Origin of the sequence: Accumulibacter sp. (genome assembly GCF_023806565.1) — a bacterium.
Lineage (GTDB): Bacteria > Pseudomonadota > Gammaproteobacteria > Burkholderiales > Rhodocyclaceae > Accumulibacter.
In genome coordinates, this window is the sequence record NZ_JAMTDV010000014.1 from 1 (window position 1) to 44,676 (window position 44,676).

49 protein-coding genes, 1 tRNA gene, 1 other RNA gene and 1 pseudogene are annotated in these 44,676 nt (G+C 64.5%); 13 read left to right on the plus strand and 39 right to left on the minus strand.

The window, feature by feature from the left end:
• Positions 1-463: 463 nt before the first annotated feature.
• Entirely contained in the window at positions 464-1,321 is an 858-nt protein-coding gene (locus tag NFV80_RS01460; protein WP_295325371.1) for an SIR2 family protein, read from the plus strand.
• A 15-nt stretch (positions 1,322-1,336) separates the two neighbouring features.
• Here the strand turns inward: NFV80_RS01460 and draG are convergent, their stop codons facing one another.
• The 8 genes and pseudogenes from draG to NFV80_RS01500 all read right to left on the minus strand — a co-directional run.
• Positions 1,337-2,248: an ADP-ribosyl-[dinitrogen reductase] hydrolase gene (gene draG / locus NFV80_RS01465; RefSeq protein WP_295325368.1), complete on the minus strand. Its 912-nt coding sequence runs from the start codon at positions 2,246-2,248 to the stop codon at positions 1,337-1,339.
• A complete protein-coding gene (locus NFV80_RS01470; protein WP_034950897.1) occupies positions 2,245-2,619 on the minus strand; it encodes a 2Fe-2S iron-sulfur cluster-binding protein in 375 nt (124 codons plus the stop codon). Before NFV80_RS01470 ends, draG begins: the two co-directional genes overlap by 4 nt.
• Positions 2,620-2,658: 39 nt before the next feature.
• A complete protein-coding gene (locus NFV80_RS01475; protein ID WP_295325361.1) occupies positions 2,659-2,946 on the minus strand; it encodes a 2Fe-2S iron-sulfur cluster binding domain-containing protein in 288 nt (95 codons plus the stop codon).
• Positions 2,947-2,973: 27 nt separating this feature from the next.
• Positions 2,974-4,248 (minus strand): FprA family A-type flavoprotein, encoded by a 1,275-nt coding sequence (locus NFV80_RS01480; RefSeq protein WP_295325358.1) that lies wholly within the window; start codon positions 4,246-4,248, stop codon positions 2,974-2,976.
• The gene (locus NFV80_RS01485) at positions 4,226-4,717 is read right to left on the minus strand and encodes an ArsC/Spx/MgsR family protein (protein ID WP_295325356.1); all 492 of its coding nucleotides are present in this window, start codon (positions 4,715-4,717) and stop codon (positions 4,226-4,228) included. The genes NFV80_RS01480 and NFV80_RS01485 overlap by 23 nt, the downstream gene beginning before the upstream one ends.
• A gap of 2 nt (positions 4,718-4,719) precedes the next feature.
• Positions 4,720-4,998 carry a 4Fe-4S dicluster domain-containing protein gene (locus tag NFV80_RS01490; RefSeq protein ID WP_295325354.1) on the minus strand — a complete coding sequence of 93 codons (279 nt, stop codon included), beginning with the start codon at positions 4,996-4,998 and terminating at the stop codon, positions 4,720-4,722.
• A 10-nt stretch (positions 4,999-5,008) separates the two neighbouring features.
• Complete coding sequence (gene nifB / locus NFV80_RS01495; protein WP_296757606.1) at positions 5,009-6,526, minus strand: nitrogenase cofactor biosynthesis protein NifB; 1,518 nt, start codon at positions 6,524-6,526, stop codon at positions 5,009-5,011.
• Between the two features lie 203 nt (positions 6,527-6,729).
• Positions 6,730-7,106 (minus strand): annotated as a pseudogene (locus tag NFV80_RS01500) (helix-turn-helix domain-containing protein); the annotation flags it as partial.
• On the opposite strand from NFV80_RS01500, the gene NFV80_RS01505 reads away from it, so the two are divergent.
• From NFV80_RS01505 to nifM, 3 genes are all read left to right on the plus strand, one after another.
• A complete protein-coding gene (locus NFV80_RS01505) occupies positions 7,097-7,375 on the plus strand; it encodes a nitrogenase-stabilizing/protective protein NifW (RefSeq protein WP_296757625.1) in 279 nt (92 codons plus the stop codon). The pseudogene NFV80_RS01500 and the gene NFV80_RS01505 overlap by 10 nt on opposite strands.
• Positions 7,376-7,469: 94 nt before the next feature.
• Positions 7,470-7,832, plus strand: a complete 363-nt coding sequence (locus NFV80_RS01510; protein ID WP_366143387.1) for a nitrogen fixation protein NifZ — start codon at positions 7,470-7,472, stop codon at positions 7,830-7,832.
• Positions 7,798-8,682 (plus strand): nitrogen fixation protein NifM, encoded by an 885-nt coding sequence (nifM, locus tag NFV80_RS01515; protein WP_295325347.1) that lies wholly within the window; start codon positions 7,798-7,800, stop codon positions 8,680-8,682. The genes NFV80_RS01510 and nifM overlap by 35 nt, the downstream gene beginning before the upstream one ends.
• Before the next feature lie 315 nt (positions 8,683-8,997).
• On the opposite strand, the gene NFV80_RS01520 is transcribed toward nifM, so the two are convergent.
• Genes NFV80_RS01520 through rsxG form a run of 8 tightly spaced genes read right to left on the minus strand, consistent with a single transcriptional unit; the run spans position 8,998 to position 14,782 of the window.
• The gene (locus NFV80_RS01520; RefSeq protein ID WP_295325344.1) at positions 8,998-9,276 is read right to left on the minus strand and encodes an RnfH family protein; all 279 of its coding nucleotides are present in this window, start codon (positions 9,274-9,276) and stop codon (positions 8,998-9,000) included.
• 14 nt (positions 9,277-9,290) lie between these two features.
• Positions 9,291-10,367 (minus strand): RnfABCDGE type electron transport complex subunit D, encoded by a 1,077-nt coding sequence (locus tag NFV80_RS01525; RefSeq protein ID WP_295325341.1) that lies wholly within the window; start codon positions 10,365-10,367, stop codon positions 9,291-9,293.
• On the minus strand, positions 10,364-11,857 hold the full coding sequence (rsxC, locus tag NFV80_RS01530) for an electron transport complex subunit RsxC (RefSeq protein WP_295325338.1): 1,494 nt from the start codon (positions 11,855-11,857) through the stop codon (positions 10,364-10,366). The genes NFV80_RS01525 and rsxC overlap by 4 nt, the downstream gene beginning before the upstream one ends.
• 11 nt (positions 11,858-11,868) lie before the next feature.
• On the minus strand, positions 11,869-12,396 hold the full coding sequence (locus NFV80_RS01535; protein ID WP_295325378.1) for an RnfABCDGE type electron transport complex subunit B: 528 nt from the start codon (positions 12,394-12,396) through the stop codon (positions 11,869-11,871).
• Between the two features lie 10 nt (positions 12,397-12,406).
• Entirely contained in the window at positions 12,407-12,988 is a 582-nt protein-coding gene (rsxA, locus tag NFV80_RS01540) for an electron transport complex subunit RsxA (protein WP_295325335.1), read from the minus strand.
• On the minus strand, positions 12,985-13,491 hold the full coding sequence (locus tag NFV80_RS01545; protein WP_295325332.1) for a SoxR reducing system RseC family protein: 507 nt from the start codon (positions 13,489-13,491) through the stop codon (positions 12,985-12,987). Before NFV80_RS01545 ends, rsxA begins: the two co-directional genes overlap by 4 nt.
• A gap of 15 nt (positions 13,492-13,506) precedes the next feature.
• The gene (locus tag NFV80_RS01550) at positions 13,507-14,181 is read right to left on the minus strand and encodes an electron transport complex subunit E (protein WP_295325329.1); all 675 of its coding nucleotides are present in this window, start codon (positions 14,179-14,181) and stop codon (positions 13,507-13,509) included.
• A gap of 1 nt (position 14,182) precedes the next feature.
• Positions 14,183-14,782, minus strand: coding sequence for an electron transport complex subunit RsxG (rsxG, locus tag NFV80_RS01555; RefSeq protein ID WP_295325326.1), 600 nt, complete (start codon positions 14,780-14,782; stop codon positions 14,183-14,185).
• Positions 14,783-15,125: 343 nt separating this feature from the next.
• Between rsxG and nifL the strand changes: the two genes are divergently transcribed.
• On the plus strand, positions 15,126-16,685 hold the full coding sequence (gene nifL / locus NFV80_RS01560) for a nitrogen fixation negative regulator NifL (RefSeq protein ID WP_295325323.1): 1,560 nt from the start codon (positions 15,126-15,128) through the stop codon (positions 16,683-16,685).
• Positions 16,682-18,262 (plus strand): nif-specific transcriptional activator NifA, encoded by a 1,581-nt coding sequence (gene nifA, locus NFV80_RS01565; protein ID WP_295325320.1) that lies wholly within the window; start codon positions 16,682-16,684, stop codon positions 18,260-18,262. The genes nifL and nifA overlap by 4 nt, the downstream gene beginning before the upstream one ends.
• 81 nt (positions 18,263-18,343) lie before the next feature.
• On the opposite strand, the gene NFV80_RS01570 is transcribed toward nifA, so the two are convergent.
• The 3 genes from NFV80_RS01570 to istA all read right to left on the minus strand — a co-directional run bounded on the left by NFV80_RS01570 (position 18,344) and on the right by istA (position 21,164).
• Positions 18,344-18,781 (minus strand): hypothetical protein, encoded by a 438-nt coding sequence (locus NFV80_RS01570; protein ID WP_295325318.1) that lies wholly within the window; start codon positions 18,779-18,781, stop codon positions 18,344-18,346.
• A 596-nt stretch (positions 18,782-19,377) separates the two neighbouring features.
• Positions 19,378-20,121: an IS21-like element helper ATPase IstB gene (istB, locus tag NFV80_RS01575; protein WP_295325316.1), complete on the minus strand. Its 744-nt coding sequence runs from the start codon at positions 20,119-20,121 to the stop codon at positions 19,378-19,380.
• Positions 20,118-21,164, minus strand: a complete 1,047-nt coding sequence (istA, locus tag NFV80_RS01580; RefSeq protein ID WP_296757612.1) for an IS21 family transposase — start codon at positions 21,162-21,164, stop codon at positions 20,118-20,120. Before istA ends, istB begins: the two co-directional genes overlap by 4 nt.
• 231 nt (positions 21,165-21,395) lie before the next feature.
• Between istA and NFV80_RS01585 the strand changes: the two genes are divergently transcribed.
• Positions 21,396-21,953, plus strand: coding sequence for a hypothetical protein (locus tag NFV80_RS01585; RefSeq protein WP_295325311.1), 558 nt, complete (start codon positions 21,396-21,398; stop codon positions 21,951-21,953).
• Between the two features lie 211 nt (positions 21,954-22,164).
• On the opposite strand, the gene NFV80_RS01590 is transcribed toward NFV80_RS01585, so the two are convergent.
• Positions 22,165-22,485 carry an IS66 family insertion sequence element accessory protein TnpB gene (locus NFV80_RS01590; RefSeq protein WP_295325308.1) on the minus strand — a complete coding sequence of 107 codons (321 nt, stop codon included), beginning with the start codon at positions 22,483-22,485 and terminating at the stop codon, positions 22,165-22,167.
• A gap of 60 nt (positions 22,486-22,545) precedes the next feature.
• On the opposite strand from NFV80_RS01590, the gene NFV80_RS01595 reads away from it, so the two are divergent.
• Together NFV80_RS01595 and NFV80_RS01600 are read left to right on the plus strand one after the other, a co-directional pair.
• Positions 22,546-22,716 carry a hypothetical protein gene (locus tag NFV80_RS01595; RefSeq protein WP_295325305.1) on the plus strand — a complete coding sequence of 57 codons (171 nt, stop codon included), beginning with the start codon at positions 22,546-22,548 and terminating at the stop codon, positions 22,714-22,716.
• 210 nt (positions 22,717-22,926) lie between these two features.
• A complete protein-coding gene (locus NFV80_RS01600; RefSeq protein ID WP_295325303.1) occupies positions 22,927-23,097 on the plus strand; it encodes a hypothetical protein in 171 nt (56 codons plus the stop codon).
• 42 nt (positions 23,098-23,139) lie between these two features.
• Here the strand turns inward: NFV80_RS01600 and NFV80_RS01605 are convergent.
• The 15 genes from NFV80_RS01605 to NFV80_RS01675 form a co-directional block, all read right to left on the minus strand.
• A tRNA-Phe gene (locus NFV80_RS01605) sits at positions 23,140-23,215 on the minus strand.
• A 69-nt stretch (positions 23,216-23,284) separates the two neighbouring features.
• A complete protein-coding gene (locus NFV80_RS01610) occupies positions 23,285-23,704 on the minus strand; it encodes a ClpXP protease specificity-enhancing factor (RefSeq protein WP_295325300.1) in 420 nt (139 codons plus the stop codon).
• A 57-nt stretch (positions 23,705-23,761) separates the two neighbouring features.
• Complete coding sequence (locus tag NFV80_RS01615; RefSeq protein ID WP_295325298.1) at positions 23,762-24,358, minus strand: glutathione S-transferase N-terminal domain-containing protein; 597 nt, start codon at positions 24,356-24,358, stop codon at positions 23,762-23,764.
• 109 nt (positions 24,359-24,467) lie between these two features.
• Entirely contained in the window at positions 24,468-25,178 is a 711-nt protein-coding gene (locus NFV80_RS01620; protein WP_295325296.1) for a cytochrome c1, read from the minus strand.
• 15 nt (positions 25,179-25,193) lie between these two features.
• Positions 25,194-26,513: a cytochrome bc complex cytochrome b subunit gene (locus NFV80_RS01625; protein WP_295325293.1), complete on the minus strand. Its 1,320-nt coding sequence runs from the start codon at positions 26,511-26,513 to the stop codon at positions 25,194-25,196.
• A gap of 3 nt (positions 26,514-26,516) precedes the next feature.
• Entirely contained in the window at positions 26,517-27,113 is a 597-nt protein-coding gene (gene petA / locus NFV80_RS01630; RefSeq protein ID WP_295325290.1) for a ubiquinol-cytochrome c reductase iron-sulfur subunit, read from the minus strand.
• Positions 27,114-27,215: 102 nt separating this feature from the next.
• Positions 27,216-27,818, minus strand: coding sequence for a recombination mediator RecR (gene recR, locus NFV80_RS01635; protein WP_295325287.1), 603 nt, complete (start codon positions 27,816-27,818; stop codon positions 27,216-27,218).
• Positions 27,818-28,141 carry a YbaB/EbfC family nucleoid-associated protein gene (locus NFV80_RS01640; RefSeq protein WP_295325284.1) on the minus strand — a complete coding sequence of 108 codons (324 nt, stop codon included), beginning with the start codon at positions 28,139-28,141 and terminating at the stop codon, positions 27,818-27,820. The genes recR and NFV80_RS01640 overlap by 1 nt, the downstream gene beginning before the upstream one ends.
• Before the next feature lie 26 nt (positions 28,142-28,167).
• Complete coding sequence (gene dnaX, locus NFV80_RS01645) at positions 28,168-29,814, minus strand: DNA polymerase III subunit gamma/tau (protein WP_295325282.1); 1,647 nt, start codon at positions 29,812-29,814, stop codon at positions 28,168-28,170.
• A 93-nt stretch (positions 29,815-29,907) separates the two neighbouring features.
• Positions 29,908-30,006: signal recognition particle sRNA small type (ffs, locus tag NFV80_RS01650), an RNA gene on the minus strand.
• Between the two features lie 18 nt (positions 30,007-30,024).
• Positions 30,025-30,288 carry a hypothetical protein gene (locus NFV80_RS01655; RefSeq protein ID WP_295325280.1) on the minus strand — a complete coding sequence of 88 codons (264 nt, stop codon included), beginning with the start codon at positions 30,286-30,288 and terminating at the stop codon, positions 30,025-30,027.
• A 19-nt stretch (positions 30,289-30,307) separates the two neighbouring features.
• Positions 30,308-30,562 carry a MoaD/ThiS family protein gene (locus tag NFV80_RS01660; protein ID WP_295325277.1) on the minus strand — a complete coding sequence of 85 codons (255 nt, stop codon included), beginning with the start codon at positions 30,560-30,562 and terminating at the stop codon, positions 30,308-30,310.
• A complete protein-coding gene (locus tag NFV80_RS01665; RefSeq protein ID WP_295325376.1) occupies positions 30,562-31,809 on the minus strand; it encodes an FAD-dependent oxidoreductase in 1,248 nt (415 codons plus the stop codon). The genes NFV80_RS01660 and NFV80_RS01665 overlap by 1 nt, the downstream gene beginning before the upstream one ends.
• A 4-nt stretch (positions 31,810-31,813) precedes the next feature.
• On the minus strand, positions 31,814-33,661 hold the full coding sequence (locus tag NFV80_RS01670; protein ID WP_295325275.1) for an aldehyde ferredoxin oxidoreductase family protein: 1,848 nt from the start codon (positions 33,659-33,661) through the stop codon (positions 31,814-31,816).
• A 12-nt stretch (positions 33,662-33,673) separates the two neighbouring features.
• Positions 33,674-34,147: a 4Fe-4S dicluster domain-containing protein gene (locus NFV80_RS01675; RefSeq protein ID WP_295325272.1), complete on the minus strand. Its 474-nt coding sequence runs from the start codon at positions 34,145-34,147 to the stop codon at positions 33,674-33,676.
• 258 nt (positions 34,148-34,405) lie between these two features.
• On the opposite strand from NFV80_RS01675, the gene NFV80_RS01680 reads away from it, so the two are divergent.
• Both NFV80_RS01680 and NFV80_RS01685 read left to right on the plus strand, forming a co-directional pair.
• On the plus strand, positions 34,406-35,110 hold the full coding sequence (locus NFV80_RS01680) for an aldehyde dehydrogenase family protein (protein WP_295325270.1): 705 nt from the start codon (positions 34,406-34,408) through the stop codon (positions 35,108-35,110).
• A 3-nt stretch (positions 35,111-35,113) separates the two neighbouring features.
• Positions 35,114-36,070: a D-2-hydroxyacid dehydrogenase gene (locus NFV80_RS01685; RefSeq protein ID WP_295325267.1), complete on the plus strand. Its 957-nt coding sequence runs from the start codon at positions 35,114-35,116 to the stop codon at positions 36,068-36,070.
• 111 nt (positions 36,071-36,181) lie between these two features.
• On the opposite strand, the gene NFV80_RS01690 is transcribed toward NFV80_RS01685, so the two are convergent.
• Both NFV80_RS01690 and NFV80_RS01695 read right to left on the minus strand, forming a co-directional pair.
• A complete protein-coding gene (locus NFV80_RS01690) occupies positions 36,182-36,781 on the minus strand; it encodes an ankyrin repeat domain-containing protein (RefSeq protein ID WP_295325265.1) in 600 nt (199 codons plus the stop codon).
• Positions 36,782-36,798: 17 nt separating this feature from the next.
• Positions 36,799-37,497, minus strand: coding sequence for a tetratricopeptide repeat protein (locus tag NFV80_RS01695; protein WP_295325262.1), 699 nt, complete (start codon positions 37,495-37,497; stop codon positions 36,799-36,801).
• 566 nt (positions 37,498-38,063) lie between these two features.
• Between NFV80_RS01695 and NFV80_RS01700 the strand changes: the two genes are divergently transcribed.
• Complete coding sequence (locus tag NFV80_RS01700; RefSeq protein WP_295325259.1) at positions 38,064-39,872, plus strand: PAS domain-containing protein; 1,809 nt, start codon at positions 38,064-38,066, stop codon at positions 39,870-39,872.
• Positions 39,873-39,894: 22 nt separating this feature from the next.
• Here the strand turns inward: NFV80_RS01700 and NFV80_RS01705 are convergent, their stop codons facing one another.
• Together NFV80_RS01705 and NFV80_RS01710 are read right to left on the minus strand one after the other, a co-directional pair.
• Entirely contained in the window at positions 39,895-40,533 is a 639-nt protein-coding gene (locus NFV80_RS01705; protein WP_295325257.1) for a response regulator transcription factor, read from the minus strand.
• A 206-nt stretch (positions 40,534-40,739) separates the two neighbouring features.
• Positions 40,740-43,454, minus strand: a complete 2,715-nt coding sequence (locus NFV80_RS01710) for a cation-transporting P-type ATPase (protein ID WP_296757623.1) — start codon at positions 43,452-43,454, stop codon at positions 40,740-40,742.
• A gap of 537 nt (positions 43,455-43,991) precedes the next feature.
• Here NFV80_RS01710 and NFV80_RS01715 point away from each other — a divergent pair.
• Positions 43,992-44,585 (plus strand): hypothetical protein, encoded by a 594-nt coding sequence (locus NFV80_RS01715; RefSeq protein WP_295325255.1) that lies wholly within the window; start codon positions 43,992-43,994, stop codon positions 44,583-44,585.
• The last annotated feature ends 91 nt before the right edge of the window (positions 44,586-44,676 follow it).

Here is a 44,676-nt window from a genome sequence, read left to right on the forward strand (position 1 = left end):
GCGCCTCGCCCAGAGGGTCAGCGAGCACGCTGGCGTAAAGTCCTGGCTGGAGCGCGCAAGCAGCTAGACTCCCCCGGGCGCTGCGACACTCCCGGGCCGATGAATGAAGTGTCTCCGAAATGTCCCACGGCACCGACCCCGCAACGTAGAGAACGAGAGGGTGTTCCGGCACGAACCGAACCGTTTGCTGGACGAGTCTGGGCATCGGCGCTCCGTGGCGCGCGGCCGAGCACGCGACCGATCAGCCCGCCGAGCGGGTCGATGCTGGCAAGCCTGCCAGCGAAGGGACTTGCAATGGCCTGATCAGTCCGCGCCCTGAGCAATGGCGTGCCAGGACTGACAAGAGCTTTGTCGCGAAACCGACACCCCGATAGCCGCAGGAGCCGATCAGGCCTTGGTGACTGGCTGGCGCGGCGGGCGCGCTTCTTGCGTGGACACGCGGAACCCACCCGGAGCACGCACAATGTCGACAATCCTCCCCAGCGACCTTTTCGATGCCTGGCAAGCCGGCCTCGCCGACGGCAGCATCGTTCCCTATCTCGGGCCCGGCGTGCTGGCCGATGTGACCTCGCTGGCCGACGGTCGGGCGATTCCCGCGACCAGCGAGCAACTGATCCTGGCGATGAATGGCGGACGGCCGATGGCCCCGAAGCTGATGTACGAGTTCCCCAGGGCGGCGATGAACGTCGAACTCAGGCGCGGCAGGAACGCCGTCACGCGCTTCCTCGACAGCACGTACGGCGCCACGCGCTGGACGCGTGCGGCGCTGCACGCGTGGCTGGCGACGCTGCGGCCACCCTACGTAATCGACATCAACCGCGATACGCAGTTGCTCGATTCCTATGTCGGGACGCCGCACCTGCTGGTCCTTGGCTGCGCACGCCTTGGCGGCACCGACTATCGCTTCAAGCTGTATGCCTCGGACGGTGGCCGTTACCGCGCCATCTCGCCTGCGGAGGCCGATACGACGCTGCCGCTGCTCTTCAAGCCGATGGGCGCGCCGCTGCCGGAACCGAGCTACATCGCCTCCGACGCCGACTATGTGGACTACATCACCGAGCTGATGGGCGGTTTCGCCGTGCCGTCGTTCGTCAAGGCGCGTCGCCGTGGCCGGCGCTATCTCCTGCTCGGCATGCGCCTCGATCGTGACACCGAACGCATGGTCCTCGCCGACCTGATCCATGACGCCGCTGTCGAGCCCGCCGGCTGGGCGTTGATCGCCGAGCCGAACGCCAAGGAGCGGCGTTTCTGCCAGCGCATCGGCATCGAGATCGTCGCAGTCGATGCGCTGGCGCTGCTGGCCGAAGGCGTGCCAGGCTGATCTCCCGGCAAGCGCTCAGGCGGCGAGCGGCAGCAGGGCGCGCGCCTGCGCGCGACAGCGGTCGGCGACGCCGGCGTCGAGGGCCTGGAGCCAGCGTTTCGGAATGGCCTGCTGCCCGTACAGCGCACCCGCGAGCATGCCGGCGATGGCACCGGTGGTATCGGCGTCGCCGCCGCGATTGACGACGTCGACCAGGCAGTCCTCGAAACCACCGCCGTCGACCAGTCCCTGCAGGACGGCCTGCAGGGTTTCGACCACCCAGCCGCTGGGGTTCTCGCGGCGCGGGCGATCGCGGAACGACAGCGCGGGATGTGCCGCCAGCAAGGACCCCAGGTGGTGGCCGAGGGTCTCCACCAGCGAACAACCGCGCAGCAGATCCTGCACGGCCAGGGCGAGGAACTGACAGACCGCGTCGGAAACGAGGTTGTTGTGGGTCACGTGCGCCTGCGCCTGCACGGCCGCGCAGACGGCGGCTGGCGACTGGCCGAAGGTGGCCAGGGCCACCGGCAGCACGCGCATCGCGGCGCCGTTGCCGGCGTCGTGCTCGGAAGCCGGCGCGGCGGGTACGCCAGTCCGTCGGAAGGTGAGCAGGTTGCGGCGGACGGTATTGCCGATATCGACCGGCTTGCGCCGCATCCAGTCATCGAAGGCCTCGGCACAGGCGAGCGGGTCGACGCGGCCGCCGCTGGCCAGGATCGCATCGCCGAGAGCCAGCGACATGCTCGTGTCGTCGGTCACCTGGCCGGGCCTGAGCTTGAGCCAGCCGCCACCGACGATCCCGCGATGCACGCCGAAGTGATGGACGATCTCGCGCGGCGTCATGAACTCGACCGTGGCCCCCAGCGCGTCGCCGAGCGCCAGTCCGAGATAGGCGGACTCCGCTCGCGCCGTGATCGTGCTGGAGACGGTGGCCGGGGACGGCGTCACCGGCTCGGGTACTCGACCAGAATGTCCTCGTCGCGGACGATGTACTGACAGGCGAGGCGCCATTCGGTCGGCGGCAGATCGTCGACGTACATCTGCTCGATTTGCGCCTGCTTGATCTTGCCCATCTCCTTGAGCACCGCGACCTCGCGCACGTTGAGCGGACCGCCCATGTGGCCGTACTTGTTGTGACTGCTCTTGTCGACGCTGCTGACCTTGACCAGGCAGGTGCCGCACTCGCCGTCACCGCACGAAAAGTCGATCGGCACATGGTTCTCCTTGGCGAGCTTCAGGATCGTCTGGGTGTGGCTGCCGGCGACGGCGTAAATGGTCTTGTCCTTGTGCATCGGACTGGAAAAGGTGATGTTGGGCATGGCAGGCTCCTGGTGAATGGACGGGGGTGGGGTGAAAGCTCACGCTGGCTGGACGATGATGCTGCCGCCCAGCACCTGCGCCTGGCAGGCCAGACGGTGTCGGCGCGGCGCGAGGTTGTCCCTCAGCACCTGGTGTTCGAGTACCGATGGCTCGGCCAGGTGTTCATGGCCGGAGACGATCCTCGTCAGGCAGGTACAGCATTCGCCTTCGCGGCAGCCGTAGGTGATGCCCGCGCCGACCTTCTCCGAGACCTCGATCAGGCGGGTGCCTGCCGGCACGGTGACGGTGACGCCGATATCCTGAAAGGTGATGTTGGCCTTGGGCATGGGGTTTACTCCGATAAGTAGGGGGAATCAGGCGAGTTGGGAGAGGTCGATGCTGCGTGGCGTCGCGCGACCAAGCAGGTGCAGGGCGACCTCGCGACCGAGCTCATGGCAGGCGGCAAAGTCGTCGCCGGTTGGGGTCAGGCGGGCCCTGACGCCGGGCAGGGGAACGCGCAGCTTGAGGCGGCGCAGGCGGTCCTCGATCATTGGCACCGCCTCGCCGCTCCAGCCGTAGGAACCGAAAGCGGCAGCGAACTTGCCCTTGACGTCCACCATGGTCAGCGACGAGAGGAGATCCCACACCGGCTTGACCGCGTCGCCGTTGATCGTCGGACTGCCGAAGAGCAAGGCGTCCGCTTCCTCGATCAGGTCGACGAAAGGCTGCGCGTCGCCACCTTCGAGATCGTAAAGCGAGACGCGCACTTCGCCGGTCGCGCCCGACGCCGATTCGGCGCCGGCCGCCACGGCTTCGGCCATCCGGCGCGTGGCCCCGTAGGCCGAGATGTAGAAGACCAGCAGGCTCTTGGTCGCGGCGCCGTGCAGGGCGGAAGCGGCAAAGGCACGATAGCGGGCAACATAGTCGCGTGGATCGCGACGCAGGATCGGGCCGTGCGCGGGAGCGATGATCCGCAGCGGCAGCGGTTCGATCAGGTCGAGCGCCGTGCGCACGTAAGCACGGAAGGGGCGCATGATGTGCGCATAGTAGTAATCGAAGGAAAAGCGAAAGTCGCCGACCGCATCGTTGAACAGGCGGCTGTCGCAGTAGTGGCAGCCGAGGAAATCGGCCGAGAACAGGACCCCTTCGTCCGGCAGCCAGGTGCATTGGGTGTCGGGCCAGTGCAGATACGGCGTATTGAGGAATTCGAGTTGCCGATCACCGAGATCGGCATGATCGCCGGTGCCCACGTAAGCGATCCGCCCCGCCAGCTCGGCCGGATCGAGCAGTCCCTTCAACATCAGGCGGGCCTGCGGCGAGACCAGCAACGTCGCGCCGGGTGCTCGCCGCAGCAGTTCCGGCAGGGCACCGGAATGATCGGGTTCGAGGTGGTTGAGGACGATATGGGTGATTTCGTCGTAGTCGGCGATCGACTCCAGACGGCGAAAGAAGGTTTCGGAGAAATTGATCTTGACCGTGTCGATGATGGCGACACCGTCGCTGCCGCGCACCGCATAGGCGTTGTAACTGGTGCCGTTGGCGGTGCGCAGGATGATGTCGAAACTGCGCAGATCGGCATCGAAGGCGCCGATCCAGTGCACCCCGGCCGCAACGGACACCGCTCGCTCAAGGTCGGCAGCGGGACGCATCGACCTGTGGATCGTCGACGCGGCAGGGATAGGCGGCGCCTCCAGCCGTCTGCACATGGAAGGTACGTACCGCGCCGCGATTGTGCCGGCATGCTTCGAGGTCGCCGGCCGGCAGCTCGCGCAGGCCGATCCAGGCGTCGATTGCCGCGACGTCGAAACCCACCCGCCGTTCTTCGCCGACCTGCAGCAGCGGCCGCCGGATCAGCAAGGGGTCATGCCGCAACAGCGCCAGCGCGCTCGGTTCATCGAGTTGGTGGGGCACGATGGTTCCCTCCTTGATCGCCGGCGCTGCAGGGTTGAACCACTGGGCGACCGGCAGACCGGCGAGGAATTCCAGCAGACGCACATTGCTCCAGAACTGCCCGCGCAGGTCGCGGACCACCAGTTGGTGCCCGGAGGCTACCAGCAGGGCCTTCTGGCGGGCGTTGGCGGCACAGCCGGCCTTCTCGTAGAAAATGACCTCGGCCATGCTCAGCGCGCCGCAATCTCGGCCTGCGCCGCCGCCCAGCGCGCCGGCGGAATGCCGGTCAGCGAACCGGGTGGGTTCAGTGCTTCGCCGAGTTCGTTGATGATCGCTCCTTCGATCGGGCAGATGCTGGCGCACTGCGGCGCGGCAAAATCGCCGCTGCATTCCGTGCATCTGTCGGCGTCGATCAGAAAGTGCGGGGTCGCCGCCTGAATGGCCTGTTGCGGGCAGAGCGGTTCGCAAGCCCAGCAATTGATGCAGCTTTCGATGATTTCGAGGGCCATGCTCGCCTCCTCACGCGCACTTAGCCGCGATCCGTCCGATCGCCAACTTGCCGGCGACCAGCATCCCGTTCCACACCGCCATGACGGCCTCCTCGATCGGTTGCATGGCGTAATCGCCGTTCGGGTGAATTCCTGCCGCTTCCAGTTGCCCCCACGGTTCAAAGCCGATGCGCGAACAGAGCACGACTTCGCAATCGGCGAGCGCGCGGATCGTCGCTGCCAGCACCGCCTCGGCATCGCCACAGCTCTCATCACCGGCGCAATAGGACGCCGCCTTGCGGTGACCGACGAGGCGGGCGCCGTCTGCCGAGGCTTCGTATACCAGGAACTCCCTGGCGTGCCCGAAGTGCACGGCGACCAGCCCGTTCTTCGCCGCCACCGCCATCAGCACCGAACGGCCGACCGGATGCGCCGATTTCGCGACGTGCGGCTGCATCCGGATCACCTGCGGTGTTGTCGCGGCAGCTGGCGCCTGCGTTCTGGCGCGCTTTGCGGCCAGTTCGGCCGCGATCTGCGCGCGCAGCTCGGCACGCACGACTTTCGCCGCCTCGTGGTCGATCTCCATGGCCTCGATCTTGTCGAGCGTGAACTCGGCGCCACGATCCTCGCCGAGCAGGCCGACCGCATCGGCGCGGCACTGGCGGCAGTGGCGCATCATGTTCATGTCGCCGGCGCAGGCATCCTGCAGGGCCTTGAGTTCGGCCGGCTGCGGGCTGCGCTGGCCCATCACCCCGTAGAAGGTGCCGTGCCCGGCTTCGGCGATCAAGGGCATGACGTTGTGCAGGAAGGCACCCTTCGCCTTGACGATCTTCGACACCTCCGGCAAATGGGCATCATTGACGCCGGGAATCAGCACCGAGTTCACTTTCACCAGGATGCCGCGCGCGATCAGCATCTCCAGGCCCTTCTGCTGCTGCGCGATGAGGATCGCCGCCGCCTCGTGGCCGAAGACCCGCCGGTTTTTCCAGAATATCCACGGATAGATCCGGGCGCCGACCGCGGGGTCCACACAGTTGATGGTGATGGTGACGTGGTCGATGTGGTAGCGGGTCAGCTCCTCGACGTATTCGGGCAAGACGAGGCCGTTGGTCGACACGCAGAGCTTGATGTCCGCCGCCTTCTGCGCCAATTGCCGAAAGGTCTCGAAGGTGCGCCTGGGGTTGGCCAGCGGATCGCCGGGGCCGGCGATGCCGAGAACGCTCATCTGCGGGATCGTGGCCGCCACCGCCAGAGTCTTCCGGACCGCCTGATCCGGCGTCAGGAGCTCGGAAACGACACCCGGCCGCGACTCGTTGGCACAATCGTACTTGCGGTTGCAGTAATGACACTGGATGTTGCAGGCCGGCGCCACCGCGACGTGCATGCGGGCGAAGTAGTGATGGGCGTCTTCCGAGTAGCAGGGGTGATCCTGCACCCTGGCGCGGATGGCGTCCGACAGGTCGTCCATCTGGCGCACCGTGGAGCCGCAACTACCGGCGCTGCAGCCGGCGACAGCGGGCGGCGAGGGTTCGACGACAGGCAGATCCATGGCGAGCTTCCCTGGTGATTTCTCGGCTTTCGAGACATCAGCAGTAAAGCAACTGGCGTGCCAGGCCCTCCGCTTCTCCTAAGTCATTGCAAATAATCATTAGTCCATATCCGACAGCGATGTCGCAAACACGACAATGGCGGATTGACGACTGGTTGCGGCGACCTGCTTGGCCTTGGCGCTGCCATCCTCCGGGTGCGAGATCAGATCTGCTTCATCTCGATGTTGACGATCTGCACGCGGCAGGCGATCTGCCGCGGCGTCATGCCGAGCAGGCGGGCGGCGCGTGCCTGCACCCAGCCGGCGCGTTCGAGGGCCGCGATCACTCGCTCGCGCTCGCTGGGTTAGGCGAGGTGCTCGCGGTCGCCGCTGGCTCCAGCCACTGCCCGGGTGCCCGGCAGCGCGATGCTGCCGCCCGGGTGACCGGGCGGGGGAGCAGGCGCCATACCAGTCGGGCGTCTGCTGCTGCGCTCGCGTGCCTTGTCGATACGGATCAGCTCGGTGTCGATCTCGCCGCTTTCCGACATCACGGCGGCGCGTTCGAGGCAGATTTCAGCTCGCGCACGTTGCCTGGCCAGTGGCTCGGCAGAGGAATTCCTCGATTATTTCGGCATCCCTTACGACGTCCGCGTCGTACAGGTCAATCGCCTGCACATCCAGCAACGCCCTTACGATTGCCTCGCCAAACAGAAAGCGGGCAAGGTGCCGGACCATGCAGCCTACCGTGGCTGGCTGGCGCGCGCCTACTGCGACTTCGTCGAATCGAACGCTCAGGCCGAAAGCGTCTTCGCGGTGTTCCGCAGGCTCGAGGGCTCGTCGCTCGTCCCGCTGTCCTCGTTGAGCGACTGAACGCAACGGCTCTGGGACTACGGCGACGCTGGGCCTGACGCGCAATGTGCGCAACGATGGCACCTTCCACCGCCTCGCGACAGGCGCTCTGCTGGTGCGGCGCCGCCGCATTGGGCACGTGCGCGAAGTCGGTACTTTCCTGCAGGACCAGATCGTGTACTCGGTGCACTTCGTCGACGAGGGCCGCATCGTCGGCTGCCGCGAAGAAGAGTTGATCGCCGCCGAAGCACCGTGGATCGACAGCCACTTCAAAGTCCACCAGAAGGGCCGGGCGACTCGCTCGCGGACGATTCGCGGCGAGTTGCGAGTGCCGCCCAGCAGTCGCGGCGAGGTGCTCGATCTTGAACAAACGGGTGCCCAAGGCGTCTTCTATCCCACCCATTTCGATTGCCTGCCGGGGAGGCCGCTGCTGGTACCGGAACATGCACTGGAAGAATGGGAGAAGCACGGTAAATGATCCGGACAGGGTCTACTTCTCGCTGAAACTGGCTGCACGCCTGTACCGAAAACCACTGGAATCGCTGACGCCCGACGAACGGCGACGGGTGAACAGCGTCGCCAGCCGACAACAACGGATCGAAGCCCGGATTCTGGCGACACCGCAAACCGCGGCCGTCGTGCTGCCGGAAGCGTCGATCGAAAGCGGCCTGATGGAAGTCCGCAGCCGCTATGGCAACGATGACGAGTATCACGCTGACCTCGAGCGCGTCGGCCTGAATCCCGTGTCTTTGCAGCAAGCCGTGGTGCGCGACATGGTCGTCGAAGCGATTCTCGAAGCCGTTGCGGCAAGCTCGACGGCGGTCAGCGAGACAGACACCGAGATCTTTTGGCACCGGCACAAGGATCGCTTTCGCGGCGCGGATACGCGCGTACTCCAGCACATCCTGGTGACCATCAACGAACGGCTGTCGGGCAGCGAGCCATCTGTCGCCCACCTCCGGATCGAGGCGATCCGTGGCCGTCTGGTCAAGGAGCCGCAGCGTTTCGCCGAACAGGCGTTGAAACATCCGGCATGCCCGACGGCGATCATCGGCGGGCTGCTCGGCACGGTACCGCGCGGCCAGCTATACCGGGAACTCGATGCCGTCGCCTTTGCCCTTGCCGAGGCAACGCTGTCCGAGGCGGTCGAGAGCCGGTTCGGCTTTCACTTGATCTACTGCGAGGCAATCGATCCCGAGCGAATTCTCAGCTTCGCCGAAGCCCGCGGCAGCATCCGCCAGTATCTCGAAGTGCAGCAACGCGACAGTTGTCAGAAAGCCTGGATCAAGGACCTTCGCCAGCGAGCGCAGGCCGACAAGGACTCCTGAAATCGTCTCGCGGGCGAAGTCGACCGGCGCAAGCTTCGCGGCCGGACGAACCGGTTTCTCGCGAGATGCCTTCCGGACCACTTGCGGATTGCCCGGCAGATGCGCCCCGAGGAAATTCCTCCGGAGTTGGTCTCGGTTCTGAATGCGATGCCGGCAGTCTCCCTCGGCGATGAGGGCAGGAGGGATGCTGGACTGGCCAGTCGAATCCTCTATCCTGGGCTGCTCCTTGCGGGAACCACGGCCTTGCCTGGCGAACCGGGGAGAGTGGGCCGCCGGCCGAGGACGGACAACGCCAGCACGACGGCCGGCGCCGGCCTACTCGTCGTCGTCGCGCCAACTGTCGCGGCGTGGCACGGTTTGCGGATCGCAGGTGATGGAGCGGTAGATCTCGACCCTGTCCCCCGGCCGCAACGCCGTATCCGGCTTTACCAGCCGACCGAAAACCCCCACCTTCTGCGTTTCCAGGTCGATCGTCGGAAAGGACTGGAGAATGCCGGAGCGGACAATCGCGTCGCGCACGTTCGACCCGTCCGGCATTTCGATGGTGAGCCATAGTTGCTGGCCCGCTTCCGAGTAGGCAACTCCGATTTGCATGCTTCTTCTCCCGCTTATTTCTCTGGCTCGAGAGCAGCACCGCGGCGATCGCGTCCGTAGATGCGCGGCCTGCAGTAGCTGTCGATCACCGGCGTCAGCGAGTTCATCAGCAGCACGGCAAAAGCCACCCCCTCCGGGTAGCCGGCCCAGGTGCGAATGACATAGCTGAGCAACCCGCAGCCAGCGCCGAAGACGAGCTGTCCGCGTGGCGTGTTGGGCGAGGTGACGTAGTCGGTGGCAATGAAGAACGCACCGAGCATCGCCCCGCCGGAGAGCAGATGGGTCCCGGCGTCCAGATAGCATGCCGGGTCGACGGCATGCAGGAGGGCTGCCGGCACGGCAATTCCCAACAGCATCGCCAGCGGAATGTGCCAGCTGATGATGCGCAGGCAGATCATCGCCGCGCCACCGGCGACAATCAGCCAGGAAGCAGTCTCGCCGAGGCTGCCGGGCCGGCTGCCATACCACGAAGGCACGGGCGCATGCAGCAGGGACTGCGCGAGATCGATTCCGCGCGCCATTTCGGTCTTGGCAAAGCCGAGCAGGGACGCACTGGCGACCGCGTCGAAAGCCGGCTGCATGCCGTGGAAGGTGATCATCAGGCCGGTGAGCGGCCCTGGCGCGGAGACCGAGAACATCGGCAGCGGCGCCACCCAGGCGGTCATCTGCACCGGAAACGAGATCAGCAGCGCCACTCGCCCGACCATCGCCGGGTTGAACAGGTTCTGCCCGAGTCCGCCAAACACCTGCTTGCCGACGATGACCGAGAACAGTCCTCCGAAGGCGCCGATCCACCACGGCGCCCACGGCGGCAGCGACACGGCGAGCAACCAGCCGGTCAGCACCGCCGAACCGTCGCCGAGTGTCGGGCCCGCATCACGCCGCATCAGACGGAGGCAGAAACCCTCGCCAAGCGTCGCGGCAGCCACGGTGACGATCCAGAGATACACCGCCGGCCAGCCGTACAGCCAGAAGCCGAACAGGGTGGCCGGCGTCAGCGCGGCCATGACCCAGGTCATCACGCGGCGCACGCTGTTCGCGGTCGCTGCGTAGGGCGCCGCCACCGGCCGCTCGCTCGATCCTGGCATCATGTCGTTTGTTCCGCGGGTTTGGCGGCGCCGGCCCGAGCCCGGGCGGCCGCTCGCTCGGCCTGGCGCCGCGCCGCGAGTTCGGCCTTCTCCTTCGCGTCGCGCTCGAGACGGGCGAGGCGCGCTTCGGCGAGCCGCCTGCCCGCCTCGGTACGCAGCCTGGCGCGCTCGCGCGCTGCCAATTCCCCCTTGGCGTGGCTGAAGTACTGGACCAGGGGAATGTGCGAAGGACAGACGTAGGCGCAGCAACCGCAGGAAATGCAGTCGCTGAGCGAATAGCCGACGGCTCCGTCGAGGTCGCCTGCACGAATGTGCGCCGCCATTTCCAGCGGCAGCAAGCCCATCGGGCAGGCGCGGGTGCAGGATCCGCAGCGGATGCACGGACCGGTCGCAGGAACGGCCGTTTCCGCGGCGGTGAAGGCCAGGACTCCGCTGGCTCCCTTGACCAGAGGCACGCGTCCATGCGGCAACAGGGTGCCCATCATCGGGCCACCGAAAAGCAGCCGCGCCGGCTTTTCCTTGACGCCGCAACAGGCGAGCAGATCATCGACCAGACAGCCGAGCGGCGCGAGGACATTCCCCGGCCGGGTCACCGCGCCACCGTTGACGGTCACGATGCGCTCGACCAGGGGCTGCCCGAGACGGATCGCTCGATGTACGGCGGCACAGGTCGAGACGTTGTGTACCAGCACGCCGACTTCGGCGGCGCGCGCGTCGGCCGGCACTTCCTTGCCGGTCAGCGTCTCGATCAACTGCTTGTCCGAACCCATCGGGTAACGCGCGGGCACCGGACGAATCTTCACTTCCGGGTAGGTTGCAGCGGCCCTGGTCATCGCCGCGATCGCCTCCGGCTTGTTGTCCTCGATGCCGACCAGCGCGCTCTCGGCACCGATGGCATGCATGATGATGCGCGCGCCGTCGACCACCTGCGCCGGGCAGTCCCGCATGATGCGGTCGTCACTCGATAGATAGGGCTCGCACTCGCCGCCATTGACGATCAACGTTCGTACCGACAGCCGCCTGCCGAGCGCAAACTTGACCGCGGCCGGAAAGGTCGCGCCGCCAAGACCGACAACGCCGGCGGCGGCAGTGCGCCGCGCGATCTCCTCGGGCGCCAGCGCAAAGGGATCGGCGACCGGGTCGGTCTCGATCCAGCGGTCGGCGCCGTCGGCTTCCACCGTGATTGCCGCCAGGCCGAGCCCGGAGGGATGCGGGGCCGTCACTTCGCCGATGGCCGTCACGGTTCCCGAAACTGGAGCGTGAATCGGCGCCGAGATGTTGCCCTGCGACTGCGCGAGCAGTTGCCCTTTCAGGACCTTCTGTCCGACCAGAACCACCGGTCGCGCAGCCCCCCCGACGTGCTGCTGGAGCGGCAAATGGACGCGCGCCGGTCGCGGCAGAACGCGCAACGGGGCATCGGCGGCCGGGCGCTTGTGGTCGTCGGGATGTACGCCCCAGCGTGGCTCCCGAAACAGACGTTCGATCAGTCCCATGGTGAATTCCTTCAGGCGACGGCCGGCTTTGGCCAGATCCAGTGCGGCAGGGTGACCGGCATCGGCATCAGTCCGATGGCCTCGGTCGGGCAGCGTTCCAGACACGCACCACAGCCGGTGCACGCTTCGCGAATGATGTTGTGAATCTGCTTGGCAGCACCGATGATCGCGTCCGTTGGGCAGACCTTGCTGCAGCGGCAGCAACCGGTGCAGATCTCCTCGGCGACGACGGCGAGCAGGGGACCGTCATCGCGCACCGCGGAGAGGTCGATCCTGATCCCGAGTTTGGCGGCAATCGCCTCGGTGACCGCGCGCCCCCCCGGCGGACAGAGCGTCGGCGAGGCTTCGCCACGGGCCAGTGCGGCCGCGGCCTGGGCACAGCCGACGAAGCCGCACTGACCGCACTGCGAGCCGGGCAAGAGCGCCTGCAATTCGGCTTCGAGCGGGTTTTCCTCGACCGCCAGATAGCGCGCGGCGACGCCGAGCAAGGTGCCCAGGGCGATGCCGAGGGCGGTCAGACTGACGACTGCCAACATGATGCTCTCCTTCTCAACCGGTACTGATGCCGGAAAAACCCATGAACGCCATCGCCAGCAGGCTGGCAACGATGAAACCGATCGGCGGGCCGGCGAACAGCCGCGGCACCGTTGCCAGCGCCAGTCGCTCGCGCAGACCGGCAAAGATCACCATCACCAGGCTGTAACCGAGAGACGAGGCGAAGGCGAACAGTGCGCTGGCGAGGAAACTCAGCCGACTTTCGACCAGCAGCAAGGCAACGCCAAGCACCGCGCAATTGGTCGTGATCAGAGGCAGGTAAATGCCGAGCATCTGGAACAGCGACGGCGAAACCTTGCGCACCGTCAGCTCGGTGAATTGAACGGCGCTCGCAATCACCAGGATGAAGGTCACCGTGCGCAGGAAGCCGAGCCCGAAGGGCGCCAGCAGGTAGTTCTGTACCGCCCAGTCGGCCATCGACGAAACGGTGATGACAAAGGTCGTCGCGAGTCCCATGCCGGCCGCCGTATCGATGCGCGTGGTCACCCCCATGAACGAGCACAGGCCGAGGAAACGGGCGAGGATCACGTTGTTGACCAGCGCCGCGCCGATCATCATCAAGGCATACTCTTTCATGCTCCGCCCTTTCCCCCGGTCGATGGCTGAAGCGACTCGCCGGGCGGCACCCGCCGCAGGAAGCGTGGCGCCAAGTCGCCACGGGCCAACAGCCGTCGGGCAGCGCAGCGGGCGATCACGACGCCAAGGGCGAGGCCGACGGCGGCGGCGGCCAGGCTGGCGAGGTCGCCCGCGAACCACACCTCTGCGATCGCGGCGCCGGCGAGCGCCGTCGCCAACGGCAGTCCGTAGGCGATCAGCGCCGCCTGGAGCAAAGCCCGTGGCGCGACGCCGACGACGATCCGTTCCCCCACCTCGAGTCGTTGCGAATGGGCGAGCGCGAAGCGCCGCTCCTCGATGCGTCTGGCCAGGCTGCCGATCCCCTTGCCGCATTGTCCGACGGCAGCACAGCCACCGCAGCTCGTGCTCGGCTCGGGTTGCAGCCAGACGACTTCGTCATCGACCCGGACGACGTGGACGATTCCTTCGACGGCACCCCGCTCTGCCGGACTGCACACGGGCATTGGCTCGTTCATTTTTCAGGCGACCGCGTGTGCGCCGGACATCTGAATCTCCTTGCCGGCACGCAGGTCGAGCAGGCGCTTGACGACGACGAGGAAACCGGTGACGAGAAACCCTCCGGGCGGCAGAATCATCATCAAGACTCCCCTGTCCGCCGGCAGCAATCGCAGTTCCATGAACCGGAACGAGGGCCCAAGCAGCAGCGATGCGTCGGCGAACAAGGTCCCCGAGCCGGCAATTTCGCGCACGGCACCGATCGCGGTGAGCGCGATGGTGAAGCCGATTCCCATACACAGACCGTCGACCAGCGCCGGAACGATCGGCGCCTTGGCGGCGAAGGCTTCCAGCCGTGCGAGCGGCAGGCAATTCGAGACGATCAACGGGATGAACAGGCCGAGCACTTTGTACAGCTCGTGCATCCAGGCGTTCATCGCCAGATCCACCAGCGTCACCATCGCCGCGACGATCAGGATGAACACGGGAATGCGTACCTCCTGGGTAATCGCGTTGCGCGCGGCGGCAACCAGCAGACTCGACGCCGCCATCACTGCGGCGGTGGCCAGTCCCATCCCGAAGCCATTGGTAGCACTGGTGGTCATCGCCATGGTCGGGCACATCCCGAGCAACATGCTGAAAACACCGTTGTTGTCCCACAGGCCATCCCTGGCGATCTTCACATACGCATTTGCCATTTCAGTTCGTCTCCGTCAGGCGCGCCTTGTGCGCGGCAAAGAATTCGAGACCGGCGCGGACAGCGGCGACCACGGCGCGCGGGGTGATCGTCGCCCCGGCAAACTGGTCGAACGAACCGCCGTCCTTCTTGACCTTCCAGCGCTCCGGCAGCGGATCGAGCAGCGACCGGCCGGTGAAGCGACGAATCCAGTCGCTCTTCTTCTCCTCGATCTTGTCGCCCAGACCAGGAGTTTCGTGGTGGGCCAGCGCGCGTACGCCAAGCACCTGGCCATCGGCATCCACGCCCATCATCAGCCGGATCTCGCCGGCGTAGCCGCTACCGTAAATTTCGTAGGCAACGCCGGTCACCTTGCCCTGGAGACGGGCACGATAGGCAACGACTTCGCGCTCTTCGGCATTTTTCACGACCACGGTGTCGACCGCCGGATTGTTGTCCTGACCGACACCGGCAAGCACCTGACTCAGCGAGTTCTGGCGATCCTCGAGGGCGCGCGCGGCGATGTCGTCGGCGGTAACCCGGTCGAGCACCGCCAGAACGATGCCGAATCCCAGGCAGAAGGCGCCAAGGATCGCACCATGCACCAGCATGCGCACTTTCATCGGCGACTCGCCGGCGGCGGCACAGGTGGCGTGGCTGCCCTGCCGGAAGGAAATGTTTCGCGAGGCTTCATGATCATCGGGTCCATACGTCTCCCAAGGTCTCGCACATTTCGTGCCACGCTTGCTGCAGGTGCACACCAAAGCCGTGCCGGCAACCGTAAGGCCGCACCAGGATGGAAGATTTTCGGCCGCTGGAGCAGCGCAGACCAAGCCGGACAGCCACTCCGGCGATGTTGCAATTGCTACAAAACACGACAAGCCGTCGGCAAAAGCATCGCCAAATCAAGGTCGGCATGGAATCTGCTCTGTTCGCGAAGAGCAACGGCTTTCGGGATGGTACGAGATGGCGAACAAGCAACTCAGGACGGTCGCGGCAGACGAACCGCAGATGCTGGACACGCGCGCGCCAAGCATTCCGCCGCAGGTATTCCAACACACCGTCAGCCAGGCCGACATGGCGATTTCGATCACCGACGTACGCGGCAACATTCTCTACGTGAACCCGGCGTTCACCCGCGTCACCGGCTTCGCGAGCGAAGAAGCGATCGGCCGCAACCAGTCGATCCTCTCCAACAAGACGATGCCGCCCGCCCTGTACCAATCGCTGTGGGAAACGATCTCGCGGGGCGAGGCGTGGAGCGGCCGCCTGATCAATCGGCGCAAGGATGGCAGCAAGTACCTCGCCGAGCTCAACATCTCGCCCATCGTCGGTGCGGATGGGGAAGTCCTGAACCACCTCGGAATGCATCGTGACGTCACCGAAGTCCATCGCCTGGAATACCAGGTCCGCAACCAGAAGGCGCTGATCGAATCGGTGGTCGACGCGGCGCCGGTAGTCATTGCCCTGCTCGACGTCGATGACCGGGTAGTGCTCGACAACCACGAGTACAAGAAGCTGCAGGCCGACCTGGCGATGGCCGAGCCAGCGCCGATGCTGATGTCGGCGATCCGCGCCAGCCTTGAAGTCGAGTCGGGAAAAGGGAGACGCACGTCCGGCTACGTCTTTCTCGATCGCGAGGTACGGATCGATCCTCCCGGCGGCAACCCGCCGCGCTGGTTCTCGTGTTCCGGAAGCCGCGTGCGCGAGGACGACAGCACCGCCGATGCCTTCCTCGCCGGACGCCGCCGTGATTACCTGCTGCTGGTGGCGAAAGAAATCACCAGCCTGCGGGCACAGCAGGAGAAGGTCCGCGTCGCGGCCCTGCAGGCGGTGATGGCCGACGAGGATCGGGTTCTCGCCCTGCGCGAGAGTCTGGCAGCAGCCACCTTCCGGATCGAGGGACCGCTCAACATGATGGCTTCCGTGGTCGGCATGCTGGCACGGCGCAAGGGGGGAGACGATCCGATGTCGGTAGCCCTCAGCGAAGCGATCGCGGCCGGGCAGCAAGCTCTCGAAGATCTGCGTTCGATGATCCCCGGAGAGACGCGCGAGGCGATCAGCCCGGTCAACCTCAACGAGCTGCTGCGCGATGTGCTCGACCTGTCGACCGGCCGCCTTCTCGCCGCCGGCATCAGCGTGAGCTGGAAACCGCAGGCGATGCTGTCGACGCTGCAGGGCGCACCGAACAAGCTGCGCTCGCTGTTCAAGGCGCTGATCGACAACGCCATCGAAGCGATGAACGTGCGTGGTTGTCGCGAGCGCGAAATGACCGTGGCGAGCCGCCTTCGTCCGGACGGAATCGAAGTGGTGATCGAGGATTCCGGGCCCGGCATCGAGAGTTCCCAGCAACTCAAGGTTTTCGAACCGTTCCACACGACGAAGCGCGGCGGCGGGCATCTGGGCACCGGTCTGTCGTCGGCGCAGCAGGTCGCAGCCGACCACGGCGGCTGCATCGAAATCGGGCCGGCCGCGGTGCGTGGCTGCCGCGTTCGCGTTTTTCTCCCGCTGCGCCCGCGACCATGACCGAACCACCTTCACTGCCGCTCTTGCGTTCGCATTACGATACCCTCACGCGGGTCTCGCAAGTGCTCTCCCGCTCGCGCGACTTGCATCACAGCCTGCGCGAGGTCTTGCGCGCGCTGGAGATCACCGGTCACCTGAGCCGGGGAATGATCGGCGTCGTCGATACCGCCGTCGGCGATCTGGTGGTGCACGCCGTGCATGGACTGGATTACGACGATTTCCAGTCGGTTCGCTACCGGCCGGACGAAGGTCTGCTCGGAACGATCCTCGAGGATCGCCAGAGCGTCGCGCTGACCCGTCTCGGCGATGCCCCGCGGTTCCTCGACCGGCTCGGCTTCTATGACCGCGAACTGCCTTTCATCGCCGTCCCTATCACTGCGTGGGGAACGCTGCAGGGCGTGCTTGCCGTGCAACCAGACGCGCCCGACGATGGCCTGCTGCCCGAACGGGCGCACTTTGTCGAATTGGTAGCCAACCTGATCGCCCAGAACGTGCTGCTTTCACGCGACGCCGCAACGGAGGACCGGGGCGCCACCGCGGCACGCGATCCCTTGCGCCGTGGCGCGCGCCAGCGCTCGGGTCTAGCCGATCTGGCCGGGCAGTCGGCTGCCATGTTGCGCATCTTCGACCAGATCCGAATGGTCGCGAAGTGGCCAACGACGGTCCTCATCCGCGGCGAGACTGGAACCGGCAAGGAACTGGTGGCCAATGCGATTCACCACAATTCGCCACGGGCGCGGGGACCCTACGTGCGACTCAACTGCGCCTCGCTGCCCGAAAATCTGCTCGAGTCGGAACTGTTCGGGCACGAGAAGGGCGCCTTCACGGGCGCCGTGAACTCGCGCAAGGGTCGCTTCGAAATCGCCGATGGCGGAACTCTGTTTCTCGATGAGATCGGCGAAATCTCGCCGGCCTTTCAGGCCAAGCTGCTGCGAGTGCTGCAGGAGGGCGAACTGGAACGGGTCGGCGGCGACCGCACGTTGAAGCTCGACGTACGCCTGATTGCCGCAACGCATCGCGACCTGGAAACTGCGGTCGATGCCGGCGACTTCCGGGAAGACCTCTACTATCGCCTCAACGTCATGCCGATCTTCCTGCCGCCGCTGCGCGAACGACTGGAAGATCTCCCGAAAATCGCGAAACACCTGCTCGATCGTCTCGGCGGCGCCCAGCGCCGCCCACTGCGTCTCACGCCGGCAGCGCAAAGGCGTCTCGCGCAGCACCACTGGCCGGGCAACGTGCGCGAACTGGAAAACTGCCTGGAACGAGCGGCCGTCATGTCCGACAGTGGCGACATCGACGCCGATCTGATTCGCATCGACCAGCCGCGCGAGCGCGGCCCCCGGCGCTCGACGACGTCGGCAACAGGAGCCGCTCCGGTGGCACCGAGAGTTGCCGCACGCGAAGCGGGGGGCGGTGCCTCGACGAGCGGCGAGCAAAGCGAGCGCGAGCGCGTGATCGCCGCACTCGAACAGGCTGGCTGGGTGCAGGCACGTGCTGCCCGCCTGCTCGGCATGACGCCGCGGCAGATCGCCTACCGCGTGCAAATCCTCAATATCGAAATGAAGCAAATCTGACGCTGCGCGTGCCCGTCTCTCCGTGGCGCACCAAATTCCGCTCCTTCGGCAGGCGGGAGGGCGGCCGGGAACGAGCAGCGGTCATGGCTTTTTTTTTCCGGACTGGATCGGAAAGGCGAGCCCTGCTGCCCAGATCCCCTGCGGCGATGGTCGGCGGACGAACGCGAACAACGAAAGAGAGGAAGCCGTCGGAACATGGACAAGGTCGGCGCGATCGCCTCGATCTGTATATAACCATAAGCGAATAAAGGTTGGTCGACCTATTTTTTTGGTGTGGGGAAAATTCAAACTGCATGTTTTTGCCATTTTCTTTTGTTTGGCGCGGAAACTGCCAATGAAGATTGCTGCATGAATTTGATTGATTGTATTGAGGTTCACCGCAGCCAATCGTCTTCCGCTCATCCACCAGAAATTAGGAGAAACACCATGAAAACTTTGAAACTGTTGCCGGTCATGCGTAATCGGTAACCAAGCCGTCCTTGCACCCGCGCGGGCGACGCCCACAATGTAAGCGCCCATCCCATCCATCTGTAGGAGGCCCGAGAAGAGGGTAACCGGTAACCTACCGGCGTGCTTGTCGCCTACCTGGGGATGCGGTAGAGGTCTGAGCGCAGGGGATTGGGGGGCGAAGTGTTGCTTCCAGAGGCGTGGCGTAAGCAGGGCGACTTCGGCGGCGGGGTGGCGGGCGACGCGCTGGAGGACATTCATCAGGTAGTGGTAGGTGTCAACACCGATTGAAAACTGACACAGTTTTTGGGTAAGCAGCGACCAAGAACTGATACACCACCCAGTAAGCGATATGCCGAGTCACGCGTGGTAGGGGCACTTCCGTTCGGGTGCGCCAAGCGCGTTGGCGGCGCAGTCCAGAGCGGGCGAAGCCCGGCGGAGCGTACTCTTGACGGCGACGGCAACGTAGCGACGCTGGCGGGCTCGGGGCGGGCCGCAGCTTGTTGCGGCCTGCCCCCGAGCCCGTCCGGCGGCGAGGACTCCCCGCCCTGGGGCGGGGATAGGGGTGGGGCCCAATAGGACACTGGGCCACCGTGCTTCGATCCCCCCCCCAGCCACGGACCTCAGACTGCCACGGCTATGGCCCGCTTTCCAGGAACGGTCCCTGCTTAACGCTGGTGCTTGAGGCGATAGCTTTCGCCGGCCATGGGCACGATATGCGCATGGTGCAGAAACCGATCAAGAAGGGCCGCGGTCAGCGTGGCATCCTGCGCGAAGGTCGCGTCCCACTGGCCGAACGGGAGATTGCTGGTGACGATCAGGCTGCCCTTCTCGTAGCGGGCCGCAATGACCTGGAAGAACAGGTTGGCCTGTTCGCGATTCATCGGCAGGTAGCCGATTTCGTCAATGACGAGCAGGCGATAGGCGGTAATCGCCCGCTGCATCACGGCCTTGAGCTGGTTTTGCGCGTGCGCCACCGACAAGGTCAGCAGGAGATCGGCGGCAGTGGTGAAGCGGGTCTTGATTCCCGTCTGGGCCGCCCTATAGCCCAGCGCGATCGCCAGATGCGTCTTGCCAACGCCGGAAGGACCGACCAGGACCACGTTCTCCTGGCGCTCGACGAAGCCCAGTCCCGCCAGCTCGTCGATCTGGCTATTCTTGACGCCGGCGGCGAAACCGTAATCGAATTCATCGAGCGTCTTGATCGCCGGGAAGCCGGCGAGGCGCGTGAGCAGGCTCTGCTTGCGGATCTGCCGCCCCGCCACTTCGGCTTTCAGGAGCGCTTCGAGGAAGTCGCTGTCGCCGGTCTGGCTGCGCGCCGCCTCCTGCGCAGCCCCCGCGTCCCCCTGCGCGATGAAGGGCAGGTTCAGGCTCTCGCACAGGCCGATCAGTCGTTCGTGTTGCAGGTTCATGCGCGGACCTCCTGCAACTTTGCGAGCAGTTGCTCATAGACCGCCAATGGAGGTTGCTGTGGCGTCGGCGCTTCGAGGCGCGCAATCACCGCGACCGGCCGCTCGGAGGGCACCGGTTGCGCCGCTGGTGAAGGCCGCGCTGCGGCGATGTCGCCTCGCCAGGGGGGCACCGCCTGCAGATGGGCGCGCTCTTCTATCAGCCGCTCGGCAGGTTTCTCCTGCGTCGTGCCGTGTGTCCGGACATTGGCCACCACCTGCAGCCAACGCCGCACTTCGGCGTTGGCCGTGACCACATCTTGCGTCACTCCGGCCTGCTTGAGCTTGGTGACGAGCGGCACGTAAAAGGAGTGACGCAGGTAGCCGTTGAAGCGCTCGACCTTGCCCTTGGTGCGCGCACGATAGGGCCGACAGAGCTGGATCCCGAAGCCGCAGTGCCGCGCGTAGTCGGGAAAGCCGCTGTGGTACCGGTGTTCGCCCGGACCCCCGACGTCGCGTTCGAGGACGATGGTCTTCATGTTGTCGTACAGCAGGCGTCTGGGTACCCCGCCCAAGGCCACAAACGCCTGCTGGTGGCACTCGATCAGCGTGTCGACCCGCATGTCGGTGACGAATTCGACGTGGCTCGCCCGGCTGTATCCCAACGTGGCGCAGAAGGCGTAAAGGGGATCGCGGCCCTTGCGCCATTCCACCCAGTCCACTTGCCTCTGGTCGCCCGGCGCTGTCTCGAATCGGACCACCGGATCGTCGTCCGCCGCCGGCCGCAGCGGGCGCAAGAACGCGCGCAGCTGGCTCATTCCGCCCCGGTACCCCTGGCCGCCGATTTCCCGCGCCAACACCGTCGCCGGAATCCACTTCGGATACGCCACCGCCTGCCGCTCCCGCAGGTAGCCTTCAAACGGCGCCAGCTTCCTCTCCCGCCGTTGGCGTCGCTCATACCGCGGTACCCCGCCCGCTGCCAAGTGCCGGCGTACCGTGTTCACCGCACACCCCACTTCCACCGCAATCCGCCGCAGACTGAATCCATGCTTCCTCAAGACCTCCATTTCCACATACACCTCTCTCGTAATGACCGGCGCCCCAAAAAAATCGCCGATCTTCTCAACTCGGTGTATCAACTTTCAACCGCTGCGATGTGTCAATTTACATCCGCTGCTGACATGGGTCAGGAACGGCGGCGAGCAAACAAGCTGAAGCAGTTGCAGGAGAAGCTCGCCGAACGTAACGCTTTCGTGAAAGACTAGAAGCGCGCCAGCGCGCAGAGTGGCCTGGCCCTCTTGCAGGGCTGGGTCAAACGCCACAAGCTCAGCGCGTTCGTCACGCTCACGCTCAATGAACGGGTCATTCACTGCGCCATCGACGAAGACGCCCAGGCAGCGGATGCCTTGCTGGACGGCTGCTATCTCCTGGAAACCGATGTCCCGGCCGAGTGGATGGATGCGCAAACGGTGGGCGCCCGTTACCGGGATCTGCAGAAAGTCGAGCGCAACTTCCGCACCGTGAAGACCAGTTTCCTGGAAATCCGTCCGATCTTCCTGCGCAAGGCCGAGCGCGCCAGGGCGCACGTTCTTGTGGCGATGCTTGCGTTGAAGATCGCTTGCCACTTGGAAGCCGGTTTGCGCAAGGCCTTCGGGACTACCGCGGAGGATCGTGCCGCCCTCACCCCGGCCGACGCCCTGGTGGCCCTCGGACGGCTGACCTATCTTCACAGCACGGACCGACACGGCCAAACCCACCTCTACCTGCCACGCCCGGACGAGCAGCAGGCAAAAATCTTCGCTGCCCTGGGTCTTTCTTTCCCGCTCAGGCCAAAAGCCACCCAGCGCGCCGCGTAGGCAGGCGCCACTTGCGCAGCGACGCCACGTTTTTCAACATAAACAGTTACCTGCAAGACAATTGCGGTTCCTCACAGAGGGAAGATCCGACAGGGAAAGCGCCCGAGACTGGCCTGGGGGCGGGCGGAGAGACCATCGATACCCAGGCTCATGTCCACTGCTTCGACGGCCAGTCAGACGGAATCGAGCGCGGGCCCCAGCGGCGCCGTCATCAGCGCTCTGCGCACAGGGCGTGGAGCCAGTCGATCGCGGGCAGCGTGGTGAATTCGAGTCGCCAGCCGCCGGGGCTGTGGAGTAAGAGGCTCGGATTCGCGTGGGGGACCACCGACGTGATCGTGACTGGAACAAGGGTCATCGGCGCTGCGGCAGCAACGACCGCTCCGCGTTCCTTCGCCAGGCGCTGGTGCCAGTAGCTGAGCGAGGCAGCTTTCAATCCGTGAGCCTCGCAGTACGCCTGCTGCGTACCGCCGCTCGCTCGCCACGCTTCCACATGCCGTCGCCACAAGGCTTCCCGTTCTCCCGCTTTCTCCATCCCTCCGCCCTCGGTCGAAAATCCAAAGTCTGCTCCTCTTCTCGGGCGGAATACAGGTGGATGGGATGGACGCTTACGATCAGCATGCTCTGCGAGCCGGCCGACGATGCGCCTGCCGAGGACTGGGCACCGTACGGGGTGCAGGTCGATGAAGCAAGAGCCCGTGGGGGCTCCTTGATCCTGGGGGTGCCGATGAAGGCGTCCGAAAGGCCGGCATCCGAAAAGGAGTAACCTATTGAGGCACGGAGCTGGACGCGCTGGCGCTCGATGCGCCGATGCTTCCGTCCCGTAGGGGCAACAAGAGCCCTCTGAGTGACGTGCTCGAGGATCTGCCGGGCAACGTGTTCGAACCAAAGCCGCAAGCCGGGGACTATGCGCCGGGTCATCTCCAAAGCAAGAGCGACCAACAGGAAAACATGTAGGCAGCAACCGCTTGGGTGGATGCGAGCGCTGCTGCCCGCCAAGCAGCAGCGCCGTGGTGATCTGCTTCAATTCGACGTGGAGATGCCTGTGATCGATTTGGCAACGATCGAGGGCAACGATGATCTGCCGGCCGGCGTGCATCAGCATTGCCAGAATTTGGCTACATGGTCGCTACACAAGACCGAATAGCAAAAAGCCAGACCTTGGAGTCTGGCTGAGTGCTTGTTCTATTGGTGGCCAAGCGCGGAATCGAACCACGGACACGCGGATTTTCAGTCCGCTGCTCTACCAACTGAGCTACTTGGCCAACGAGGCGGGAATTATAGCGACTCGGTTCCCTGCCGTCAAAACAAGTAAAACGGCAAGAACATGATGCTCACTTGATGCGCTGCAACCGAGCACGACCGGCAGGCGGTGTGGGTGGTTCGGGCTGGTCATCGGTCGTGGGCGCAGAGCCGTCCGTGCCGCCCTCCGTATCCCCTACACGTTCCGGCTCGAACGCCATGCCGGCACCGTTCTCCCGGGCATAGATGGCAGAGACGTTGCCGATCGGGATCGAGATGTCGCGGGCGACGCCGCCGAAGCGAGCCTGAAAGCGGATGCCGTCGTTATCCATGCTGAGATGAGCCGTCGCCTCGTAACCAACATTGAGTACGATCTGACCGTCACGCACGTGCTCACGCGGTACGCGCGTGCGGGAATCGACGGCAACGGCCAGGTAGGGGGTGAAGCCATTGTCGCAGCACCACTGGTGAATGGCGCGAATCAGATACGGCTTGGTCGACGGCAGATCCACGTTCATTGCCTCAAGACGTGACGGGGCTGGATACTGGGTGAAATCGGCGGGCGAGAGCTACTTGCGCATCGCCTTTTCGGATGGGGTAAGTGCGTCGATGAAGCCCTGGCGGCTGAAAATGCGTTCGCCGTACTTCATCAACGGCGCCGCGGCTCGCGAGAGTTCAATGCCGTAATGGTCTAGCCGCCAGAGCAGAGGCGCGATGGCGACATCGAGCATCGAGAACTCCTCGCCAAGCATGTGTTTCTGCTTGACAAACACCGGCGCCATTTCGGTAAGCCGGTCGCGAATCTGTACGCGCGAGCGCTCGGCAGCCTTGCTGTTCTTTTCGAGAGCCTCGATGTAGGAAAACACTTCGCGTTCCATGGTGATCAGAAGCTGACGCGCTCGCGCACGCATGATCGGGTCAGCCGGCATCAACTGCGGATGCGGGAAACGCTCGTCGATATACTCGTTGATGATGTTCGGTTCGTACAGGATGAGATCGCGCTCCACCAGAACCGGCACGCGGCCATAGGGGTTGATGATGGCAATGTCTTCCGGCTTGGCGAACAGATCGACATCGATCACCTGAAAATCCATGCCTTTCTCGTAAAGCACGATCCGGCAGCGATGGCTGAATGGGCAGGTGGTTCCCGAATAAAGATTCATCATGTGCTGTACCCTCAAAAGCGAATCGGCATCGCGACGGCTGTGGGGCCCTGTTGGGCGCCCTCGCCGGCGATGCCGCGGCCTGAAATCCGGTGGTTTGCCAGGGGAGGCTCTACCTGACGTCTTTCCAGTACGCCTTCTTCAACGCGTAGGAAAGGCCGAAAAGAAGCACAAGGAAGGCGAGCACGGCAAAACCCAGATGCTTGCGGAACCCTGCCTCCGGCTCACCCATCCAGACGAGGAATCCGACGAGGTCCGCGACCTGCTTGTCGTACTCGGCGGGTGAGAGAGTGCCGGGGACCAGCAGTTCGAGCTTGTGCTCCTTGTTCAGGACCTGCAGACCCTGCATTTGCCAGAGCACATGCGGCATGCCGACGTTGGCGAAGATCACGTTGTTCCACCCGGTCGGACGCTTTTCGTCGACATAGAAGGAGCGCAGGTAGGTATACAACCAGTCCGCACCGCTTCCTTCCTCCGACGCCCGCGCGCGCGCGATCAGTGTCAGATCCGGAGGAGTGGCTCCAAACCACAGCTTCTGCTCGTCCGGCCGCGCCGCAATGCGCATCGGCTCACCAATCTTGGCGGCCGTAAACATCAGGTTGTCCTTGATTTGCTGCTCGCTCAGGCCGAGATCGGCGAGGCGGCTGTAGCGGACGAAGCTTGCACCGTGGCAATTCAGGCAATAGTTGACGAAGGTGCGGGCGCCGCTCTGCAGAGCGGCCTTGTCGCCCTGCACATCAGGCGCCTTGTCGAGATGCAAGCCGACGCCACTGGCCAGGGCGACGATCGGCGCAAAGAGCAATGCCATAAGCAGTTTTTTCATTTTGTGCATTCCTTTTTACATCGTCACGCGATCGGGTTCCGGCTGATACTTGTCGATCCTCGACCACCACGGCATGGTGAGGAAGAACAGGAAGTAGTAGGCGCTCAGGATCTGCGCCACCGGGGCACCGGGAATGACGCCGAAGAAGGAGTAGGACGGTGGCTTCGTGCCGAGAAAGCCGAGCAGGAAGAACGAGATCACGAACAAGGCAAGCAGCGTCTTGTAAATCGGGCCGCGATAGCGGATCGACTTGACCGGACTACGGTCGAGCCACGGCAGGAAGGCGAGGATGACCACACCGGCGCCCATCGCCACGACTCCCCAGAACTTCGCGTCGATCCCGAACAGCGGCCAGACCATGGCACGCAGCAAGGAATAATAGGGAGTGAAATACCACACCGGTGCAATGTGCGGTGGAGTCTTCAGCGGATCCGCGGGGAGGAAGTTGTTGTACTCAAGAAAATAGCCGCCACCCTCGGGAGCAAAGAAGACGATGATCGAAAAGACCATCAGGAAGACGACGACGCCGACGATGTCCTTCACCGTATAGTAGGGGTGGAACGGAATGCCGTCGAGTGGAATGCCGTTCGCGTCCTTGCGCTTCTTGATCTCGACACCATCCGGGTTGTTCGAACCGACTTCGTGCAGCGCCAGGATATGTGCGGCAACCAGACCGAGCAGCACCAGCGGCACGGCGATGACATGGAACGAGAAGAAGCGGTTGAGCGTCGCATCGCCGACGACGAAGTCGCCACGAATCCAGACCGACAGGGGTTCACCGATCAGAGGAATCGCCGAGAACAGATTGACGATCACCTGCGCTCCCCAGAAGGACATTTGCCCCCAAGGCAGCAAATAGCCCATGAACGCCTCGGCCATCAGGCAGAGGAAGATCAGTGTGCCGAAAATCCAGATCAGTTCGCGTGGCTGACGATACGAGCCATACAACATGCCGCGGAACATGTGCAGGTATACGACGATGAAGAACGCGGATGCACCGGTCGAATGCATGTAGCGAATCAGCCAGCCCCAGGGCACGTCGCGCATGATGTATTCGACACTGGCAAAGGCCACCGGAATGCCGTTGGGATTGATCGACGCGTCCGGCTTGTAATGCATCACCAGGAAAATGCCGGTGACGATCTGGATGACCAGCACCAGCATGGCCAGCGATCCGAAGAAATACCAGAAATTGAAGTTCTTCGGGGCGTAGTATTCGGAGAGGTGCGCGCGCCACATGGAAGTGGCCGGGAAGCGGGCATCGAACCACTCGAGGAGATTACCCTGGAGGGATCCGTCGGACTTGTACTTTTCGAAACTGGTATTCGATGCCATTGCTTAAGCCCCCTTCTTGTCTTCGCCGATGAGAATCCGCTTATCGGACAGGTACACGTGCGGCGGCACTTCGAGGTTGTCCGGTGCCGGCTTGTTCTTGAAGACACGGCCGGCAAAATCGAAAGTGGAGCCATGGCATGGGCACAGGAAGCCGCCCAGCCAGGCGACATCCATTCCTTCGTCAGAACCCTTCTTGAACTTGGCCGATGGAGAACAACCCAGATGCGTACAAATGCCCACGACGACCATGTATTCGGGCTTGATCGAACGTGTCTCGTTCTTGCAGTAGGCCGGCTGCATGTTCTTTTCTGACTTCGGATCGGCGACCGATTCGTCGAGCTTGGGGAGCGTTTCGAGCATGGAGGCTGTGCGGTTGATGATCCAGACCGGCCTGCCTCGCCATTCGACGGTCATCATCTGGCCAGGCTCGAGGCTGCCGATGTCGACTTCGACCGGCGCCCCAGCTGCCCGGGCCCGCTCGGACGGCAGCATGCTGGAGAGGAAGGGCACGAGCGCAGCTATTGCCCCCACCCCGCCGACTGCGGCGGTCGCGACCACCAGCCGCCGCCTTCCGCAGTCCACTTTGCACTCATTGCTCATAGCGCTGATTCCTAGGACATAATGAAAAATTGATACGAACCAAACCGTCGCATTATACGTGAATCTCCGTCCGGATTGAATCGCGGCGCCCGTCCGAAACGCTCAGTCGGCAAGCGGCCGACGTTCTCGCAGGGCCTGCGCCAAAGTGCCGGCATCGACATACTCGAGCTCACCGCCGACCGGCACGCCACGCGCGATGCGTGACACGCCGACGCCACGGCTCCTGAGCATTTCCGACAGGTAATGGGCAGTTGCTTCGCCCTCGTTGGTGAAGTTGGTGGCGATGATCACTTCCCGCACCACGCCGTCGCAGGCGCGTGTCAGCAGCCGTTCGAGGTGCAATTCGCCGGCACCGATCCCGTCAAGCGGCGAGACGCGCCCCATCAGCACGTAGTAGAGTCCCGAATAGGCGTGCGTCTGCTCCAGCATGTTCATGTCCACCGGCGTTTCGACGACACACAACAGGCTCGCGTCGCGTCTCGGTGACAGACAACGGGCGCAGACTTCGGCCTCGGTGAAGGTATTGCAGCGCTGGCAGTGGCGAAGTGCGGCAAGCGCGAGGTGTAAAGCATCTGCCAGCCGCTGGGCGCCGGAGCGGTTGTGCTGGAGCAGGTGATACGCCATGCGTTGCGCCGACTTCGGGCCGACACCCGGCAAGCAGCGCAGAGCCTCGATCAGCGACTCGAGGCTTGACGGGTGGTCCATCAGAACGGCATCTTGAATCCGGGCGGCAGGCTGAGGCCGGCGGAAAACCCGGCCATGCGTTCCTGCGAGGCTTCCCCGGCTCGCCGCACGGCGTCATTCACCGCGGCCGCGACGAGATCCTCGAGCATTTCCTTGTCGTCCATTACCGACGGGTCGATGCTTACCCGCCGAACGTCATGGGCACAGGTCATCAGCACCTTGACCATGCCGGCACCCGATTGCCCTTCGACCTCGAGCTGCGCAAGCTGCTCCTGTGCCTTCCGCATGTTTTCCTGCATTTGCTGGGCCTGCTTCATCAGCCCGGCAATTCCGCCTTTCATCATCTTGCTTGCCTCGCTTGATCTGAGAACTAAATGGGTCTTATCGAAGATTCGATCAGGGTTGCGTCGAACATTTCTATGACTTCCCGCACGAAACCATCCTGCTCGACGGAAGCGATGGCGCGATCCAGTCGATCACGGCGGTCACGCTCGGCTGCCGCCGCGGGTGTGTCGCCGAAACCTTCCTCGAGGTCGATCGTCAGCTGCCGCACCTGGCCGAAATGTTCGCTCAACGCTTGCTGCAGCTTTTCCTGCGCGGGTTTCATCAACAAATGGCGGTGCGCCGGCGAAAGAACCAGAACGATCCGCGCTCCTCCGAACGAGCGCAACTCGCAGTGCTGCGCCAGCTCCCGCGCCATGCCACCGATCTTCAGATCGGCAAGAATGTCGCGCCACTCGCCGGCCACCGGCTCTGGCCCGCCAGCCCGCCGGGAAATGGTCACGCCGTTCTGCCGAGACGCAGCATCCGCTGCGCGAACGTTGCCCGCCGCGGCAGGCGTCGGCAATGGCGGCTGACTCGCCAGCGAAGTCGTTGGCAAGGCGTCCGGAAGCGTCGCCATGGACGCCGACGGCTGGCGCGAATTTTCTTCGGAAATCGGCCGGAAGGCGTGCAGGCGCAGCAATGTCATGAGAAAACCGGCCTCTTCGTCGGGCGCCAGCGGCAATTCCTGACGACCGTGCACGGCGATCTGGTAGGCCAGCTGAATGAACTCCGGGTCAAGTCGGGCGGCGATTTCGAGTAGACGAGAACGTTCCGGCAAGTCGTCGGCGATCGCCTGCGGCGCGAGCTGGGCGATCTGCAGGCGGGTGAACAGGCGGGCCATTTCCTGCAGCGCGGCGTCAAACGAAAGGCTGCGTGCCGCCATCGCATCGGCCACTGCCAGCATGGCCACGGCGTCTCCGGCGAGCAGTGCATCGACGATCGAAAACAGATGGTCGAGATCGACGGCGCCCAGCATCTCGCGGACCTCCGCCTCCTCGACCCTGCCCGACCCGTGCGCGATCGCCTGGTCGAGCAGCGACAGCGCGTCGCGCATGCTGCCCGCCGCCGAACGCGCCAACAAATGGAGTGCGCCATGCTCGGCGCCGATCGCCTCGGCCTCGAGAACCTGCTGGAGATGCGCGGCGATCAGCGACTGCGTCATCTGCTTGAGATTGAACTGCAGACACCTCGAGAGCACGGTGACCGGGATTTTCTGCGGATCAGTGGTGGCAAGAATGAACTTGACGTGTTCCGGGGGCTCTTCGAGAGTCTTCAGCATGGCGTTGAACGCCGAATTCGACAGCATGTGCACTTCGTCGATCACGTAAACCTTGAAACGGCCGCGCGTCGGCGCATAGACGGCGTTCTCGAGGAGTTGCCGCATTTCGTCGACCCTGGTGTTGGTCGCCGCGTCCACCTCGAGCAGATCGACGAATCGGCCCGAATCGATTTCCTGGCAGGCGGAACAGACTCCGCAAGGCGTTGCGCTGACGCCGCTCTCACAGTTCAGGGCCTTGGCCAGAATGCGCGCCAGCGTCGTCTTCCCGACACCACGAGTGCCCGTAAACAGATAGGCGTGATGCAGACGCCCCTCGTTCAGCGCGTGCGTCAGCGCCCGCACCACATGCTCCTGCCCGACCAGGCTGGCGAACGATCGCGGGCGCCACTTGCGCGCCAGAACTTGGTAACTCATGCGCAGATTCTAGCAGATGGGGTCATCTGCCCGGCTGGAGTTTGTCGTCCAGGAGATTCTCGCGCACTGCCGGGGGAAACGTCGAAGAGGGGGAGTGGCGAGCCTTACCCCCGGCACTCACATCAGACGGCTGTGGCTGCTTCCTTCCGGACCTGACCAGGTTCACCATCCTGCGATGCGGGGAGACCCGCCACCGGTGATGCTATCACATCAGCCGCCGCCACGCCGGAAATGACGCAGAAAGTCGTCGATGAAATCCGCTTCCTGATCGACGCTGCCCCCGGTAAAAGAGATCGATACGTCGAGGCGCGGCAAATCGAGCACTCCCAGCCGCAACCTTGCCAGTGGCCGCCACGAAAGCGCCACGCGGCGTCCGGCGCGTTCGAGGCGCCAGCCGTCCGCCAGCCGCTCGGCCTTCCAGCCTGCCAGGAGCGGTTGCAACTGTCTCTCGAACTCGGCCGGCGTCAAGCTCATCGCGAATTGCGCCACATTGTCAGCCGCCGGCGATCGGCGGCCAGATCGCCAGCGCGTCGCCGGCGCACAATTGCCGTCGGCCGCGCTCGTGCGGCGGAATGTATTCACCGTTGACCAGAACCAGATGCACCATGCGCGGGGGCAGGGCCCACGCAGCGATCACCGCGGCAACGGTGCAGCCGTTGTCGACCTCCAATGGCAGCGAGTTGCTTTGTCGTGCGGCCGGCGGCAAGTAGTCCGAAAGCGAGGCGAACAGCTTGAAGGTGATTTCCATCAACGCACAGCGGCGATTCCCCGGGCGAGGTAGGCCTCGCTGAGCCGCAGGGGGTTGGCGAGCAGACGTGTCTTCCATTCGCCGAGGCGCACTCGCCCCTGGATGAGGCCGCGCAGCACCCCGATATGTTCGGTGTGACCAATGCTGTTGGCGCCGACCAGGCGATCGCCGTCGAACGCCAGGCGCAGGTAGCGATACTCGGCTTCGTCGAGCAGTTGCGCGGCTTCACCGCCCGGAACTCCCTGCCATTGGCCGAAAGAGGCCGAAATCAGGCCCAGAGTGTCGAGCACGTTGAAAATGAAGGTGCCGGGCAAGGCCGCTGGCCGCCCGGCCATGTTGAGCGCCGCGATCCGCGCCTGCTCGACCGCGTCCGGTTGTATGGCGTTTACGACGCGCCGACCGGTGCCGAACTCGATCGCCTCGGCAACGTCGCCGGCGGCATAAATGCCGGCGACACTGGTCTGCATCGAGCCGTCGACGAGGATACCCGCCGCCACCTCGATACCGCTCCCTTCGAGGAAAGCGACGTTCGGCTTGACGCCGGTCGCGCTGATCAGCGCATCGACCTCCAGCGTCTCGCCGTCGTCGAGTTCGACGCGCAGGGCCTTGCCGGCGGGGGCGATGCCGACGACCCGCCGACCAGTGCGAATGCGAACGCCCTTGGTCTCGCACCAGCGCTGAATCATCGCCCCTGCCACCTCGTCCATCATCCGCGGCACCATCCTGTCGCCCATTTCGACGACAGTGAGTTGCGGACCACGTGCTGCCAGCGATTCCATGATGATGCAGCCGATGAAACCGGCACCCATCTGCAGGACGCGGGCACCCGTTCCGATGCTCGCGGCAATCGCGCGCGCGTCTGCCAGCGTCCAGCACGAGAGGACCTTGGGCAACTCGATCCCCGGCACCGGCGGGCGAACCGGGTGCGCTCCCGTGGCGATGAGCAGGCGATCGTAGGCCAGCACCTCGCCATCGGTCAGCGATACGCAGCCTTTACCCGTATCGACCGCCGCGACGCGCCCGTGCAGCAGACGAATGCGCAGCCTCGCGAAATGATCCGCATCCTTGCGCAGATAGGTTCCCGCCTCGTCGATCTCGCCCATCAGCAGATACGGGATCGCCATTCGCGAGTACGGCGGCTCCGCCTCGTCCCCGATCAGCGTAATTTCGGCGTGCGCATCCAGGCGCCGCAGTGTCTCGGCTGCAACGACCCCGGCCGGGCCGTTGCCGATGATCACATGACGGATCACCTCAGAGACCCAGGCGAGCGCGCGTGGCCGCGGTCGGAACGCCTTCCGCAGTCCAGCCGCGCAGGCTGTAGTACGCCGGCAGCATCTTCCCGATTTCGGCGACCATGCCCTTGGACGCCCCGGTCTTGCAGGGCTCGGTGAGCAGTCGCGGAGGCAGCGTGTCGTCCTTGCCGGTCAGGCCGGCCGCCAGATTGAAGTCGCGTTCGAGATTCCAGATCCGCTCGCCCATCGCGAGCAGCGATTCCAGCGACCAGTCGCCAGGACACGCCGCCTGAATCTGCGGCTGAATGTCGTTCATCGTCCAGGCGAAGGTGGTGAATACGCACAGGCCGCTCGAGTCGACGACGGCAGTGGCGTCCTGGAAGGCTTTCAGCAAGCCGGGCTTGCCCTCGGTTTCGCGCGGGTCGGTCTTTATCGGAATACCGAACACCTCGCTCGATACCATGTAGCCACGCAAATGGCAGGCGCCGCGATTCGAAGTCGCATAGGCAAGCCCCATCCCCTGCAGCGCGCGTCCGTCGTAAGCCGGAAACTCCTGCCCTTTCACGGTCATCGAAAGATCCGGCCGGCCATAGCGCGTGCAGAGACGTTTCGACCCGAGCCCGATGACCTTGCCGAAACCCTCGCCACGAGCGGTCATCTCGGCCAGCTGGCACAGCGCCTGTGCCGAGCCAAAAGGCGCTTCGAGGCCGATTTCTTCCTTGCCCAGGATGCCCAGCTCGTACAGTTCCATGACCGCGCCGACCGTTGCCCCGAACGAAATCGGGTCCATGCCGTCTTCGTTGCACAGCAGATTGGCGTACTGCAGCGCCTCCAGGTCGTCGACGCCATTGGCATTGCCAAGCGCCCAGGCGGCTTCGTATTCGAGCCCACCGCTCGCCCCCCAATACTCCGGCTTGGTCTCCACCGAAAAATGCTTCTCGTCGATCCGTGAAATGCGACCGCAGGCAATCGTGCAACCGAAGCAGGCCTGGTTGGTCACCAGATGCGCCTTGCCGTCGCTGGCGCGCTTCTCGTGCATGGCTTCCGCCGAAATCTTGCGCGCCCCCTCGAACTGCACGTCGCGGTGGTTGCGCGTCGGCGACGCACCCATTTCGTTGATGACGTTCATCAGCACCTGCGTGCCGTAGGTGGGGAGACCCTGGCCGGTCACCGCGTTTTCGGCGAGTACCTTCTTGCCGGCGGCGACAGCTGCCATGAACGCCTTCGGATCGGCAATGTTGCCGACTCCGCGCGTGCCACGCACGGCGACCGCCTTGAGGTTCTTCGAGCCCATCACCGCGCCGACTCCGGAACGACCGGCGGCGCGATGCAGATCGTTGACAATGGCAGCGAACAGCACCTGGTTCTCGCCGGCGCGGCCGATACTCGACACGCGCAGCAAGGGGTCCTGATGACGCTTCTTGAGAGAGTCTTCGGTCTCCCACACCGTCCTGCCCCACAGATCGTCCGCGGGTTGCAGCGTTGCCTGCTCGTTTTCGATGTGCAGATAGACCGGATGCGGCGACTTGCCCTCGATGATGATCATGTCCCATCCGGCCGCTTTCAGTTCCGCCCCGAAATAGCCTCCCGAATTCGAGCAGGCAATTGCGCCGGTCAATGGTCCCTTAGTGATTACCGAGTAGCGACCGCCGGTCGAGGCCATCGTGCCGGTCAGCGGACCGGTGGCGAAGAGCAGTTTGTTATCCGGTGACAGCGGGTCCACCTTGGGATCGATCTCGCTCACCAGATACTTGCTGGCCAGCCCGCGTTGTCCGAGATACTGTGTGGCCCAGGCCATGTTCAGCGGTTCGCTGAGGCAACTGCCCTGGGTCAGGTTGACGCGAAGAATCTTGCGTGTCCAAGCCATGATCGTTCCTCCTCAAATGCGTGCCACATTGTCGGTCTTCTGTGCCCACCGGCGCATCCGTTCGAGGCCCGTCCAGTCTGCGTCGACGTAGGTGATGGCAGCGGTCGGACAAGCCGCAGCGCAGGCCGGGTCGCCGTCGCAAAGGTCGCATTTCTGGACCTTGCCCGAGTCGTGGTTGTAGTTGATCGTCCCGAAGGGGCAGGCAATCGTGCATACCTTGCAGCCCACGCAAACCGCGTCCAGGACGATCTTGGCACCCGTGGCACCGTCGATCCTGATCGCTTCCACCGGGCAGGCATTGAGACACCACGCTTCCGCGCACTGCGTGCAGGTGTAGGGAATCTTGCGCCCTTCGTGATGAAAGTCGAATACCTTGATGCGCGACTTGGACGGGTTGAAGAGTCCGGTATTCTCGTACGAACAGGCCATTTCGCACTGCAGGCAACCGGTGCACTTGCCCGGATCGATGTGCAGGGATTTCTGCATGACGTCGCCTCCTCCGTTGAATGATCAATGATCCAGCCGACCGAAGCCGCTCCTTCCTTCGCGACCACCGATTCACTATAGAGACTGCATCGGACGAATGAAAGTTGCACTGCAACAATGTCACCCGCGCAGTACCTGACGCACCGGCCGAAAGGATTCGCACCCACCGTTTCGCGCTGGCCGGCCGATCGCGCCTTCCGTTCTGCGCCGGGGGAGAATACCATTGGCCGCTCCACCAACACTCCTGCCGAGACACCGATGAGCGAAAGCGACGAAATCCTGGCCATTCCGCTGTGGCTCAACGGACACGCCTATCTGACGATGCCGCCCGCGTTTTTCGATGTCCGCGACGCGCGCAGTGGCCAGATCAGGCGGCGCACGCCGCTGTGCGGCGCCAGGGAGGCGCAGGCTGCGGTCGATGCGGCGTGTGACGCACTTCAGTCCTGGGCGACCTTGACCGTGGAAGCGCGCGCGAGACTGCTCACGCGGCTGGCCGAAGCGCTGTCCGGCTACGCCGATCACTTTGCCGGCCTGATCGGCGAGGAGACGGGCAAGGATGGCGCGGCGGCAGGCGCCGAGGTGACCGCGGCGGTGCACGTACTGCGCGCAGTGGCAACGGCCGGCGCCGGTACCGGCGGCAACGGCGTCGTGGCAGTCGTCAGCGACCAGCTCGCGCCCTTGCTCGGCCCGCTGCAACTTGCCACTCCGGCGCTGCTCGGGGGCGCGACGATCGTCCTCAAACCAAGCCCACAAGCGCCTTCTGCCGCCTTTGCCCTGGCCGAACTGACGGCGCGCGCCGGTTTTCCGGGTGGCGTGGTCAATCTCCTGCACGGCGACCTCGCGGCCGTCGAAGGGCTCTGTTCCGCCCCGGCGGTGAGCATGGTGCGCTTTGCCGGCGATCGCGAACTCGGCACCCGGGTGGCGGCGATCGCCACCCGCCACGGCAAACCTTTCCTGGACTGAGAGATGCACCATATCGTCTATCTCGAACGAGACTCGGTCGTTGCCGAAGTGCGCCGGCCGGATTTCCCCCATCACTGGGTCGAGTACCCGAAAAGCTCGCAGCGACAAGTCGCTGAGCGCCTCGCCGGAGCGACGATCGCGATCGTCAACAAGTTGCAGATCGATGCCGAGCTGATCGCTGTGCTGCCCACCTTGCAGATGGTCGCGGTGGCCGCTACCGGGACCAACAACGTCGACCTCATTGCCTGTCGGGCGCGCGGCATCGTCGTCTCGAACATTCGTGGCTATGCGGCGCACACCGTTCCGGAGCACGTCTTCGCGCTGCTCCTGGCGCTTTCGCGCAATCTGCCCGCCTATCGACAGGCAGTGGCTGCCGGCAGTTGGCAGCGTTCCGACCAGTTCTGCTGCTTCGCTGATCCGATTCGCGATCTGCACGGCGCAACCCTCGCGCTGATCGGCAGCGGCAATCTCGGTAACGGTGTCGCCCGCCTCGCCGAAGCCTTTGGCATGCGCGTCCTGCGCGGCGAACGCAAGCAGGCAACGAGCGTGCGTCCGGGCTACACCCCCTTCGCACAGGTCTTGCGCGAAGCCGACGCGATCTCGCTGCACTGTCCGTTGACCGAGGCGACCTGGAATCTGATTGGCGAGAGCGAATTGCGCGCAATGAAGCCGACCGCGCTGCTGATCAACACTGCTCGTGGCGGCCTGGTCGACGAAGCGGCACTGGCCAGCGCGCTGCGACAACGCTGGATCGGCGGCGCTGCTTTCGATGTGCTGACCGTCGAACCACCGAGTGCCGGTAACCCGCTGCTGGCGCCGGACTTGCTAGCATTGCCCAATTTTCTCCTGACGCCGCATGTCGCCTGGGCAAGCCAGCCGGCCATGCAGGCCCTTGCCGAGCAGTTGACCAGCAACCTCGAAGCCTTTGCGCGCGGCGAAGCGCAGAACCGGGTGGCCTGACGCGGCACGCGGTGTCTGCTTGCGCCGGCAAGCTCTGCGCACTCGTCTTGCCATCCGTCTTGCATTCCCCGCAGCAGCACTCGACCTGTCCGGCTGCCAGGCGGACCACGGTCAGGCGGCAGCCGCGTAGCTCCCTGACCGAAACTCGATGCTCGAAAAAGCACCGCGCTCGCGGAGCAGTCGCAAATGGTCTGGGCGCCTCTTGCCATAGCTCACCGCGAGCCGATCGAGGTAGCGCAGCCAGGCGTCGGGGTTGGCCCTGTCCACCGCTGCCGCCTCCTGGGGCAGCTTGGCATTCCAGACCTCGTAGCGGTAGACGAAGTCAGCCCAGTCGTACAACAGCTCGCCCGTGCTCCAAATTCTCACCGCGTTCGGGTCGGCGCCTGCGTCGAGCAGGATGCGCAACATCTCGACGTCCATGTTCAGTACCGCCGACAGCAATGGCCCACAACCGTCGCGACCGAGACGCCGCGGGTCGGCGCCGAGCCGCAACATTTCCCTGACGATGGCGTGCTTCGGGGCCGCCGGACAATGCTCCAGGTCGCTGATCACCCGCTCCAGAATCGTATCGCCGAAGCGATCCGTTCCGTTCAGATCAAACCCACCCGTCACCTGCGCGCGCATCGTGTCGAGGTCGCCCGCGCAGGCGGTCGCCACGAAGGTCCGGATCTGCTCTTCGTGTTCGGTCGGTGCGCGCTGTATCTTGTCCATCCCACACTCCTCTTTCGCTACCCGTGACGGCCGCGCAGTGCAACCTTCCGCTTGCCGACGTCAGGCCGATCGACGTCGCTGCACACCGTATACGCGGCGCCCTGCGTGACGGATTCTGCAGGCAGGCCCGGGGACTGCGGGTGGCCAAGCGTCCTGCGCTCTCCAGAACACGCGGTGTCGGTCTCGGCCGACGCGCACGCATGGCCGACTGCCCGGCAATGGCCTGCGTGGCCTCTCACCGCAGCCTGCGTGCAGCGCTTCGCGCTGGCTGGGTCCCGGCGACACGAACGCAGCCCGACTCGCCCGATCGCGCGCTGTGCCGCCCGCCAGTCGGGCCGCGCGGAGAGCGCCGACTCCAGGGCATCGATGGCCTGCTGGTAACGTCGCAACCGAAGCAGTACCAGCCCAAGGTCATACCAGGCGACCGCCAGGGGCGATCCCTGAGCGCGCGCCGCACGCAGACAGTGGGCCGCGGCGCTCAGTCTGCCGTCGTGGTGCACACCATCACCTCGGTCGAGAAGGTACCTGGCCGTGGCGTCGAAAGTCTGGATTGCCGCTTCGCGGCGCTGACTACGGTAATAGATCAGACCGAGAAACAGGCGCGACACGGCGTCGTCGGGAACCGCCTCAAGGATGCCGAGGGCGAGCCGCTCGGCCCGCGGCAAATCACCGTCCTGATATGAGGTACCGAGGAGGTCGAGAAGTGCCTCGATCATCGACCACCCCCCGTTGCCGACGAACACCGGCAATCGAGTTCCAGGCAGTCGTTCGGGACGGTCACGCCCGACAATGCTTCAGCAACTTTCCCCGACATGACAGCTACTCCAGGCAGTTGACTCGACGGGTGGATTCTCGCCTGCAGTCGAGGTCCCGGATAGCGGAAAAAGTCCCGTTTTGCGCGGGAAATTTTCCCGGGACGCAGAGGGTTGCCCCGGACCGTTCGTCGGAGCGGGTGCATTCCAACCGCACCATTGACGATTTCTCTCCGACGATCTGCTGCATGCGCCGCATGCGCCGCGGGATAGTCGCGGCTCGCCGGTGTTTGCGTGGATAATCGCGCCATGATCACTGTTCCTCTCCACCAGCTTGGCAGCTTAGAGGCCACCCGGGGCGTACCAGACCTCCGCAAGGAAAACGACCGACGCAATTTCCCGGCGCGCGCTCGGCACCGCATTTGCCCGGAAACCCGGCAAGCAGTTACGTCCGACGTCTGTCGCAGATCGGAAGAAGCGAGACCGAAGCCGACAACGGCGTACGACACCAACCGTCGCGCCGAGGCGACATGCAGCCGCTAAGGAACTCCCCGTACGACTCGATCGCCGTGCTCGACGAGAACGGCGTGATCATCAGCGTCAACCAGGGCTGGCGAGCATTTGCCGAGAGCAACGGCGGCAGCGCTGCACTGGCAGCAGGGATTGGCATCGATTATCTGGCCGCCGTGCGATGCGCGGCGATCACCGACTCGCTTGCCGCTGCTGCGTTAAAGGGCAGCGAAGCGGTACTGGCAGGCCAGCAAACGCTGTTCGCCCTCGAGTACCCCTGCCATTCCCCCGACCGCGAGCGCTGGTTCGAACTTCACGTCACCCCGCGACAAGGCGCTGCCAAGGGAATCGTCGTCGGCCACCGCGATATCACCGCCCGCAGGCTGGCTGAAAGCGAGGTCGAAGAGTGCACGGTGAAACGGCATCATAACGAGCGCGACCTGACTGCGGTATTGAACAGCGTCTCGTCGATGATCGGCTACTGGGACCGCAATCTGCGCAACCGCTTCGCCAATCGAGCCTATCGCGACTGGTTCGGAATCGACCCGGCAACGATTCCGGGCAAGCACATCCGAGAAGTGATCGGTGAGGAACGCTACCGTCTCAACCGGCCCTACATCGACGCCGTACTCGCTGGTGCGGCGCAACAGTTCGAACGGCCCATTCCCTCGCCGGATGGGCTCGCAGTGCGCCACGCGCTGGCCCGCTACGTCCCGGACATGGACGAAGGTAAGGTACAGGGTTTCTTCGTCGAAGTCGTGGACGTCTCCTCGATCAAGCGAAGCGAGCAGGCGCTGCAACGCGCACAGGAAATCGGCAGGCTTGGCAGTTTCGTTCGGGAGTTGTCGTCGGAGACGTGGGTCGGCAGTCCGATGCTGGAGCAGATTTTCGGCATTGGCCCCGATTACGATCACACTGTCGACGGCTGGGAGCGCTTGCTGCATCCCGACGATCGTCAGGCGATTGGGGCCTACCGCAATGGGGTGATCACCAGAAGAGACGTTTTCAACCGGGAATACCGGATCATTCGGCCACGCGATGGCGCCGTGCGCTGGATGCACGGCCTTGCCGAGATTGAATGCGGCGCGGATGGCAACCCGCAGCGCATGGTCGGCACGGTGCAGGACGTCACCGAACGCAAAATGGCCGAGGAGGCGACACGAGTACTGCTCGACGAGAACACCCGGCTGGTACGCCGGCTTCTTGCCGTACAGGAGCGGGAGCGCGCAGACCTGGCACGCGAACTGCATGACGAATTGTCCCAGCACCTGACGGCGATTCGCGCCTTCGCCGGTGCCATCGAACGCGACGGTGCGCCTGAGCGGACAGCGATCAAGGCCGCGGCGCGAGCCATAGACGATTCGGCACGTTCGATCTACGAAGTTTCACACCGCTTGATGGAGGGTCTGCATCCGAATCTTCTCGACGCCGCCGGCATCGTCGAGGCCATCGGCAACCTGCTCGACGGCTGGGGGCAACAGCATCCGGAAATCGAGTGGCGGGCGTCGCTTGCCCGGGACCTGGTCTGCCACGCGGAATCGGTACGGGTGACCGTTTATCGAGTCGTTCAGGAGTGCCTGAGCAACGTTGCTCGCCATGCCGACGCCCGCCGCCTGCGGGTATTCCTTGCCGGCCGCAAGCACCCGGACGGGGAGAAGCTGCGCCTGATCATCCGTGACGATGGTCACGGCATGGACGTTCACGCGCCGCATTCCGGATTCGGCCTGCTGGGAATGCGAGAGCGCGTGCTCAGCCTGGGCGGTTCCTTGCGACTCGAGAGTCCGCGAGGCGGCGGCACGCGGGTGCGAGTGATCCTGCCCAACGAATGAAGCTGCCAGATTCTGCCGTCGCTCACGGCTCGACCAGGCCCTGCCGGATGGCCATGCGGGCCATCTCGGCAGAACTCGACACCCCCAGCTTGGCCTTGACCCGCGTGAAATGATTGCTCACGGTCTTGGCACTCAGGTTGAGGGTGCTCGCGCAATCGGCCAGCGAGCTTCCTTCGCTGAGCAGTTTGAAGACCTGGAACTCGCGCTGGGTGAGCCGCTTGAACGATGGAGTGACCGAAGAGCGACGACCGTTCACCATGCTCGGCAGCATGTCGGAACTGACGAACGATTCGCCGCGCGCCGCCTTTTTCAGGCCCTCCAACAGCGTATCGACGTTGCTGCCCTTGGTCACGAAGCCGATGGCACCGGCCTCCAGCGACCGTTCGAGCAGCACCGGAGAATTGTGCACGCTGTACACGAGGATGGATGCCTGCGGGTCAAGTGCACGAATCCGCCGGATCGCTTCGATGCCACCAAAGCCTTTCATGCTCAAGTCCATGACCACGACGTCGGGGCGGCGATCACGGTACGCGGCATACGCCTCCTCGCCGCTGGCCACCTGCAGCAGGACACGCAACTCGTGGTCGGATCCGATCAGGCTGCACAGACCGGCGCGCAGGGCCGGGTGATCGTCAACGACCATCACGGTGACCGGCTTCAAACATCTCCTCAACGGAAACCCTTGCTCGCTCATGCAATCCCCCACTCCCGGCAGATGGTCGATTGACGCGGCCGATGCAGCCGCTCGGCTGGACGAAGTTCGTCAGGTACCGGCATATCCCTATGCATGCGGTATTTTACCCGCTAGCTCATGGGCTGTCGCGGAAACGAGCAACGCCCCGGGTCGACCAGCAGGCGAGCCGCTGCTCAGTTCTTGCGCAGGCGCTTCTCGATGCCGACGACGAGATAGGCCAGGATGCCCACGGCGAAGATTTCGATCCACTCCTGTGCGCCGATTGGCGCCGTGGCGAACAGACGATTGAGCAGCGGCAGATAGGTCAGCAAGCCTTGCAACACGGCCATGATCAGGACGCCATACCAGACCGCGGGATTGGAAAACAGACCGACGCGCAGCGCCGACAGGGTCAGCGAACGGCAATTGAACAGATACATCGCCTGCACGACGACGAAGACATTGAGCGCCACGGTGCGCGCTTCGGCCAGCGAGTGCCCCTGCGCCAATTCGAACAGGAACAGTCCGAACGAACCGGCCAGCAGCAGCACGCTGACCAGTACGTTCCGCCAGACCAGCGGCGCGTCGAGAATCGGCGTCGCCGGGGGACGCGGCGGACGATGCATGACGTGCTGTTCAATCGGCTCGAACGCGAGCATCAGTCCGAGAAAGACCGCGGTGGTCATGTTGATCCAGAGGATCTGCAGGGGGGTGATCGGCAGCGTCGCGCCGGCGACGATCGCGGCGACGATGACCAGACCTTCGCCGAAGTTGGTTGGCAGCGTCCAGGTGATGAATTTCACCAGATTGTCGTAGACGCCCCGCCCCTCCTCGACCGCCGCCTCGATCGCGGCAAAATCGTCGTCGGTCAATACCATGTCGGCGGCGTCCTTGGCCACCTCGGTGCCACCCAGGCCCATGGCGATGCCAATATCGGCCTGCTTCAGCGCCGGGGCGTCGTTGACCCCGTCGCCGGTCATCGCCACCACTTCGCCATTGGCCTGCAGCGCACGCACCAGGCGCAGTTTCTGCTCTGGTTCGACGCGGGCAAAGACGTTCACCCGGTGCACCGCGTGCCGCAGTTCTTCATCGTCGAGCGCGGCCAGTTCGCGGCCGGTGAGCACCGGCTGGCCGATCTTGGCAATCCCCAACTGGCGCGCGATCGACAGCGCCGTCACCGCATGGTCGCCGGTAATCATTTTCACCACGATGCCGGCTGTGTGGCAAGTCCTGACCGCGGCAATCGCCTTCGCGCGCGGCGGATCGACCATTCCGACCAGGCCAACGAACTGCAAGCCCTCGTCGCTGCCGACCGCATCCAGTGATCTTGCCGAATCGACGGCGAGACGTGCCACGGCGAGCACGCGCAAGCCTTCCGCTGCCATACCGCGAGCGACCTGTTCGATCTCGTCGTGGCGCAGTTCAACCACGGCCCCGTCCCCGTCGAGCATGGCGAGCGAGCGCGGCAGCAATTTTTCGAGCGCGCCCTTGAAATAGGCGAAGCGCGCGCCTTCGATCTCGTGCAGGGTGACCATGTACTGGCGCATCGAATCGAAGGGAATCTCGTCGAGGCGCGGAAACAGCTTCTGCAGGGTTCGCTCGTCGAGACCTGCCTTGCGCGCCACGACCAGCAACGCACCTTCGGTGGGGTCTCCGACCACCTCCCAATGCCGATTGCTCTTTCTCAGTGCAGCGTCGTTGCACAGGACCCCGGCCAGCAGGCACTCGCGCAGGGCACCGGTGACCGGCTGTCCGTCACCGATGCGGCCGTTCGGCGAATAACCGCTGCCGGCGACCGCCGTTCGCATGCCGCCAGCGTAGAGCTCGCGCACCGTCATCTGGTTCTCGGTCAGCGTTCCGGTCTTGTCGGAGCATATGACCGTCGTGCTGCCGAGCGTTTCCACCGCCGGCAGTTTGCGGATGATCGCACGCCGCCTGGCCATGCGCGAAACGCCGATGGCCAGAGTGATGGTCATCGCTGCCGGCAGTCCTTCGGGAATCGCGCCGACGGCAAGGGCCACCGCAGCCATGAACATATCGAAAGCCGATTCGCCACGCCACATGCCGACGGCAAAGGTGAACAGCGCCAGCAGGCCGATGGCAAGCAGCAGCCAGTTGCTGAATTCCGCCATCTTGCGCGTCAAAGGGGTCGTCAGATCGGGCGCGGCGGCGATCAGACGGGAAATGCGGCCAGTTTCCGTGCGATCGCCGATCGCCACCACCACCCCTGCACCCTGACCGCTGATCATCACCGTTCCTGCGTAAGCCATGTTCGCGCGCTCGGCAAGCAAGGTCCCCTCCGGCAAGGCTTCGCCATGCTTGGCAACGGCAGTCGATTCGCCGGTCAAAGCCGCTTCGATCGCCTGCAGGTCTTTTGCCCGGAACAGGCGCAGATCCGCCGGAACCTTGTCTCCGGCGGCCAACAGGACGACGTCGCCGGGTACCAGTTGGGTCGAGGACAGACGCTGCTTGCAGCCACCGCGAAGCACGGTCACCTCACTGGTAACCGAGCGTGCCAGAGCGGCGAGGGCGTTTTCGGCACGACCCTCCTGCACGAAGCCGATCACCGCATTGATCAACGTGACGCCAAAAATCACCCCGGCATCGACCCACTCACCGAGGATGGCCGTCACCAGACCGGCCAGCAGCAGGACCAACACCAACGGCTGGACGAACTGCAGGGCAAGACGCAGTACGGGTCCCTTGCCTGGTTTCGGACTGATCCGGTTTTCGCCGTGCGTCGCCCGTCGGCGGGCGATTTCGTCCTCGCCAAGGCCGTCTTCGAAACTCGCAGCCAGTCGGGCCGCTGCTTCATCGGCGGCCAGGCAGTGCCAGGCGATCGATTGCACCGCACCCTTTGCCGTTTCAGGCAACGGCGGAGGTAAATCGCCCTTTCGCTGTCTGCCCATCCTACCACCCTCCACAAAGTTCGGCGCGATCACTCTGCAGACCAGGGCCGCCGGCGGGACGCGCACCGCCGCTGTCGGGAAATTTTACACCGGTCGTCCCGGTGCCGCGATTTGCACTGCCACTCGGTTGATTCTACGATGGGAATGCAATTTGGTATGTTTCTTGCTTGAATTTCCAGATGGGCCACAATGTCTAAGTTGCATGCCCGGCGCACGGCATTTCAAGTGTTGCTTGGCTTCCTGCAGGCAAGCTTGCTCGCCGCCGGCGTGCTGGCGCACCCCGTTGCCGGTGAGGATGGCGCAACACCCGGCGGCACCACGAGCCGCAGCGATACTGGGGGGGCGCCGACCCTGGCAGGTGATTACTCGCCAGGCGACGGGAATCGTTCTCGGCCGTCGAACGATGTTGTCAGGGAATCCCCGGCGCAGTGGGGCGGGCAGGCACCCTTGGCCGTCCCCGGAGACTTCGCAGCTAGCGGACTCGATCCACCGTCATCAGCGCCACGCCCTGCGACCAACGCGAGACCCCAGCGAAGCATGTCTCCGGTACAAGTGGCAACGCCCGAGCAGACCATCGACGCCGCAGAACCCGAAATTGCCGCGTCGATCCGCGAGTTGCGCCAGTCGGCACGCGAAGCTGTCGCCACAGCTCTTGACGCGCACAAGGATCGGGAAGGGCGAGTCAATTTCTCGCTCGCCGGAATCGACGGCTTTCACTATGCAGCGCAAGGCGGCGAGGTGTCGATTGGGCATGGCGATGCGGCGTTGACGCTCTCCGAAAGCGGCGCTGGCGCCGCCGGCGGGCAGGCCGCACGCGGCCTGCCGCGCGAGCCCGGGGCGCCCGACACGAGCGCCACGCGCGAAATCGTTCATTTCGTCCTCGAGATCCTGCAGCACCCGTTGGTCTGGCTGCTGGTTTTTCTGCTCGTGATCGGAAAAATCGCGTTGATGATTGCCAGGCACCGTGGCCGGAAACGCAGAGGCCGCGACCGAGCGTACGCCAGGAGCCGGACCCGTGATGTGCCAGCCGAGAGAGGCGCGCCAGCCAAGGTCGTGCGCCAGCGCAAACGCATACGCATGCGCTTTCGCATCCGGCGGACGCCGTCGATGTCCGACATGCAGAAACTCTAGCCGCAAGAAATGATCCCTGCCGCCATTCGGCGCGGATCAGAACGCCAGTTGCAGACGAACGCCGGCGACCGTAGAACTCGGCAGGTACAGG

Bases quoted from the DNA above. Each gene is read 5' to 3' on its own strand.
- NFV80_RS01670 (WP_295325275.1), bottom strand. From the start codon at position 33,661: ATGGCTTGGACACGCAAGATTCTTCGCGTCAACCTGACCCAGGGCAGT.
- NFV80_RS01490 (WP_295325354.1), bottom strand. From the start codon at position 4,998: ATGGCCCTCGAAATCATCGAAAGCTGCATCAATTGCTGGGCTTGCGAA.
- rsxG (WP_295325326.1), bottom strand. From the start codon at position 14,782: ATGAAAGTGCGCATGCTGGTGCATGGTGCGATCCTTGGCGCCTTCTGC.
- NFV80_RS01675 (WP_295325272.1), bottom strand. From the start codon at position 34,147: ATGCAGAAATCCCTGCACATCGATCCGGGCAAGTGCACCGGTTGCCTG.
- petA (WP_295325290.1), bottom strand. From the start codon at position 27,113: ATGAGCAATGAGTGCAAAGTGGACTGCGGAAGGCGGCGGCTGGTGGTC.
- NFV80_RS01525 (WP_295325341.1), bottom strand. From the start codon at position 10,367: ATGATGCCAGGATCGAGCGAGCGGCCGGTGGCGGCGCCCTACGCAGCG.
- istB (WP_295325316.1), bottom strand. From the start codon at position 20,121: ATGAACCTGCAACACGAACGACTGATCGGCCTGTGCGAGAGCCTGAAC.
- nifM (WP_295325347.1), top strand. From the start codon at position 7,798: ATGCACTGGAAGAATGGGAGAAGCACGGTAAATGATCCGGACAGGGTC.
- NFV80_RS01690 (WP_295325265.1), bottom strand. From the start codon at position 36,781: ATGGACAAGATACAGCGCGCACCGACCGAACACGAAGAGCAGATCCGG.
- rsxA (WP_295325335.1), bottom strand. From the start codon at position 12,988: ATGAAAGAGTATGCCTTGATGATGATCGGCGCGGCGCTGGTCAACAAC.
- NFV80_RS01700 (WP_295325259.1), top strand. From the start codon at position 38,064: ATGCAGCCGCTAAGGAACTCCCCGTACGACTCGATCGCCGTGCTCGAC.
- NFV80_RS01595 (WP_295325305.1), top strand. From the start codon at position 22,546: ATGGGATGGACGCTTACGATCAGCATGCTCTGCGAGCCGGCCGACGAT.
- NFV80_RS01695 (WP_295325262.1), bottom strand. From the start codon at position 37,497: ATGATCGAGGCACTTCTCGACCTCCTCGGTACCTCATATCAGGACGGT.
- NFV80_RS01685 (WP_295325267.1), top strand. From the start codon at position 35,114: ATGCACCATATCGTCTATCTCGAACGAGACTCGGTCGTTGCCGAAGTG.
- NFV80_RS01620 (WP_295325296.1), bottom strand. From the start codon at position 25,178: ATGAAAAAACTGCTTATGGCATTGCTCTTTGCGCCGATCGTCGCCCTG.
- NFV80_RS01615 (WP_295325298.1), bottom strand. From the start codon at position 24,358: ATGATGAATCTTTATTCGGGAACCACCTGCCCATTCAGCCATCGCTGC.
- NFV80_RS01485 (WP_295325356.1), bottom strand. From the start codon at position 4,717: ATGGCCGAGGTCATTTTCTACGAGAAGGCCGGCTGTGCCGCCAACGCC.
- NFV80_RS01655 (WP_295325280.1), bottom strand. From the start codon at position 30,288: ATGAGCTTGACGCCGGCCGAGTTCGAGAGACAGTTGCAACCGCTCCTG.
- rsxC (WP_295325338.1), bottom strand. From the start codon at position 11,857: ATGGGACTGATCGAACGTCTGTTTCGGGAGCCACGCTGGGGCGTACAT.
- NFV80_RS01590 (WP_295325308.1), bottom strand. From the start codon at position 22,485: ATGGAGAAAGCGGGAGAACGGGAAGCCTTGTGGCGACGGCATGTGGAA.
- NFV80_RS01600 (WP_295325303.1), top strand. From the start codon at position 22,927: ATGCGAGCGCTGCTGCCCGCCAAGCAGCAGCGCCGTGGTGATCTGCTT.
- NFV80_RS01710 (WP_296757623.1), bottom strand. From the start codon at position 43,454: ATGGGCAGACAGCGAAAGGGCGATTTACCTCCGCCGTTGCCTGAAACG.
- recR (WP_295325287.1), bottom strand. From the start codon at position 27,818: ATGGACCACCCGTCAAGCCTCGAGTCGCTGATCGAGGCTCTGCGCTGC.
- istA (WP_296757612.1), bottom strand. From the start codon at position 21,164: ATGGAGGTCTTGAGGAAGCATGGATTCAGTCTGCGGCGGATTGCGGTG.
- NFV80_RS01460 (WP_295325371.1), top strand. From the start codon at position 464: ATGTCGACAATCCTCCCCAGCGACCTTTTCGATGCCTGGCAAGCCGGC.
- nifB (WP_296757606.1), bottom strand. From the start codon at position 6,526: ATGGATCTGCCTGTCGTCGAACCCTCGCCGCCCGCTGTCGCCGGCTGC.
- NFV80_RS01550 (WP_295325329.1), bottom strand. From the start codon at position 14,181: ATGGCAAATGCGTATGTGAAGATCGCCAGGGATGGCCTGTGGGACAAC.
- NFV80_RS01625 (WP_295325293.1), bottom strand. From the start codon at position 26,513: ATGGCATCGAATACCAGTTTCGAAAAGTACAAGTCCGACGGATCCCTC.
- NFV80_RS01660 (WP_295325277.1), bottom strand. From the start codon at position 30,562: ATGGAAATCACCTTCAAGCTGTTCGCCTCGCTTTCGGACTACTTGCCG.
- NFV80_RS01640 (WP_295325284.1), bottom strand. From the start codon at position 28,141: ATGATGAAAGGCGGAATTGCCGGGCTGATGAAGCAGGCCCAGCAAATG.
- NFV80_RS01475 (WP_295325361.1), bottom strand. From the start codon at position 2,946: ATGCCCAAGGCCAACATCACCTTTCAGGATATCGGCGTCACCGTCACC.
- nifL (WP_295325323.1), top strand. From the start codon at position 15,126: ATGGCGAACAAGCAACTCAGGACGGTCGCGGCAGACGAACCGCAGATG.
- NFV80_RS01715 (WP_295325255.1), top strand. From the start codon at position 43,992: ATGTCTCCGGTACAAGTGGCAACGCCCGAGCAGACCATCGACGCCGCA.
- NFV80_RS01470 (WP_034950897.1), bottom strand. From the start codon at position 2,619: ATGCCCAACATCACCTTTTCCAGTCCGATGCACAAGGACAAGACCATT.
- NFV80_RS01480 (WP_295325358.1), bottom strand. From the start codon at position 4,248: ATGCGTCCCGCTGCCGACCTTGAGCGAGCGGTGTCCGTTGCGGCCGGG.
- nifA (WP_295325320.1), top strand. From the start codon at position 16,682: ATGACCGAACCACCTTCACTGCCGCTCTTGCGTTCGCATTACGATACC.
- NFV80_RS01520 (WP_295325344.1), bottom strand. From the start codon at position 9,276: ATGCAAATCGGAGTTGCCTACTCGGAAGCGGGCCAGCAACTATGGCTC.
- NFV80_RS01680 (WP_295325270.1), top strand. From the start codon at position 34,406: ATGAGCGAAAGCGACGAAATCCTGGCCATTCCGCTGTGGCTCAACGGA.
- dnaX (WP_295325282.1), bottom strand. From the start codon at position 29,814: ATGAGTTACCAAGTTCTGGCGCGCAAGTGGCGCCCGCGATCGTTCGCC.
- NFV80_RS01570 (WP_295325318.1), bottom strand. From the start codon at position 18,781: ATGGGCGCTTACATTGTGGGCGTCGCCCGCGCGGGTGCAAGGACGGCT.
- NFV80_RS01545 (WP_295325332.1), bottom strand. From the start codon at position 13,491: ATGCCCGTGTGCAGTCCGGCAGAGCGGGGTGCCGTCGAAGGAATCGTC.